Genomic DNA, 57,671 nt, shown 5'->3' with positions numbered 1-57,671 from the left:
ATTATGGAGCAAAATATAACAAAAGACTTATTAGATTATCATTCGGAGTTATGGCATGCACCAGTTGGTGCGTATCTTGTTGAACAGGAAGCAGGCATTACAGACCAAGAAATTTTAGATGCCATTGCTTACCATACATCGGGTCGAATTGGGATGACGCTTCTGGATAAAATTGTGTATTTAGCGGATTATATTGAGCCAGGTCGCTCATTTCCAGGTGTAGAGGAAGTGCGGAAATTGGCTGAACAAAATCTCGATGCAGCTGTCATTCAGGCTGTTCGAAATACAATTAATTTTTTAATGATGAAAAAGCAAGTAATTTATCCAGCTACATTTCATACGTATAATGACCTCATTAAGAATTTGAAGGAGAAGATGTAATGACTGAAAGAGAACTTCTAGTATTAGCAGCAAAAGCAGCAGATGATAAAAGGGCAGAGGATATTGTTGCCTTAAATGTGCAAGGAATTTCATTAATCGCTGATTATTTCCTTATTTGTCATGGTAACTCAGAGAAGCAAGTTCAAGCCGTTGCGCGTGAAATGAAAGAAAAGGCTGAAGAAGCAGGCGTGGATGTAAAGCGACTTGAAGGGTTTGATGAAGCGAAATGGGTATTAGTGGATATGGGAGATGTGGTGGCTCATATTTTCCATCGTGATGAAAGACTATACTATAATCTTGAACGTTTATGGGGAGATGCCCCTCGAGAAGATGTGCAAAGTGAATTAATGCCATGAGCTATGAACGCTTTGCTTACGTATACGATGAGCTGATGAAAGATGCTCCGTATGAAAAGTGGCTTGCGTTGTTAACAGCAAAGCTTGAGCAATATGGGGTTCAGGGGAAACGGCTGTTGGATCTTGCTTGTGGAACGGGAGAGATGACTATTGAGTTGGCACGAAATGGCTTTCATGTAACGGGTGTTGACTTATCTGATGAAATGCTTCTGGTGGCTCAAGAGAAAGCGTCTAAGCAAGGGGTATCCATCCCGTTTTATCAGCAAAACATGGCCGAACTTGAAGGATTGGGCAGTTATGACTGTATCACCATTTTTTGTGATTCACTGAACTATCTTAAAACGGAAAACGAGGTTCTTCAAACGTTTCGCGGTGTATACCACCACTTACGTGAGGGTGGCTTGCTATTGTTTGATGTGCATTCGATTTATAAAATGGAACAGATTTTTCATAATAATACGTTTGCAGTTAATGAAGAAGAAGTAGCCTATATTTGGAGTTGCTTTCCCGGAGAGGCTCCATATAGCGTTGAACATGATTTGAGTTTTTTTGTACAGGATGCGGAAAGTGGATTGTATGAACGTTTTGATGAGTTTCATTACCAGCGTACGTATATGCCTTCTCAATATACGGATTGGCTAGAAGAGGCGGGCTTTGAAGTGCTGGAGGTTCTTGCTGATTTTGAGGAAGCACCTGTCGAAGATCAAGCGGAGCGTATTTTATTTGTAGTAAGAAAATGAAACGGAGACTGACTAAATTTAGTCAGTCTCTTTTCTTAGGAGAAAAAATTTTTAAAATGAGGGCAGGAGTTCGTCAGTTAGTTGCGAATATTATAATCATATCGAAATTGTTTTTCGATTTCTTCAATGTCTTCATCAAATTTCTCGTGCGTTGCTTTAAACAATTGACTAAGTACCTCATGTAGTTTTGCTGCCTCTAACACTTTAATCCCTTCGCCTGTAATTCCCCCTTTTACACTCACTTTTTCCTGTAAAGTGGGTAATGTGTAGATTCCTTTACTTAATAAATCTCCAAGCCCCATTAACATTTTTTCTGTTAAAACCGTTGCTGTTTTTCTGTCAATTTCCGTTGATTGGCAAGCAGCGTCAATAAACGATTGTGCGAAAAAGCTGAAAAAAGCAGGTCCGCAACTAACGATATCCGAGCTAACTCTTGTAATGTCATTGTTAATGACAACGGGTGTCGAAATCTTTCTTGCTAGTTCATGTAAATAGCTCTTCCACTTTGGCAAACAAGCTTTACTATAGCTTAATAGAGAAACTCCAGAGCAAGCTCGATTAGTGATACTTGGGATAAACCGCGCGCATGAACAAGGAACTTCATGTTCAAGCTGAGCGACCGAGAGTGGACTTGTAATAGAAACAAGTAGTTGGTCTTTGTTTATATATGGTTTAATGACCTGTAATAGGGTGTGAATTTGTAAAGGTTTTACACATATGAAGATGACATCTGCTCGTTTTGCTATATCTACAGCTGTTTCGGTGACTTCGATACAGGCGTATTTTTCTTTCAGAGCTAAAGCTTTGGAGAGTGTGCGATTTGTAATAAGTAGATTGGCAGGCTCCAATGTCTTGGTTTCCAGCCATGCTTCGATTAAGATCGTCCCCATGTTTCCAGTTCCTATGACACCGATTTTCATACTTTCAACTCCCCTCACGTAAAGCGGAACCACTTCTAAACACTATGTAAAATCTGCCTGTATTATTCCGAATATTCATTTTTATAAGGAGAGATAACCTATGGATCTGTTCAGAAAAAAGAAAATGGCGGTTATTGCAATTGTCATCTTAATTAGTTTTATAGGTTGTTTGATGTTCTTTTTCTCATCGAAACCGAAGGAAGCAGAGCAAGAAAAGATGTTTATTGAAATGGAGCAACAAGAAGGGCAAGAGGTTGCTCGAGAAATAGACGAGCCAGTCGTTATAAAGGTTGATGTAAAGGGAGCTGTTCAAAGTCCAGGTGTATTTATTGCCGAACCAGGTGATCGAGTAATTGATGTGATTGAAGCGGCAGGTGATTTTAAGAAAGACGCCGATTTAGATAAGGTAAATCTTGCCCAGCTCGTAGAAGATCAAATGGTGATTTATGTACCTAGTATAGGAGAAGAGGATATAGATTTACCAGGGAGCATAGATGTAATGGGCGGGGGAGCGAAAACAGTGTCAGGTAATGGGGGAACGGATGGTAATAAAGTAAACTTAAATACAGCCACGAAGGAAGAACTAGAGACATTGTCGGGTATCGGTCCAGCAAAATCAACAGCCATTATTGAATATCGAGAAAAGACGGGGAAGTTTGAACAAATTGAAGACTTAAAAAATATTTCAGGAATCGGGGATAAAACATTTGAAAAACTACAAGATTCGATTACTGTCAAGTAAATGGACTACCCAAATAGACGGGAAGAGAGTAAAATTGAGAGAAAAGATAGTTGGTTAAGGGGAGAACATCATGAATCGAATTAGTTGGGATCAATATTTTATGGCACAAAGTCATTTATTAGCGTTAAGAAGCACATGTACTCGATTAGCGGTTGGCGCAACAATTGTTCGAGATAATCGCATTATTGCGGGAGGTTATAATGGTTCTATTGCTGGTGGGACACATTGTATTGATGATGGCTGTTATGTAATTGATAACCACTGTGTGCGTACGATTCACGCAGAAATGAACGCGATTATTCAATGTGCGAAATTTGGGGTACCGACAGCAAACGCTGAAATTTATGTCACACATTTTCCTTGTTTACAATGCTGTAAGTCGATTATTCAAGCGGGTATTCAAGCTGTTTATTATGCCGAAGATTATAAAAATCACCCATATGCGATTGAATTATTTGAACAAGCGGGCGTGAAGATGGAAAAAGTTAAAATGATTCAGCCGATTGATGTATACGGCAAACAAAAACAGGACTTTGTCCATTCTCTATTACAGCAATTAGAAGCAACGGGTGTTGACCAAGAAGAGCTGAGCAAGCTGCAACAAAAAGCGTACCAATTATTTAATGATTAAATAGGAGGTTTGCATGCCGACACACATCCTCTTTTTAGCCGTTTCTGCCACTTTAGGCGTTGCGGCTCATTCTTCTTTTCAAGTGAGGTTTATCCTCTATATTCTCCTCTTTTTCTGTTTTCTTTGCTATCGTTTTAACGGACAGTTAAACATTTTATTGGTGAACGGAGTCACCTTGTTAGTATTTTACATGGCAGCCTACTTATCAGATGTGTACCATCAAACAGGATATACAGGCGAGGAGTCAAGCTTCGAGATTACGTTTAGTACCCAGCCGAGTGTAGACGGTAATCTGTTAAAAGCCGCTGTGACGACCAGTACAAAGGAAATTCTCCAGTTACGTTATACCATTCCCTCTGAAACGGAAAAGAAAGCGATTGAAACTAATCTGCAAATTGGTTTGATTTGTCCTGCAACCGGGTCATTACTTGAGCCAGAGCAAAATCGAAATGAAAATAGCTTTAATTATAAACGTTATTTACAACAACAGCATATTTATTGGATTTTAAAAACGAATTCTATTGTTTGGGCAGATTGTCGTGTAGGAAAAAAATCGATTGTTACAACATTTCAACAGGTGCGGCAAGCGGGCATTACTTATGTGAATGTCCATTTTCCATCTGAAGCGGGCAGCTTTGTTAATGCTCTTTTATTTGGAGATCAAACGTATATTGATGAAGAGGTATTAACGAATTATCAACGACTTGGAATTGTTCATCTGCTTGCGATATCTGGTTTGCATGTCAGCTTTTTAACAGGGCTGCTGTTTTATGGAGGGATTCGAATTGGCATAACTCGTGAGAAAATGATGATGGTCATTCTAGTATGTTTACCCATGTATGCGATTTTATCTGGAGCAGCTCCTTCTGTGTTACGAGCTTGTTGTATGGCTATGTTATTTTTTTTGCTCCTTTTGTGGAAAAAGAAGGTGTCAGCTAGTGGAACGATTGGAGTTGTTTATTTACTGCTGTTATTCGTTCAGCCTTCTATGCTCTATAATATCGGCTTTCAGCTTTCATTTGCTGTAACTTTAGCCATTATTATCTCGCTTACGATTGTTCAAAGCTATCCGCAAAAAACGATGCAGCTTCTTATTGTTAGTATTGTGTGTCAATTAGCAGCTGTCCCTATTTTACTCTATCACTTTTATGAAGTGTCTGTCCTAGGGGTATTGTTGAATGTGCTTTATGTTCCTTTGTATTCCGCCTTTTTGCTCCCCTTTTCTTTAGTTGCTTTTTTTACACATCTTATTTTCCCCTCCATTGGTCAACTGATGATAGCCTTATTAGACCAAATTTTTCTTCTCTGTAATGAGTTGGCTGCTTGTATCTCTCGTTTACCACTGGCGTCGATTGTTTTTGGAAAACCTTTTCCTATTATTATGCTGCTGCTCGTTTTCGTCATTATTTCCTTATTTATTCAATGGGAATCCGCTTCTTTATTTAAAAAGAAAATATCGATAGTGGTTTTAGTATGTATTTTATTCTTTCAATATCATATTCAGAAACTGAATCCTTATGGTGAAGCTGTATTTATTGATATTGGTCAAGGTGATGCAATCTTGATTAAGCTTCCATTTAACCAAGGTAATTATTTAATTGATACAGGTGGAGCGATTACGTTCTCGGTGGCAGAATGGCAAAAGAAGCGTAAAACATATAACACGGGCGAAGATGTTATTCTTCCGTTTTTGAAAAGTAAAGGGATTCATGAAATCGATAAGCTGATTTTAACCCATCCTGATGCCGATCATATTGGAGGTGCAGCAGAAATAATTGAACATTTTAACGTGAAGGAGGTAGTAATTGGAGAGGGCAGTGAGAGGATGTATCGGGATAAGGAATGGATTAAATGGGCGTTAGCCAAACATATTCCGATTTCTACAGTGAAAAGGGGGGATAGTTGGTCGGTTGCTGGTGCTCAATTTTATATTTTACACCCTTATCAAAAGGCCGAAGATGTGAATGAATCGTCTATTGTATTAGCTGCCAAAATGGGCGGGTTAACGTGGTTACTGACGGGAGATGCAGGGGAGGATACGGAACAAGAGCTATTGAGGGCTTTTCCAGGGCTTCGAGTGGATATTTTAAAAGCAGGTCATCATGGTAGTAAAACATCTTCATCAAAAGTTTTTTTGGAGAAGGTTCAACCAAAAGTGGCGATTATTTCAGCAGGGAAAGGGAATCGGTACGGACATCCGCACCATCAAGTAATAGAGGAGATGGAAGCATTACACGCGACGATACTGCGAACAGATCAAAAGGGCGCTATATCTTATAAATATCGTCATGAATCAGGAACCTTTCAAACCGTCTTGCCATAGGATGTATCGAGCTGTTCTAACAGAAGAGCAGGCGGGGTCAGCTATAAAAAAGAGACTGCCAGTGCAGCCTCCGCATCATGATTCGAGTGTGCTAGGAGAATACTTAAGATCCGATGGCTTGGATAACAACAGCAATGATGAACATAGTAGCAAAAAATCCAAATGAAACAACGAAACCGATTGCAGAATCAGCTACATCGTCCGTTTTTGATTGGACGTCCTTTTCAAATTCGTTCATTGTCCATCCCTCCCATTTATGGTAATAGTATAAAACATTTCCAAAAATAAATCTACATGACACAATCTCGATTTCCTATACTGACAAGAGTTGTCACAAATAGTTTGAATGTGTACGGTCAAAATAAATGTACAAACAAGACAGCTTCACCTTTCGCTTTAACCGCTGGATAGGAAAGTAACCCGGGCCTTTCTTAACAGCGTTAATATAGATTGGGCAAACGGCTCTGATGGCAGAGCCGTTCCCTTATAGCTTGTCAAATCGCTCTTTCAGCTATACCATAAGGATAGAATACATAGAAAAGCGGAATGCCTTGTCAGCTAGGCGTTAGAGCTAGATATAGAAAAGCGAGGACGAGTTCTATTGGTATTAGACGTTTGGAAGAATATAAAAAAAGGGCAATTTTCTCCTGTTTACCTTCTGTATGGAACAGAGGCGTATTTAATAAATGAAACGAAGCAATTATTGCTTGAACACGCATTGCATGAGGATGAGATTGATTTCAACTTTTCACAATTTGATTTGGAGGAAACGCCGATAGAAACAGCTCTTGAGGATGTAGAGACGCTCCCCTTTATGGGAGAGAGGCGTCTTGTTTTCATGCAAAATCCTTTTTTTCTTACAGCAGAAAAGACAAAGTCTAAAGTGGAGCATAACGTGAAGCGGTTAGAGGCCTATTTAGCAGACCCTGCTCCTTATTCCATTGTTGTTTTTACAGCACCGTATGAAAAACTTGATGAACGGAAGAAAGTCACGAAAGAATTAAAGCGGAAAGCAACTGTTGTAGAGGCAAAAAAATTAAACGAACATGAATTAAAAAAATGGATTCGGGAACGAACAATTGCAGCTCATGTTGAAATGGAAGAAGCGGCAATTGAACGATTGCTAGAGCTCGCAGGAACAAACTTAATGATGCTTACGAATGAAATTGATAAATTAGTACTATATGTGGAAGGGACGAATCGAATTAACCAAGATATTGTTGAGGAATTAGTCGCTAAATCGTTAGAACAAAATATTTTTACCCTTGTGGATTCAGTGCTGCAGCGAAATGTAGAACGCATGATGACAATTTACCGTGACTTAATGAGACAAAATGAGGAACCGATTAAAATTTTAAGTGTGATGGCTGGACAAGTTCGTTTGATGTATCAAGTAAAAGAGCTTTCACGCCAAGGGTACAGTCAGCAAAAAATAGCGGCTGTATTAAAGGTACATCCGTTTCGGGTAAAATTAGCGCAAGAAAAAGTCAATCAATTTCATGAGGGAGAGTTATTACAGTTGATTCGGGAGCTTGCTGATGCGGATTATAAGATGAAAACGGGGCAGGGAGATAAAGTCATGACACTGGAACTATTGCTCTTAAAAATGAAAAGGTAATGAATTATTATGATTTTTTTATATAGGATACTAGCGATGTGCGGCTCATTTTAGTACGGCTGAAATGAGCCGCACATCGCTTGATTTGGGTTTGCAAAGAAAAAAGCACCTTGATATTCAAGGTGCTTTAATTTCTTATTTCATTACGCGTTTAGAGCGTTAAGTCTTTTCGCTAAACGAGATTTTTTACGGGCTGCCGCATTTTTATGGATTAATCCTTTAGATGCAGCTTTATCTAATTTCTTAGACGCCGTTAATAAAGCTTCTTTAGCAGCTTCAACGCTTTCACCAGCTAGTGCAACTTCAGCAGTTTTCACAGCAGTACGCATAGTAGATTTTACTGTAGCGTTATGAGCGCGGTTTTTATCGTTTACTTTTACGCGTTTAATAGCAGATTTAATGTTTGGCATTCCGTTCACCTCCTACACAGAAATCGAGATTATATGAACTCGACTTTTCAAATCCATACCAAATAGCACAAGTGATATTGTATCAGAATGTACTACATTATGCAATACTCAGATTGAGAATCGAAAAGGAATTATAGTATCCAAAAAGATTTATCTCGTTATACATGATTGTACCAAAAAAATGAATAATACAAAAGATAAATCGGGCACAATGTTTATAGAGATGATGGAAAATACTAGAGTGAATACAGCAATACGAGGAGGAAGTCATGAAAAATGAACTAGATTTAAGTCAATACAGTGTGCGAACAGATTTAGCAATTGAAGCCCGTGAACTAGCGCTTGAACATAAAGGGGTTGAAGGAGAAAGAAATATTTCGCAAATAGAAGGCGTCATTATTAAGGAAAGAGAAATTGATGATATAAAAGTGGCATTAGTAGAAGTGACAGAAGCAGGGGAGAAGGAAATTGGTAAGAAAAAGGGGAGTTATTTAACAATTGAAGTACAAGGTATTCGTGAGCAAAATACAGAAGTTCAACAAAAGGTTGAAAAAGTATTAGCAACTGAATTTTCTCATTTTTTAACAAGGAATAATATTTCGAAGGAGAGCAGCTGTCTAGTTGTAGGGCTTGGAAATTGGAATGTGACGCCGGATGCACTGGGGCCGGCAGTTGTTGAGAATCTAGTAATAACGCGGCATTTATTTGAGTTGCAGCCGCATGCCGTAGAGGAAGGTTTTCGTTCAGTCAGCGCAATTTCTCCAGGGGTTATGGGGATTACAGGCATTGAAACGAGCGATATTATTCTGGGTGTGATTGAAAAAAGTAAGCCTGACTTTCTCATTGTTATTGATGCACTAGCAGCTCGTTCTATTGAAAGAGTAAACTCAACAATTCAAATTTCAGATACTGGCATTCATCCTGGATCCGGTGTAGGTAATAAGCGGAAAGAATTGAGTCAGGAAACACTTGGTATTCCTGTCATTGCAATCGGCATTCCAACTGTGGTCGATGCCGTTTCTATTACGAGCGATGCAATTGATTTTATTTTAAAGCATTTTGGCAAAGAGTTAAAAGAGGGAGATCGTCCATCCCGTTCGCTTGCACCAGCGGGTTTTAGCTTTGGTAAACGAAAGAAACTGACGGAGGAAGATTTACCAGGCGAACAAGAACGTCAAACATTTTTAGGGATTGTCGGCGGCCTGTCGGATGAAGAAAAACGAAAGCTTATTTACGAAGTGTTGTCACCTATTGGTCATAATTTAATGGTTACTCCAAAGGAAGTGGATGTATTTATAGAAGATATGGCTAATTTAATTGCCAACGGTTTAAATGCAGCGTTGCATGAATCTGTCAATCAAGACAATGCAGGTTATTATACACGTTGAATTTGCTTTTTTGTCGAACTCCAGGCGCCGTCTGTTCAAGGCCGGCATCGATTGCTTCGGAAGGCAAAGAACATATCTGCCATCCGTGTGCCTTCTGCTTGTTGCCGATAAGCGGGCGCCTTATGCTTTTCTAATCTGCCGAAAAATGGTGTTCTACCCTCTCTAGTAAAATCATATTTATGAAGTAGCAAGCGATAGAGAGGGTGAAAGAATGAAAAGAAGATATTCGACAGAAATCATTACCGTGATTCATGGTTCAACAATTATAAAAAGCTTTCTAATTGTATTTTCCTTGCTTCTTTTTGTATTTTCCTTAAGTGCGGTGATGACTTCGTTAAAGCCGGAATATCGACTATCCTCAAAGTCTGTTCATACTGTCACCAATCAGTTTACGGGTAAAATGCTATTTTCTTTGTTGGCGAATGAGAATCATTACTTTTTTTCGGTGTTACCGAAAGAAAAAGAATCATCAGGTCTTTCTAAGGGCTTGTTAAAACTATCCACGAATATTTCCCTTGACGATCCACGAAGCTTACTTGGACGAGAATTGCCGGGCTTCTCTATTTTTGATAATGAAATTTTAGTAGCAGGTGAAGGAACGGATTATACAAATATGCCGTACGAATCGTCTCCTCCTATTGATGTCTTGAATGAAGAGCGAGATGCGGACTTGCAAAATGTCGATGGAATTAAAGAGCCGCAAGCAGATGCGAAAGAAACACCTGCTCAGACAACTAAAGGTAGAAAGGTTGTTCATATTTATCACAGTCATAATAGAGAATCGTTTTTACCTTATTTAAAAGGAGTTACGGATCCTAATTTAGCCCACCATTCCCAAATTAATATTACGAAGCTGGGGATGAAATTACAGGCCGATTTAGTGGACAAGGGAGTCGGGGCTTACCATGATACAACGGATATTATGGCTAATTTAAATAAAAAGGGGCTGACGTATCCTAAATCCTATCAAGAATCGCGACTAGCCATTCAAGCAGCTAAAGCAGAAAATAAAGATTTAGAATACTTTGTTGATATTCATCGAGATTCCCGCAGAAAGAAAGATACGACCATCACTTTAAAAGGAAAATCGTATGCCAAAATCGCCTTTGTTGTGGGGCGGAACAATCCAAATTATGAAAAAAATGCAGCGCTTGCAACAAAACTTCATAACGCATTGCAAAAAAAATATCCAGGAATCTCTCGAGGAGTTATGAAACAAGGCGGTGCTGGGCATAACGGAGTATATAACCAAGATATTTCTTCAAATGCAATGCTGATTGAAATAGGCGGAGTAGATAATACATTTGAAGAGATGTATTTAACAGTAGATGCTTTTGCGGATGTATTTAGTGAATATTATTGGGAGGCAAAAGCGGTGGATAATGTGAAAGGTGATTCAGAAGCGCAGTAACAGAAAGGAGCTCCACTCATGGTTCGATTTACATTAAAATGTACGTTTGTCCTACTTGTCTTATTTTTAGGTGTCCTAATTGGCATGCAGACAGCAAACGATGGGATTAAGAAAATGAAAGGATACGATGATCCTGCGTTGGCAAGTGCTTTTGAAGTAAATCAATCCGACCAAGGTGAGATGGAGGCATCGGTTCTTGGTGAAAAAGTAACAAGTCATGATTTAGAAAAGAAAAAGGAACGATTAGAAGAAATGAAAGCTTATAATGTCTTTTCTACAATTGGCAAAAAGCTTGGAGACGCTTTAACAAGTTTTGTAAACAGCATAATCGATTTGCTGTAAGGGAGCATAAAAAGAAAATGATATCTAAAAAACGAGCATTCCGCATAAACTGTAGAGATTCAAGCTGAATTCAACAATCCCCCATGTTGAGTTCGGCTTTTTTTAATGACTTTATTATATTTTTAATTCACCATGTTCTATTACACAGATTTATTTAGAGGTAAAGGGGGATTTTATTAGCAACTCGACAAATTTCTTCAAGAAGAGGAGTTGTTGTCACTCTTTTATTGAATCTTGCATTTTCTATTGATATAATTAAAATTAGTGTATTGTGTCGATAAGTAGGAGTGAAACGTTATGAATAGAGAAGAGAAATTAAAAAGACAATCGAAAATTCGTAACTTTTCCATCATTGCTCACATTGACCATGGTAAATCAACTTTGGCGGATCGTATTTTAGAAAAAACGAACGCATTGCAGCAACGCGAGATGAAGAATCAGTTGCTAGATTCTATGGATTTAGAGCGTGAACGGGGAATTACGATTAAATTGAATGCTGTTCAATTAAAATATAGAGCGAAAGATGGCGAAGAGTATATTTTCCATCTAATTGATACACCGGGACATGTCGATTTCACCTATGAGGTATCGCGAAGCCTAGCTGCATGCGAAGGGGCGATTCTTGTTGTGGATGCGGCTCAAGGGATTGAAGCGCAAACGTTAGCGAATGTATATTTGGCGCTCGATAATAATCTTGAAATCCTTCCGGTTATTAATAAAATTGATTTACCAAGTGCTGACCCAGAGCGAGTTCGTAATGAAATTGAAGAAGTGATTGGTTTAGACGCTTCTGATGCGGTACTAGCTTCGGCAAAAGCGGGTATTGGAATTGAAGATATTTTAGAGCAAGTTGTTGAATTAGTTCCACCGCCACAAGGAGATCCTGATGCTCCATTAAAGGCGCTTATTTTTGACTCGTTATTCGATGCGTATCGTGGGGTTGTCGCCTATATTCGAGTTGTTGAAGGCTCTGTTAAAGTGGGCGATAAAATTAAAATGATGTCTACAGGAAAAGAGTTTGACGTAACAGAAGTCGGTGTATTCAGTCCTAAAACTCAGCTTCTTGATGAGTTAAACGTTGGGGATGTAGGGTTTTTAACCGCTTCAATTAAAAATGTGAGTGACACAACGGTCGGGGATACAATTACAAGTGCGAAGAATCCGGCGAGTGAACCTTTAGCTGGCTACCGTAAAATGAATCCGATGGTATATTGTGGTTTATATCCAATTGATGCATCGAAATTTAATGATTTACGTGATGCACTAGAAAAATTAGAATTAAATGATTCAGCGCTGCAGTTCGAACCAGAGACATCACAAGCGTTAGGTTTCGGCTTCCGCTGTGGTTTCCTAGGACTTCTTCATATGGAGATTATCCAAGAGCGAATTGAACGTGAATTCAAAATCGATTTGATTACAACAGCACCAAGTGTTATTTATGATGTTATTAAAACAGATGGTACACTGGTGAAAGTGGATAATCCTTCTAATATGCCAGATCCTCAGAAAATCGAGCGTGTGGAAGAGCCGTACGTGAAAGCCACGATGATGGCACCGACAGAGTTTGTAGGAGCTATTATGGAGATTTGTCAAAACAAACGAGGAAACTTCATTGATATGCAATACATTGACGAAACACGTGTAAGCATTCATTATGAAATTCCACTATCGGAAATCGTCTATGACTTCTTCGATCAATTGAAATCGAATACAAGAGGGTACGCGTCATTTGACTATGAGTTAATTGGTTATCAGCCGTCGAAACTTGTGAAGATGGATATTTTATTAAATGGTGAAACAGTTGATGCTCTAAGCTTTATCGTGCATAAAGATTTTGCGTATGAACGCGGTAAGGTAATTGTAGATAAGTTGAAAACGTTAATTCCAAGACAGCAATTTGAAGTGCCGATTCAAGCGGCAATTGGACAAAAAATCATTGCCCGTTCAACAATTAGTGCGATGCGTAAAAACGTATTGGCGAAATGTTACGGTGGGGATATCTCCCGTAAGCGTAAATTGTTAGAAAAGCAAAAAGAAGGTAAAAAGCGGATGAAGCAAGTAGGTTCTGTTGAAGTACCGCAAGAAGCCTTCATGGCTGTATTGAAAATGGATGATACGACTCCAAAAAAATAAATGATAGATAGAAAAAAGAGGATAGATTCGGTTCTAGCCTCTTTTTTCTATCCGAACATGATAAAGGTAGTGAACATAATGATTAAGAGTGCTTATATTCATATTCCGTTTTGTGAGCATATATGCCACTATTGCGACTTTAATAAAGTGTTTTTACAAGGTCAGCCGGTAGATGAATATATACAGATGTTAAAGGAAGAAATGAGGTTTCAGCTTGCGGCATATCCTACAGATGGATTAAAAACGATTTTTGTTGGTGGAGGTACCCCGACGTCACTTAACGAAAAACAGCTAGCGATTCTTTGTGAAACGATTGATGAGATGCTGCCGCTAAACAAACAATTTGGAGAATATACATTTGAAGCAAACCCTGGAGATTTATCAAGAGAGAAGTTGGAGATTTTATATAATGCTGGAGTGAATCGTCTCAGTTTTGGGGTGCAAAGCTTCAATGATCAATTATTGCAGAAAATTGGTCGTACACATCGCGCTGCTGATGTGTATGAAACGATTGAACTGGCTCAAAAAGTGGGATTCTCGAATATTAGTGTCGATTTAATTTATGGATTGCCGGGACAAACGATGGAAGATTTTCAAGATACGCTGAATCGAGCGTTAGCTCTTGATTTACCTCATTATTCTAGCTATTCCTTAATTGTTGAACCCAAGACGGTTTTCTATAATCTAATGCAAAAAGGGAAGTTAAATCTGCCTCCCCAGGAACTTGAGGCATCCATGTATGAGCGAGTGATGGAAGTGATGGAACGTCATGGATTGCATCAATATGAAATTAGTAATTTTGCTAAAACTGGTTTTGAAAGTCAGCATAATTTAACCTATTGGAATAATGCTGAATACTATGGGATTGGTGCGGGTGCACATGGATATACGCAAGGAAAAAGAATAGCCAATTACGGTCCATTAAAGAAGTATATAACACCCCTTCAAGCAGGTAAGCTTCCTGTTTTAGAGGATCATCTTGTTTCATTAGGTGAACAAATGGAAGAGGAAATGTTTTTAGGATTAAGAAAAACAGAAGGTGTTGCACTTAAGCCATTTAAAGAGAAGTATTTTGTCGAAATGGAAGAAGTTTTCTCGCAACCCCTTAAACAGCAAGTGGAGAAAGGGCTGCTCACTATTGAGGATGGCTTCGTCCGGTTGACGAAACAAGGCAGGTTACTTGGGAATGAAGTATTCCAGGCTTTTTTAGAAATTGCTGAAAATTCCTAATCGAATTTATCTCGCTCTAAACGGTTTTTTTCGTTGACATCAATAGCTTCATTTGATAATTTATTAATATATTAGCACTCATTGATGTAGAGTGCTAACAGAGGTGATCATATATGCTAACTGATCGTCAATTATTAATTTTACAAGTAATTATCGAAGATTTTATCCAATCTGCGCAACCAGTTGGGTCGAGAAGTTTGTCGAAAAAAGAAGAAATTTCTTTTAGCTCAGCGACGATTCGCAATGAGATGTCCGACCTTGAGGAACTAGGGTTTATCGAAAAAACACATACGTCTTCAGGGCGTGTGCCATCTGAATTAGGGTACCGTTACTATGTGGATCACCTGCTTTCACCTCAAGCGTTAAAGAAAAATGAGATGCAGTTGTTAAAGTCTGTTTATGCTGGGCGTATTTATGAGCTGGAAAAGGTCGTTCAAAAAGCGGCGAAGATTCTTTCTGAATTAACGAATTATACGGCCATTGTTCTCGGTCCGAAAGTAAAGGATCATAGGCTTAAAAAAATCGAAATTGTTCCTTTGAATTCAGAAACAGCTATTGCCATTATTATTACAGATACAGGGCATGTTGAAAATCAGTTAATTACTTTACCATCATCGATTGATATGAGTGAAATCGAGAAAATGGTTAATATTTTGAATGATCGTTTAACAGGTGCTTCTATGTCTGATTTAAAAGATAAGATTTATAAAGAAGTGGCTGTTTTGCTAAGTCAACATATTCGTAACTATGGAGCACTTGTATCTACCCTTGCGGAGTCTTTAACATCGACAAAGCCTGAAAAGTTATTTTTCGGCGGGAAAACGAATATGTTTCGACAGCCAGAATTCCATGATATTCATAAAATTCATTCGTTGATGTCGATGATTGAGCAAGAACAAGGGTTTTACGAGTTGATTAAACAAAACCCGGCAGGCATTAATGTTAAAATTGGACGTGAGAATCAAATATCGGCTCTTGAGGATTGTAGCTTAATTACAGCAACTTATTCCATTGGAGCGGATCAAGTAGGTACTTTGGCTATTTTAGGGCCAACACGAATGGAATATTCGAGGGTCATATCCTTGCTATCTACGTTTTCTACTGATTTAACTGCTTTGCTTACAAAGTTGTATCAAAAACCATAACAACGGCAATATTGATAGAGGGCAAGAGGGGATTTGTGCCCTCTATGATTGCGCGATTTGAAACATGTAAATACTCTTTTAGGGAGGTGAAATTTGTGACAGAAAACAAAAATAATGAGCAAACGATAGAAAAGGAAACAGCTGAAGAAACAGTCGTTGAGGGGGTTTTTGCTGAAGAGGCAGAACAAACTCCCGAGGAAACGGAAGTAGATGAACTTCAAGCTGCACAACAAAAAATCGCTGAACTAGAAGCTAAGATTGAAGAAATGGATAACCGTTATCTTCGTCTTCAAGCGGATTTTGATAATTCACGCCGTCGTGCCAAGTTAGATATGGAAGCGGCTCAAAAATATAGAGTTCAAAGTCTTGCTACAGATTTACTGCAAGCTCTTGATAACTTTGAAAGAGCGACAAAAATTGAAGCAGACAATGAACAAACAAAGTCTTTACTTCAAGGTGTAGAAATGATTTATAACGGAATTGTTGAAGCGTTGAAAAAAGAAGGCGTTGAGGCGATTGAAGCTGTCGGTCAAGAGTTTGATCCACACTTACACCAAGCTGTTATGCAAGTTCAGGATGAAAACTTTGGTTCTAATATTGTTGTAGAAGAGTTCCAAAAAGGATATAAACTGAAAGACCGCGTCATTCGTCCAGCGATGGTAAAAGTAAACGAATAAACGCTTACATATAGTAGGAGGTAATAAAAATGAGCAAGATTATTGGTATTGACTTAGGTACAACAAACTCATGTGTATCTGTACTCGAAGGTGGAGAACCGAAAGTAATTCCAAACCCAGAAGGTAACCGTACTACTCCATCTGTTGTTTCATTTAAAAATGGTGAAAGACAAGTTGGGGAAGTAGCGAAACGTCAAGCAATTACAAACCCAAATACGATTATCTCTATTAAACGTCATATGGGTACAAACCATAAAGTAACAATTGAAGGAAAAGAATACTCTCCGCAAGAAGTATCTGCAATCATCCTTCAATATTTAAAATCTTATGCAGAAGAGTATCTTGGTGAAAAAGTAACGAAAGCGGTTATTACAGTACCTGCATACTTTAACGATGCTGAGCGCCAAGCAACTAAAGATGCTGGTCAAATTGCTGGTCTTGAGGTAGAACGTATTATTAACGAGCCAACAGCTGCTGCTCTTGCATATGGTTTAGATAAAACGGATGAAGATCAAACCATTCTTGTATTTGACCTTGGTGGCGGTACGTTTGACGTATCTATCATGGAACTTGGCGATGGTGTATTTGAAGTTAAGTCAACTGCCGGTGATAACCGTCTAGGTGGGGATGATTTTGACCAAGTAATTATCGACTACTTAGTAGCTGAATTTAAAAAGGAAAATGGAATCGATCTTTCTCAAGACAAAATGGCTGTTCAACGCTTGAAAGATGCAGCTGAAAAAGCGAAGAAAGATCTTTCTGGTGTAGCTTCTACACAAATTTCATTACCATTCATTACAGCAGGAGAAGCTGGTCCACTTCACTTAGAAGTAACGTTAACTAGAGCGAAATTCGATGAATTATCTGCTGGATTAGTAGAGCGTACAATGGGACCAACTCGTCAAGCATTAAAAGATGCTGGTCTTTCTGCATCTGAAATCGATAAAGTGATTCTTGTTGGTGGATCAACACGTATCCCTGCTGTACAAGAAGCAATCAAAAAAGAATTAGGTCAAGAGCCATCTAAGGGTGTAAACCCTGATGAGGTTGTAGCAATGGGTGCAGCAATTCAAGGTGGTGTGTTAACAGGAGATGTAAAAGACGTTGTTCTTCTTGACGTAACACCACTTTCTCTTGGTATTGAAACAATGGGCGGCGTATTTACAAAATTAATCGATCGTAATACAACAATCCCAACAAGTAAATCACAAGTATTCTCAACAGCTGCTGATAACCAAACAGCTGTAGATATTCATGTACTTCAAGGGGAACGTCCAATGGCGAACGACAACAAAACACTTGGTCGTTTCCAATTAAGTGACATTCCACCAGCACCACGCGGTATTCCGCAAATTGAAGTATCATTTGATATCGACAAAAATGGTATCGTAAGCGTTCGTGCGAAAGATCTTGGTACAAACAAAGAGCAAACAATCACAATCAAATCATCTTCAGGTTTATCTGATGAAGAAATCGAACGTATGGTACGTGAAGCAGAAGAAAATGCTGAAGCCGATCAAAAACGCAAAGAAGAAGTAGAGCTTCGTAACGAAGCAGACCAACTTGTCTTCCAAACAGAAAAAACATTAAAAGACTTGGAAGGAAAAGTGGACGAAGCGGAAGTTGCAAAAGCAAATGAAGCAAAAGATGAATTAAAAGCTGCAATCGAGAAAAACGAATTAGAAGAAATCCGTGCGAAAAAAGACGCGCTTTCTGAAATCGTTCAAAACTTGACAATGAAGCTTTATGAAGAAGCAGCAAAAGCGCAACAAGCAGCTCAAGAGGGCGGAGCACAAGACCCTGCTGATGACAATGTGGTAGATGCTGAATTTACAGAAGTTAAAGATGACGATAAAAAATAATTAAGCTTTACTAAAGGCAATGTATCATTTGCCTAAGTGTACGAAAAAAGTCAAAGTCAGGTTTTCTTGACTTTGGCTTTTTTTGAATCGGAAAAGTGAATGAAGCCGGTTACGCTTTTCTTATTGTCTAGCTCCGGTGGCTAGGCTGTGAAAAAGATAAGAGTCACCAAAAGGCAAAGAACGCCTTTATGGGCCTCTTCCTATTTTCTTCACGAGCTGTTCGAGCCACTTGCGCTTTTCTTATTGCTTTACAGCTTGAATCAGTGATAATATAAAATTTATGTGAAACGAATCGGGAGTGGATAAACTATGAGTAAACGCGATTACTACGAGGTGCTTGGTGTTTCCAAAAGCGCATCGAAAGACGAAATTAAAAAAGCGTATCGAAAACTCTCCAAACAATATCATCCTGATATTAATAAGGAACCAGATGCGGCGGATAAGTTTAAGGAAATTAAGGAAGCTTATGAAGTATTAAGCGATGAACAGAAAAAAGCGCATTATGACCAATTTGGTCATACGGACCCTAATCAAGGCTTTGGAGGTCAGGATTTTGGTGGTTTCGGCGGGTTTGAAGATATTTTTAGCACGTTTTTTGGCGGCGGCGGCGGACGTCGACGTGACCCTAACGCTCCACGTCAAGGAGCCGATTTACAATATACGATGACGTTATCTTTCGAGGAAGCGGCTTTTGGTAAAGAAACGGAAATCGAAATTCCACGTGAAGAAAACTGTGGTACATGTAGCGGTACGGGGGCTAAACCAGGAACGAAAGTTGAGACATGTTCACAATGTCATGGCTCAGGTCAAATTAATGTAGAACAAAACACTGCTTTTGGCCGTGTTGTGAATCGTCGAACATGTAACGTGTGTAGAGGAACAGGTAAACATATTCCAAATAAATGTACGACGTGCAGCGGAACAGGTAAAATTAAAAAACGTAAAAAAATTCAAGTTAAAGTGCCAGCAGGAATCGACGATGGTCAACAACTTCGCGTATCAGGTCAAGGGGAGCCAGGTGTTAACGGCGGTCCAGCGGGTGATTTATATGTTGTCTTCCATGTTCGAGATCATGAATTTTTTGAGCGCGATGGAGACGATATTTACTGCGAAATGCCAATTACATTTGCACAAGCTGCACTAGGTGATGAAATAGAAGTACCGACTTTACATGGTAAGGTGAAATTAAAAGTTCCAGCAGGTACACAAACAGGAACTCGTTTCCGTTTAAAAGGAAAAGGTGTTTCAAATGTAAGAGGGTATGGGCAAGGCGATCAACATGTGGTTATCCTAGTCGTAACACCGAAAAAATTAACAGAAAAACAAAAGCAGCTTCTTCGTGAATTTTCCGAAATTAGCGGTGAATCACCAGATGAACAAGAAGATGGTTTCTTTTCGAAATTAAAAAGGGCCCTTAAAGGCGAGTAATAGAATTGGGAGTTGGTAGATATGAAGTGGTCGGAAATTGCAATCCATACAACAAATGAAGCGGTTGAACCTGTTTCGAATATTCTTCATGAGGCAGGTGCAAGCGGTGTTGTCATTGAAGATCCTCTAGAATTAATCAAAGAACGGGAAAATGTCTTTGGTGAAATCTACCAGCTGAATCCGGCTGATTATCCGGATGAAGGTGTGCTTGTAAAAGCATACTTGCCGGTCAATAGCTTTTTAGGTGAAACAGTTGAAGAGATTAAATTAGCGATTAATAACTTGCTTTTATTTGATATCGATCTTGGTCGAAATGCTATTTCAATTAGTGAAGTAAATGAAGAACAATGGGCAACTGCTTGGAAGAAGTACTATAATCCGGTCAAAATTTCAGAGCGTTTTACGATTGTTCCAACATGGGAAGAATATGAACCAGTAAGCAGTGATGAGCTGATTATCGAACTAGACCCAGGTATGGCCTTTGGTACAGGTACGCACCCAACAACGGTTATGTGTATTCAAGCGTTAGAGCGGACAGTGCAAAAAGGCGATTTAGTAGTTGATGTTGGAACAGGTTCAGGTGTATTAAGTATTGCCGCGGCATTGTTAGAAGCTAAACAAGTTCAGGCACTTGATTTAGATGAGGTAGCGGTTCGTTCTGCGAATATTAATGTGAAATTGAATAAAGTACAAGATCGTGTACATGTTTCACAAGGTAATTTGTTAGATGGAGTAGAAGAACAAGCTGATATTGTCGTTGCCAATATTTTAGCAGAAGTCATTATGCGTTTTACGGATGATGTAGCAAAAGTTGTAAAGCCAGGCGGTTATTTCATTGCCTCGGGAATTATTCAACCTAAGAAAGATGATGTGAAAGCAGCGATTGTAACATCAGGTTTTACGATTGAAGAAACGATTCAAATGGAAGACTGGGTTGCAATTATTGCCAAAAGAAATGCATAATATGAGGAAGTGGCGCTGTAACAGCGCCATTTTCTTAAGGGTTAGAGGTGTTGGAGTGTGCAGCGATATTTCCTTGAAAATAAACAAGTTAATGAGCAGAACATTATGATTACAGGTGATGATTATCATCATATTACACGAGTCATGCGAATGGAGCCTGGTGCAGAAATTATCGTTGTGAATAAAGATGGACAAACAGCTATTGCGGAAATTTCAGAAATTACCAATGATGCAGTCGTTGGAGCTGTTATAGAATGGAAGAATGAAGAAAAGGAATTACCGATTCACGTAACCATCGCGAGCGGTCTGCCAAAAGGGGATAAGCTAGACTATATTGTTCAAAAAGGAACCGAATTAGGTGCCCTAGAGTTTATCCCTTTTATTGCGGCTCGTTCAGTGGTAAAATGGGACAGCAAAAAGGCTAGTAAAAAAATTGAACGCTTGCAAAAGATTGCGAAAGAAGCAGCAGAACAGTCACATCGCTCTGTATTGCCTGCTGTCAAAGAACAAATGACAGTTTCGCAATTGATTCAGTATGCGAAAAACTTTGATTATAAACTTATTGCTTTTGAAGAAGAAGCCAAACGTGGTGAAACAGCCAGGCTTGCGAAAGTATTAACGGAAGCAAAACGAGGACAGTCTATTCTTTTTGTTTTCGGTCCTGAAGGTGGACTGACTACAGAGGAAGTAGAGAAGCTAAGTGAAGCAGGATTTGCTGCTTGCGGTTTAGGTCCAAGAATTTTAAGAACAGAAACAGCACCATTGTATGCTCTTGCTGCTGTTTCTTATCATGTAGAATTATTGAGGTGATGAAAATGTCTTCGGTCGCTTTTCATACATTAGGATGTAAAGTAAACCATTATGAAACAGAAGCCATTTGGCAATTATTTAAATCAGCAGGCTATGAACGGGTTGAGTTTGAAAGCATGGCAGACGTATATGTTATTAACACATGTACGGTTACGAATACAGGGGATAAGAAAAGTCGCCAAGTAATTCGTCGCGCCGTTCGTAAAAATCCAGACGCAGTCATTGCTGTAACAGGCTGTTATGCGCAAACGTCTCCAGCTGAAATTATGGCCATTCCAGGTGTAGATATTGTAGTAGGTACTCAAGATCGTGTGAAGATGCTTGACTATATTGAACAATATAAAGAAGAACGTAAGCCGATTAATGCAGTCGGTAATATTATGAAAAATCGTGTGTACGAAGAATTGGATGTGCCGGCATTCACAGATCGTACACGTGCATCGTTGAAAATTCAAGAGGGCTGCAATAACTTCTGTACATTTTGTATTATTCCTTGGGCGCGCGGTTTAATGCGTTCACGCGATCCAAAAGAAGTTATTCATCAAGCACAACAGCTTGTTAAGGCAGGGTATAAAGAAATCGTCTTAACAGGGATTCATACAGGCGGTTATGGTGAAGATATGAAAGACTATAACTTAGCCATGCTTTTACGTGAATTAGAAGAACAAGTAGAAGGGTTAAAACGTATTCGTATTTCTTCTATTGAAGCAAGTCAAATTACAGATGAAGTAATTGAAGTGTTAGCGAATTCGAAAAAAGTTGTAAACCATTTGCATATTCCGATTCAATCTGGTTCTGATACAGTATTGAAACGAATGAGACGTAAATATACAATGGAATTCTTTGCAGACCGCTTAGTAAAGCTGAAAAAAGCCTTACCTAATCTTGCGGTAACATCTGATGTTATTGTAGGCTTCCCAGGTGAAACAGAAGAAGAGTTTATGGACACATATAACTTTATTAAAGAGCATAAATTTTCTGAGCTTCACGTTTTCCCATATTCAAAGCGAACAGGTACTCCAGCAGCAAGAATGGATAATCAAGTGGATGAAGAAATCAAAAATGAACGAGTACATCGTCTCATAGAGCTTTCGAATCAACTAGCTAAAGAATATGCATCGCAGTTTGAAGGAGAAGTGCTTGAAGTGATTCCTGAAGAACAGCTAGAAAACGGTTTGTTTGAAGGATATACAGACAACTATTTAAAAGTTCAGTTTGAAGCAACAGAAGAAATGGTTGGACAAATTGTGAAAGTGAAAATTACGAAAGCCGGCTATCCATATAATGAAGGACAATTCGTAACAGTTATGAAAGAATTTCCAATTCAACAAGTGGTAAATGGGTAAGACAGCGATTTTTCGCTGTCTTTTTATTAGTAGAGTTTTCTCTGTTTTCATGATTAGCAGCCTCAAGAAAGTTATCTCAATTAAGTGTATATCTTCTAAATAACTGAAGTATGTTATGATAAAAGATAGTATAACAAAGTCTCTTTATTTGAAAGGAGAATCACCTATGACGGTTGAAATAGCCAGTCTTATTGATCATACACTATTAAAAGCAGATGCTACAAAAGAACAAATAGAAGTATTATGTAAAGAAGCAAAAGAATATAAGTTTGCTTCTGTTTGCGTGAATCCTACTTGGGTAAAGTATTCAAGTGAGCTGCTTCAAGGTTCAACTGTAAAGGTATGTACGGTAATTGGCTTTCCATTAGGTGCCAATACGCCGGAAGTAAAGGTTTTTGAAACAGTAAATGCTATTGAAAATGGTGCACAAGAAGTGGACATGGTCATTAATATTGGGGCGTTAAAAGACCAAAATGATGAATTAGTTGAACGTGATATCCGTGCTGTTGTAGATGCGGCGAAAGGCAAAGCGCTAACGAAAGCAATTATTGAAACATCGCTATTAACAAAAGAAGAAAAAGTACGCGCGTGTGAGCTTGCGGTAAAAGCAGGAATCGATTTTGTTAAAACATCGACAGGGTTTTCAACAGGTGGAGCAACTGTTGAGGATGTCGCTTTAATGAGAGCGACTGTAGGGCCTGATATTGGTGTTAAAGCATCAGGCGGCGTTCGGAATACAAAGGATGCTCAGGATGTCATTGCAGCAGGGGCAACGCGTATTGGCGCAAGTGCCGGTGTCGCTATTGTGAATGGATTAACAGCTGAAACGGATTACTAAGTGAGTGTGTTTTTTGAATGTCATATAAAAAAGGAGAAGAGAGTGTTAACGGTCTCTTCTCCTCTTTCTTTTTAACAGGAGATTGTGAAATCTTTGTAAATTGGGGTGAATGTCTCGACCTGAACGTAAGTGTCTAGTCTCCCGATGTCGCAATTTGCTCAGCCAGTGAAGTCAAGAAACAACTGCACCTTAGGGTTTGTGGCTCCTTTTCCAGTTGAAATGTATGCGATGTTATCTGCATTTTAATGGGAAAATAAAAAAAGAACTACTACAAATAAGTAAAGAAATCATAAAGAATTCATTAAAAATCTCAAGATGAATTCTTTAGAATAAATTGTTAACGGTGATGTAAAAATAAAATAAATTTTGCAAAATGTTTAGCAAAAGGAAGTACAATCACAGAGGTTATAACATTAAATAGGACGCTAGCATGAGCAAGCTGTGTTGCTGGATCTGTTGTAAAATAGGCAGCAAGTTGTTCTAATTGATTAACTAATGGAAGAAAGGCAAAAACACCTAAGACATTTAGCCATATATGAGCATAGGCGGTGAAGGATGCTTCTTTACCTGAACCGATGCTGGCCATGTAGCCGGTAATGCATGTACCAATATTCGAGCCGAGCATAATAATAATGGCTGAGGAAACGGATAGCTCCCCGCTTGCTAAAAAGCTCATCGCCATGCCGATAACGGCTGAGCTAGAATGAATGCAAGCTGTTAACACAATCCCCACTAATAAACCGATAATCCAATGCTCCTTCATCTCTATTAGGAGAGTTTGAACAATTGGATAGCTTGCAATCGGTGAAGATAAATATTTAAAGCCGCTCATGGCCGCAAATATGGCACTTAGGCCGATGAAGGCAATTCCGCTGCTTCGTAAGACAAGATGAGGAATACACGTTAAACAGGCTCCACAAATAAGGCCAGGAATGATGAGGGAATCTAGAGAGAATGTTAAAAACTCTGTAATGAAGGTTGAACCAATGTTTGTCCCAAGGATAATGCCGATTGTTTGTGGGAACGTTAAGCTGCCAGCGGATACGAAGCCGACCGTCATGACCATTACAGCGGAACTGCTTTGTAACAATCCGGTAAAGCCGATTCCAGTAAGAAATCCTTTCCACGGTTTATTTGTTAGTTTTAATAAGAGAGCTTGTAAGGCTTCTCCGGATAAGTGGAATAAACCCATTCGAAGTACAGCCATTCCAGCTAAGAAGATTCCAATAAATAAAAGAAATAAAAATAAATTGTACATGCCTCCACCTCCTTATCATGTTATGGCTAAGTAAATGAGGAAATAACTTCTAAATAGGAAAAATTTAAAAAGATGCATAGCGGTCTATTTAAGTTCCGTTGGCGCTTTTGAAATAAGTTTTGTTTTATTGGTTGACCTGTTAAAAATGATATATTATAATTGTTTAGTACATGTATAACATGTTGCGAATATAAGTTAGTGTGTTGTTTTCGGAGGGAGGGAAAGAGATGTCTAAAACCGTTGTTCGTAAAAACGAATCGCTTGAAGATGCTCTTCGTCGTTTCAAACGTACTGTATCTAAATCAGGATCGCTTCAGGAAGCTAGAAAGCGTGAATTTTATGAAAAGCCAAGCGTAAAACGTAAGAAAAAGTCTGAAGCTGCAAGAAAACGTAAATTCTAAGAGAGGGTGGAATGATGAGTCTTCTCGAGCGTTTAAATAATGATATGAAACAAGCGATGAAGAACAAAGAAAAGGACAAACTCTCTGTTATTCGCATGTTAAAAGCTTCGCTTCAAAATGAAGCGTTAAAGCTAAGACAAGAATTAACAGAAGAAGAAGAATTGACAGTGCTCTCTCGCGAATTAAAACAACGCAAAGACTCCCTCAATGAGTTTGCAAATGCAGATCGTACCGATCTCGTGGATAAAATCCGTATCGAAATAGGTTACGTTGAGGCATATATGCCGGAGCAACTTTCAGCAGAAGAAATATCTTCAATTGTTAAACAAACAATTGAAGAAGTAAATGCCACATCTAAAGCAGATATGGGGAGAGTTATGAGTGCTTTAATGCCTAAAGTAAAAGGCAAAGCAGATGGTTCTCTGGTTAATAAATTAGTACAACAACATCTATCTTAAACTCAAAACCTAAGCCGCAGGCGTATGCCTGTGGTTTTTTGCTGTATATAGGCCAAACTTGAGGAACGCTTCTTTAAAGAAATTCTTCTGATTTGTTTGGTGATCTCGAAAAACTTTATATTTTGAAACTTTATCTGAAACTTTTTTAAAAGTGAATCGTACTGTTAAGTATAGAAATTTAAAAAACGGGAAAGGAGGAGTCTCGTTGAGAAGTTGGCGTGTTGTTTTTCTTTTTTGTCTTATGATATTTTTACTAGTGCCCTTTGCATCTGCAAAAGATAAGGTCGTGTATGTTGTGCCAGTGGAAGCAACCGTTGAGAAAGGCTTGGCTGCTTTTTTAGAGAGAGCTTTAGATACAGCGGAGTCAGCTCAGGCGGATCTTGTTATTTTTGAAGTGAATACGCCAGGTGGTGCGGTCGATGCTGCTGGGAAAATTGCAAAATTATTAACAGATACATCAGTCAAGACGGTTGCTTATGTGAATAATCGTGCTTTATCTGCTGGGGCGTATATCTCGCTAAGTGCGGATGAAATTTATATGGTGCCAAGTGCGACAATGGGGTCAGCTGCTGTGATTGATTCAGCTGGGAATGCAGCGGACAAGAAAGCGCAATCATATTGGTTAGCGGCTATGGCTACAGCTGCTGAACAAAATGGACGCGACCCAATCTATGCAAAAGCGATGGCGGACGAAAATATTGATTTGCCGGAGTATGGAGCCGAGAAGGGAAAACTGTTAACCTTCACAGCTAAACAAGCAAAAAAGGCTGGATATAGTGAGGGTACGGTTTCAGGGAAAGCGGAACTGTATAGTATACTAGAAATAGAGAATGCAGATATTCGTTCACTTGAAGAAAGTTTCCCCGAAAAGCTTGCTCGTTTTTTAACGAATCCATATGTTATCCCTCTTTTATTAACGCTTGCTGGTATAGGGATTGTGATTGAGATATTTTCTCCAGGATTAATTTTTCCTGGGCTTATAGGTGTACTTTCATTAGTCTTGTTCTTTTATGGACATCTTGTTGCCGGGCTAACAGGTTATGAAACGCTTGTGCTGTTTATACTTGGTATAGTTCTAGTTATATTAGAATTCTTTATTCCAGGAGGGATTGCGGGTTTATTAGGCCTTACTGCGGTTGTTGGAAGCTTATTTTTAGCAGCGAGTGATCCAGTCCATATAACAATTTCGTTGTTAATTGCGCTGACAGTGTCTATTTGTTTATCCATTCTATTAGTAAAGGTGTTTGGAAAAAAGATGAAATTTTTTAGAAAAATGATATTAACTGATTCAACGAACACGGAACAAGGGTATGTAAGTAATCCGAATCGAACAGAATTGATTGGGATGCAAGGGAAAGCGGTAACTGATTTAAGGCCTGCTGGTACGGCAATTGTCAATGAAGAAAGACTAGATGTCGTGTCTGAGGGAAGTTTTATTTTAAAAGGTTCTAGTGTTAAAGTGGTGAAAGTAGAAGGGTCTCGAATTGTCGTTCGAGAAGTTCCGGAAAATTAAAGAACGCAGAGGAGGATGAAATAGTGTTAGGAGCAGATACAATCTTTTTAATCGTGGCTGTTATTGCAATTATTGTGGTATTGGCTGTATTTTTTACATTTGTACCAGTGATGCTTTGGATTTCAGCTTTAGCAGCTGGTGTTAAAGTGAGTATTTTTACATTGATTGGGATGAGGTTGCGTCGCGTTATTCCAAGCCGTGTTGTGAATCCGTTAATTAAAGCACACAAGGCAGGTCTTGGAGTAAAGACGAATCAATTAGAAAGTCATTATTTAGCTGGTGGGAATGTAGACCGAGTCGTGAATGCGTTAATTGCTGCTGAACGTGCAAATATCGTATTGCCTTTTGAACGAGGTGCAGCCATTGATCTTGCAGGCCGTGATGTATTAGAAGCTGTGCAAATGAGCGTTAACCCAAAAGTGATTGAAACGCCATTTATTTCTGGTGTTGCGATGGATGGAATTGAGGTAAAAGCAAAAGCAAGAATTACTGTTCGAGCGAATATTGAGCGCTTAGTCGGTGGTGCTGGTGAAGAAACGATTATTGCCCGTGTTGGTGAAGGGATTGTTTCAACAATCGGTTCATCTGACAATCATAAAAAAGTGTTGGAAAACCCGGATTTAATTTCGAGAACGGTTTTAACTAAAGGGTTAGACGCTGGTACAGCGTTTGAAATCTTATCGATTGATATCGCGGATGTAGATATCGGAAAAAATATCGGGGCGATTCTTCAAACAGACCAAGCGGAGGCGGATAAAAAAATCGCTCAAGCGAAGGCCGAAGAACGTCGTGCGATGGCTGTAGCCTTAGAACAAGAAATGGTTGCTCGGGTTCAGGAAATGAGAGCGAAGGTAGTAGAATCTGAAGCGGAAGTACCGCTTGCGATGGCAGAAGCATTAAAAACAGGAAATCTTGGTGTGATGGATTATATGAATATCCAAAATATCACAGCTGATACAAGCATGCGCGATTCAATTAGCAATATTTCTAAAGATCAAAAAGAAACATAATAGGGGAAATGGAGGAGTGTAAATGTTCGAGTTTTTATTCGAGAATCCATTTCTACTGATTATTTTAATTGGTATCCTCTCTTCGATGTTTAAGAAAAAGAAAGAGCCGAATCGAACTTCACCGCGTCAACCTGAAGCACCGAAGAAGAAGTGGCAAGAAGTGATTCAAGAGATACAGGAAGAGAAGCCAACTGCAAAGCCTATTCAAGAAGCAAAGCCAGTTCAGTCTACTGAATCTGTAGAAATACAGGAAGAAGATGAAAGAAGAATTGCTGACTTAAAGCGTCTGCAACAGGCATATGAGGAACAACAGAAGCGAGAAAGGGAATCCGAAACGGCTATTTCTACACCGTCTATTGCTTCTGCTGCTGCGAAGGTCATTTCAGATAATCGAAGCCCTGTGTATCATAAGGAGCTTTCATTTGGGAAACAAGAATTAATCAATGGTATTATTATGTCTGAGGTGCTTGGGCCCCCAAGAGCGACGCGAAGCTTGCGTCAATCTCGTCGTTAGTAATTTTTAAGCTTATGATACTGTTGATTTTTGGCTCATTTAATTAACAGGCATGATTACAATTGAATGGAAGTGGTCTCGGTGAGGTGGAGTTTAAACCTCGCCTTTTCCATTTTTATCAAAAAATAGGCAGGAATCCTCCTCCTCAACGAAACGTAGTGGAGTAGGTGGGGGTAGTTCAATGCAAAAGAATACAGACCGCTTGAAGAGTCCCTTAGCTTGCTTCATATTCCTAACTCTACAATAGAATGAGCATTTGTTATATTTGATTTCCTCATTGCTTCAACTGTAGTAATTTCTCCTGCTCTCCATTGTTTATAAGCCTGCTTAAATTCAGATGTAATAGGGTCCTCTTTAATAGGTTCAATATTAATGTGTGAGAAATCATTGACTAATGACTTATAAATGCTTTATTGAAAATCGAGAGGATATACGTCTCAAATCCAATGATGTTAGAGTATAATGCATAAGCCTAGAGTACATAATTAGGGGAAAGAGAAAAAGGAGGAAGGGATTTTGGCTTTAACCAATCCTTTAAGTGCATCAGAGGTGGGTACACTTTGGCTCACCTACGAAGAGAAAACCCTTATTATGAGAATATTAGAATACTTTATCGAGAAATCAGACGAACAAGAAGGTAGGAATCTTTTGGGAGGCTTATGGCAAGAACTTAATTTTTATGTTTTAGAAATGGAAAAACTATTTGAAGAACAAGGAATTGTAAAACCTATAGGGTTTACAAAAGGGGATGTGAACCTAGACGCACCAAAATTATACGACAATGGATTTGACATTATGTTTCTTCGGATTTTAAAAGAAGTTAGCATGGCTATGTATACAATGAATATGAATATGGCTTATAACAACCAAGTAATGGCTATTTATGAAGGTCTAACGGTAGTTACTCAAAAAATTTATAAGCTAGCTACCCTTTATTTGCTTCAAAAAGGGATTCTCTCTCTTCCACCCAAAGTGACGATGCCAAAATCAGTTGAATTTATTAAAAACAAAAGTTATATGAGTGGATTTAATCCATTTGGTCACAAAAGACCTTTGAATACGCTTGAAATTGGTATTCTTCATCAAGCAATAGAGTCAAATAATATTGGAATGCAGCTAATTACTGGTTTTGCCCAATGTGCAGAGAACAAAGATGTTAAACGATATTTTGTAAAAGGAATTGACCTTTGTAAGAAACAAATCAAAATAGTTGAGGATATTCTTTTAGAGAGTGATGTTCATTTTTCTGCTACATCTGGAAGCATGGTAACCACTTCAACAGTCGCTCCATTTTCAGATAAACTTATGATGCACTGTATCTTCCTTCTCAATGGATTCAGTATTGTAGGAAATAGTTTTGGGACATTTTTTACTTTAAGAAATGATATAAGCATGAAAACTACATTAATCGCCAAAGATATATTTTTATACGGACAAGAAGGAATTGAAATTAAGATTAAACATGGATGGTTTGAAGAGCCGCCACAAATGGAAGATAGAACTGGAATAATAGAACAGTAATCTTTTCGTCTTTTGGGGAACAATACATATAGTGTTATCTTTAACGCTAAATTCGAATGTGGAGGGATATATTTTGAATACTTCACTTAAAAGCTTATTATCAATTTTGCTTTCTTTATTGATTAAAGCTTTCTTTTTAATCAATAAGATAAATGCCAAGTTAAAACCCTCATTAAGAATGCCGATTTTAGCATAGGCATTAAGTGTTCTCAGAATTGTCTAATTCCACATTGTTTTGAGAAGGTAAGCGATAATCGTGGCTTACCTTCTTGTTAATGCTATCATCTTTTCAATTCAGCTTTTTATTAAATGAGCGGGGCTTCAGCTAAATGGATGTTTTAATTTCCGTTTAATGATTTCAAGCTTCTTGTTCTTTTCTATTGTATATCCAAGCGAAGGGACACCCTGCCCTCATTCACCACGCTTAGCATCTTCACGTTTACCTCTTTTTTAACGTTTAGCAATCAAACGTATTTCTTAAGAAGCTATACACTCCACATAACAAACATCAATCTATCATCATCGTTAAAGTCATAGGACTTCTCCGGTATCAGAATGTAAACGCCATTGTCTGCTAATACCTTTTCCGCATATTGAGTGTAATAATTATCCGTGCTGATACGGTCTGTTGAAATCACAAATGTTTATACATATATTGATAAATAATCTCATACATTTGAGATGAAAGGGGGTTCTTTTTTTATGGCGCGTAAATGGGGGCAACAATTAAAACAGCTCATTGTCAAAAAAGCAGACCTTCCAGAAGATGTCATAATGGACCTTCCACGAATCACGATGATTGGACAATTGCATATTTATATTGAAAACCATCGGGGATTGTTAGCTTTTACTGATCGTGAAGTAAGGCTGATGCTTAAACATGGTCAACTGTTAATTAAAGGCTCAGCCTTTGTTATAAAAACGATTTTACCTGAAGAGATTATGCTCGAAGGTCAGATTGAGCAAGTTCTTTTTATTAATGAATGAGTCCTGGGAGGTACCGATGAAAAACCAATGGACAAACTATTATACAGGCTATGTAAAAGTAAAAGCATTCGGGAGAGGGACAGAACGTTTGATTAATAGCTTAACAAGAAGAGGGCTTCATGTGTGGGATGTCAAGCGCATAGGCACTGAGGCCCTTGTTTTTTATATGGAGATAAGCGATATTCCAAAGCTACGTCAAATCGTTCGCAAAAGTGATTGCAAGGTTACCTTTTTACACGGAAAGGGTGTCCCGTTCTTATGGAAGCGAGTTTTAAAGAATAGTGGTTTTTTAGTAGGCTTATTTGCTTTTTTGTTTTCTATTTTTATTCTCTCTAATATGGTCTGGGGCATTGAAGTCCACAATGCTAAGCCTGAAACGGAGCATGCGATTCGTAAAGAGTTAGAGAGGATGGGCGTGAAAGTAGGAAAGCTGCAGTTCTACCTTGATGATGTGGATACGATTCAGCGTAAACTATCAGATGAAATCGAGGAGTTAACATGGGTTGGTGTGGAATTAAAAGGGACGACCTTTCATTTTCAAGTCGTTGAGAAACAACAACCGAAAAAGGTGGAAGCGACATCGCCACAGCATCTTGTTTCCAAGAAAAAGGCAATCATTACTGAGATGTTTGTTGAAAAAGGAAAATCGATTGTTAAAGTGAATGATTACGTCGGAAAGGGACAACTGCTTGTTTCAGGTATTATCGGTACAGAAGAGAAACCAGAAATTGTGCCAGCAAAAGGCGTTATTAAGGGACAAACATGGTATAAAGCGAAGGTGGAAGTGCCGCTCGAAACGAAATTTTCAGTCTATAATGGTGATGAAAAAACGAAACATTATTTAAAATTTTGGAATGTATCTATCCCGATTTGGGGATTTATAAAACCAGACTATTCGGATTATGAAGAGGAAGTAACGATCCGGCCGTTGTACTTTTTACAGTGGAAATTACCGGTGAGTTATAAAGAGAAGACATGGAGAAGTAAGGAGGAAATAAAGCGAGTCTATACCAAGAAGGAAGCTGTTGCAGAAGGAAAGAAAATGGCAAGGGGTAATCTTGGAAAACGAGTAGAAGAGGATGCGGAAATCATTGGCGAAAAAATTTTGCATGAATCGATAGAGAATGGTAAAGTTAAATTATCGATACATTACCAAGTTATAGAAGATATAGCGACAGGACAATCAATCATTCAAGGAGACTAACGAATGTCAGAAGATGTAAAAGTATTAAACTTAGAACTTGAATCAACGAATGAAGCTTATGCTCTATTAGGGAATGCTGATTCGAATGTAAAAGTACTCGAAGAGGAGCTGCACGTTTCTGTCATCACACGCGGTGAAGCAATCTGTGTGGCAGGGAGCCTTGAAGAAGCTGAAATGGCTCAGGATATTTTAAAGGCGCTGTTATCTGTTGTACGTAAAGGAATCACTATTAACTCTCGTGATGTTGTATATGCGATTGAACTGGCTAAAAAAGGAACATTAGAGTATTTTCGTGATTTATATGAAGAAGAAATAGCGAAGACAGCAAGAGGGAAATCGATCCGTGTTAAAACAATTGGTCAAAGACATTATATCCAAGCGATTAAAAGACAAGATTTAGTGTTTGGCATCGGTCCTGCGGGAACGGGAAAAACGTATCTTGCTGTTGTGATGGCTATCAATGCATTAAAAGACGGACGGGTTAAGCGAATTATTTTAACAAGGCCAGCTGTTGAAGCTGGGGAAAGCTTAGGCTTCTTACCAGGCGATTTAAAGGAGAAAGTTGATCCGTATTTACGTCCATTATATGATGCTCTGCATGACTTATTAGGAGTAGAGCAAACGCAAAGAATGATTGAACGAGGTACAATTGAAATTGCGCCGCTTGCCTATATGCGTGGACGTACATTAGATGATGCATTTGTCATTTTGGACGAAGCGCAAAATACAACAGAAGCGCAAATGAAAATGTTTTTAACTCGTCTTGGCTTTGGTTCTAAAATGATTATTACAGGTGATCGAAGTCAAATTGATTTACCAAAAGGTATAAAATCCGGTTTGATTCGGGTAGAAGAGATTTTAAAAAATGTTAAAGGTTTAACTTTTATATATTTAGAGCAAAGTGATGTAGTGAGGCACCCGCTTGTTGCACGAATTATTACCGCATACGAGCAGGCGAATGAATAGACCAAAGCAATCCGCCATGTGAAACTGGCGGATTTTTTAAACGAAGGTGAAACTTTGATGAAAAACTGTTATCATTTTACATAACTTATTACTTCATTATGAATCCGCACATCAAAAGTATGTTTTTTCTTGAAAGGAGAGTCTTCTTTGAGTCAGATTCAGAAGTTTTTTGCAAAATTAAAAGAGCTAATGGTCCATCGGCTGTTTCAAGTGTTATTATTTATTGTGGTTGGTACGTTTGCTTATGCATTAATGTATTCTAATGTGAAACCTGAGAAGATTCATATCGAGCTTTTTAAACCAGCTGAACAAACAATTCGTGCGACTAAAACGGTTGAAGATACATATAAAACAGAACAAGAAAAAGAAGAAGTTTTAAAGCAAGTGGCTGATGTATATACCCTGAAAAAAGAGTATGCCAAGAATAAGGTTGATTTAATTGCTTCGATTTTTGACTCGGCGATTGAAGTGCATGAGGAAACGAGCGAAGAGGCATTACAGGAAGACGAGAAAGCTATTGCTAAGACGGATGCACAGAAGGTTTCCATTTTAAAAGAAAAGCTGACAGATGAAGTGAATAAAGACATTGAGGAATCTGTTTTTTTAGCATTAGTTCAAGCAGATGAGGACGAATTAAACATTACAAAAGATTTAACGATTACAGCTGTTAATAATGTGATGAGTTCAAGAATTGCAGCGGGCGATGTAGAGAATGCCAAAAAACGAGCTGAAGAGGAATTGCGCTATACAAGTATTAGCAATGATATGAAGAAGGCTGCTATTTCGTTAGCTCGTTCGGCTATTATTCAAAATGTATTTTTTGATAACGAAAAAACGGAAGAACAGCGAACAAAAGCGGTTGAAAATGTGGAGCCGGTGCGTATTCTTCAAGGGCAAGTTATTGTAAAGGAAGAACAGCTTGTTGATCGTGAAATTTATCGTCAACTTGAATTAGCTGGGTTTTTAAATACGGAAAAAACGATATATCCATATCTGGGTTTATTATTATTTATTGTGCTAACTTTGATAGCCTTTTATTATTTCTTTTATTCTTCCGCTTCAAAGAAGGAACAGCAGCATAATCAGCTGTTGATTTTTAGTCTTGTCTTTGTCATCGCTTTATCGATGATGAAAATCTTTAGTATACTTGCTGATTTTCAACATGCGGATTTAGTGTATTTCTTTCCGGGAGCAATGGCAGCGATGATTAGTAAAATGCTCTTAAATGATCGTTTGTCTGTAGCAATGACGCTTTTACTAAGTTCATATGGAACGATTGTTTTTAATGGAGAAACTCCGAGTAATTTAGATTATTCGATGGGATTATACATTATGTTTAGCGGTTTCGCCGCGATTATTATTTTATCTCGTGATAATTTTAAAACAAAAGTGTTATCAGCAGGTAGTCTATTGTCGTTAGTGAATGTGGCGTTTTTATTCTCCTTGTTATTTATTATGGATGGGCATTATTCAAAAATGGAGTATGTATATTATAGTATTGCAGCCATTGTATCTGGCCTTAGTTCAGCTGTTTTAACGATGGGGCTGTTACCATTTTTTGAAGCCGGCTTCGGTGTATTATCGACAATTAAGTTACTAGAGTTATCTAATCCTAATCATCCATTGCTTCGAAAGATTTTGACGGAATCACCGGGAACCTACCATCATAGCGTTATGGTAGCTAATTTGGCGGAGTCTGCTTGTGAAGCAATTGGGGCGAACGGTTTACTTGCCCGGGTAGGTTGTTACTATCACGATATTGGTAAAACAAAACGACCTCAGTTCTTTATTGAAAATCAAATCACGGGAAGCAATCCGCATGATCAGTTGCCGCCGAGAACAAGCAGGGATATTATTATTGCGCATGCAAGTGATGGCGGTGATTTGTTGCGAAAGCATAAGTTTCCTAAGGAAATTATTGATATTGCCGAACAGCATCATGGTACAACTTTATTAAAGTTCTTTTATTATAAAGCGTTAAAACAAGATGAGACAGTACAGGAATCAGAGTATCGTTATCCCGGCCCGAAAGCGCAAACGAAGGAAGTCGCCGTGATTGGCATTGCCGACAGCGTGGAGGCTGCCGTAAGGTCGATGCAGCAGCCGACTCCGGAAAAGATTGAAGAGCTCGTTATTCAAATTATTAATGATCGTATTCAAGATCACCAATTTGATGAATGTGATATTACGATGAAGGAGTTAAGTATTGTGAAATCTTCACTCTGTGAATCGTTAAATGGGATTTTTCATTCGCGCATTGAGTATCCTGAGTTTAATAAATTAGAACAGAAGGTGGAAGCATGAGATTAGAGCTTGATTTTATCGATGAAACAAATGAAATTTCCGAAGAAGTGCAAAAGCTGGTAGAAAGTGTTTTGCAGTTTGCCGCTGAAAAGGAAGATATTGAGGAGGGGACAGAGCTTTCCGTTACGTTTGTCGATAATGCTAGAATCCAGGAAATTAATAAAGAGTACCGTAATAAAGATGCAGCAACGGATGTCATTTCTTTTGCACTTGAAGAAATGGGAGAAGAAGAGATTGAAATTATTGGTGCGGATATGCCTAGGGTTCTTGGAGATATTATTATCTCTATTGAGCGTACGAAAGAGCAGGCGGAGGAGTACGGGCATTCTTTTGATCGCGAACTAGGCTTTTTAGCTTTGCATGGCTTTTTGCATTTGCTCGGCTATGATCATATGACCGAAAGTGATGAGCGGGTCATGTTTACAAAACAAAAGGATATCCTAGATGAGTACGGGCTATCGAGAGAAGCGTAAATATCCTTTCGTCAAGAGCTTTTATTTTGCTCTAAGAGGGATTTGGGAAGGTGTTAAAACAGAGCGAAACATTCGAATTCATAGTATGATGACAGTAGTGGTCATTTTATTGGGAGCGTATGTTTCACTTAATTGGATAGAATGGCTCTTTGTTCTGATTGCCGTTACGGGGACTATTGTGCTTGAACTAGTCAATTCGGCGCTTGAACGAGTAGTCGATTTAGTGACAGAAGAGTATCATCCGCTAGCACGTCAAGCAAAGGATATGGCAGCCGGGGCTGTCTTATTATATGCTATATTCTCTGTGATTGTTGGAATTGTCATCTTTTTGCCGAAGCTGATTAGTACGTAAATATTTATTGGAAGGATGATGTTAGATGAATCAGCAACAATTAATAGAAGAAGCAAAATTAGCAAGAGAGAAGGCCTATGTGCCATACTCCAAATTCAAGGTAGGTGCGGCTGTTTTAACGAAAGATGGAAAAGTTTATCATGGGTGTAATATTGAAAATGCAGCTTATAGCATGTGCAATTGTGGGGAAAGAACGGCTTTATTCAGTGCGTATGGTCATGGAGACCGCGAGTTTCAAATGCTTGCGGTTGTAGCGGATACGGATAGACCTGTGTCTCCTTGTGGGGCATGCAGACAAGTTATTGCGGAACTTTGTGATAAAGATATGAAAGTACTATTAACGAATTTAAAAGGCGATGTGAAGGAAATAACGGTTGAAGCCTTACTTCCAGGCGCTTTTTCAGCGGAGGATTTACATGAATAAATTATTTGATGATAGACAAGTGCAAGGTCATAAATCGGGATTTATCTCGATTATTGGTCGACCGAATGTAGGGAAGAGTACGTTTTTGAATCGCGTTATTGGGCAAAAAATTGCCATTATGAGTGATAAGCCCCAAACAACGAGAAACAAAGTACAAGGTGTATTAACATTGAATGATTCCCAAATGATTTTTATAGATACGCCAGGTATTCATAAGCCGAAGCATAAGCTTGGCGATTTTATGATGAAAGTTGCGACTAATACACTGAAGGAAGTCGATTTGATCTTATTTATGATTAATGCGACAGAAGGATATGGTCGCGGTGATGAGTTCATTATTGAAAAATTAAAAAATGTAAACACACCTGTTTTTTTAGTTGTAAATAAAATTGATGCGGTTCATCCTGATGAACTGCTGCCGCTTATTGAGCGCTATCAGCGTTTATATCCTTTTGCATCTGTTGTACCGATTTCAGCTCTAGAAGGAAATAATGTGGAGACGTTGCTCGCACAAATTAAAGAGCATTTACCAGAAGGACCTCAGTTTTATCCAGCAGATCAAGTAACAGATCATCCAGAGCGGTTTATTATTTCGGAGTTAATTCGTGAAAAAGTGCTTCACTTAACACGTGAGGAAATCCCTCATTCTGTTGCTGTTGTCATCGATTCAATTAAAAAAATGGATAACAGTGAAACGATTAATGTCATGGCAACCATTGTAGTCGAACGAGACTCACAAAAAGGAATTGTCATTGGCAAACAAGGAAAGATGTTGAAGGAAGTAGGGAGTCGTGCTCGAATTGACATTGAAAATTTATTAGGCTCAAAAGTGTTTTTGGAGCTATGGGTCAAAGTGCAAAAGGATTGGCGCAATAAAGCAGGCCAGCTTCGTGATTATGGGTTTAACGAGGACGAGTATTAATTAGCAAATTTTACGCTTCATGAAAGTAGAAAATTAGGTCAAGCTATTCGTAAGGTTGGAAATGAACATATGCTAGTTAACATGAAAGGTGGGCCTTATGATGTTGGATTTTACCTGGAAAGTATTTAGTGAAACGGGTAATGTGGACACTTATCTTCTTTTTAAGGAGATAGAAGTCGAAAAACAGGAAAGAGCCGAGCAGTCAACTGAGGAGCTAGCAAATATTGATTTTCCTGTTTCCTAACGTTTAGTTAGGCAAGAATTGGTGGTGTCTTTATTATGTTTCAAAAATGTGAAGGCATAGTCATTAGGCGATCCGATTATGGAGAGAACAATAAAGTCATCACGATTTACACACGTGAATTTGGAAAAATAGGTGTTATGGCAAGAGGAGCAAGCAAGCCTAATAGCAGGCTTGCTTCTGTTACGCAATTATTTTGTTATGGTTATTTTCTTGTAACGCCTTCAACAGGCCTTGGGAGTCTACAGCAAGGTGAAATGGTAGATTCTATGCGTTTTATACGCGAGGACTTATTTGCGACAGCTTATGCCTCTTATATTATTGAATTATTGGATCGAAGCGTCGATGATAAAAAGGCGAATCCATACTTATTTGAGCTTTTATATCAAACATTACATTACATAAATGAAGAATACGACCCAGAAGTGTTAAAGTTTATTTTTGAAATGAAAATGCTTCCGGTTAATGGGATTCGTCCTGTATTAAATCAATGTGCAGTCTGCGGAGAAACAGAAGGTGTGTTTGCTTTTTCTCTTCGGGAGGCAGGGTTTATTTGTCATCGCTGTTTTGATAAAGATTCCTATCATTTAAAACTATCGCCAGCTGCGGTTAAGTTGTTGCGTCTGTTTTATTATTTTGATTTATCACGCCTTGGCAATATTTCCATCAAGCCGGAAACGAAGAAAGAACTGCAAACGATTATTGATGCCTATTATGAAGAATATTCCGGACTTCACTTGAAATCAAAAAGATTTTTAAAGCAGTTGGATTCGATGAAAGATTTGCTTTAAGGTTGACTTTTTTTACTTTGTTGGATAGAATACAATCATCTAAAATATGAAGTTGCGTTGATGGAAAGGAGTACCTGTCTTTCTCCATAAAAGCGAGCCTGGGATAGTGGGAGCCAGGATATGGACATTCAGGGAAGGGCGTTCCGGAGCATGATATTTAACAAAAGAGGTCATTTCCTTAGAAATGACAATTAGGGTGGAACCGCGGGTAAACTCTCGTCCCTATGCTTACATTTTGGCATAGGGATGGGAGTTTTTTGTGTTACGTAGGATACGGCAGGTAATCTCTTAAAATTGGCAAGTAAATAGCCAAATTCAGCAGGGAAGGCGACAAATTTCATTTTCGCTTTAAAAATTTGGAGGTGCAGGAATGAATATTCAAGATATGATTTTAACGTTACAGAAACATTGGTCTGAACAAGGCTGTATTTTAATGAATGCTTATGATGTGGAGAAAGGTGCGGGCACAATGAGCCCTTATACATTTTTACGAGCGATTGGACCAGAGCCGTGGAATGTAGCATATGTAGAGCCATCACGTCGCCCTGCGGATGGACGCTATGGTGAAAACCCAAACCGTCTGTATCAGCATCATCAATTCCAAGTGATTATGAAGCCATCGCCAGACAATATTCAAGAGTTATATTTAGATTCTTTAAAAGCTCTTGGAATTGACCCGCTTCAGCATGATATTCGTTTCGTTGAAGATAACTGGGAAAACCCTTCATTAGGTTGTGCAGGCCTTGGTTGGGAAGTATGGTTAGATGGAATGGAAATTACACAATTTACGTATTTCCAACAAGTTGGTGGACTTGAATGTAAGCCTGTTTCGGTTGAAATTACATATGGAATTGAGCGTCTGGCTTCTTACATTCAACAGAAAGAAAATGTATTCGAGTTAGAGTGGACAGATGGTTTTACTGTACGCGATATTTTTGGTCAGCCTGAATATGAGCATTCTAAATATACGTTTGAAACGTCGAATCTAGATATGTTATTCCAACTATTTACGATGTATGAAGCAGAAGCACAGCGTCAAATGGAAGAAGGACTTGTTCACCCAGCTTATGATTATGTGTTGAAATGTTCTCATACATTTAATTTGTTAGATGCAAAAGGAGCCATTTCGGTTACAGAAAGAACGGGATATATCGCTCGCTGTCGAAATTTAGCGCGTAAGGTTGCCAAAACCTTCTACGAAGAGCGGGAAAAATTAGGCTTCCCGATTTTAAAAGTGAAAGGGGAGAATGCAAATGAGCAAGCGTAATTTATTGTTGGAAATTGGTTTAGAAGAATTACCAGCACGTTTTGTGACATCATCAATGAACCAATTAGCGGATAAGGTTCAAAAATGGTTCACAGAAAAAGCAATCGAATTCGGTGATGTTCAAGCTTTTTCAACACCTAGACGTTTATCGCTTCTTGTTACGGATGTGGCAGAAGCACAAAAGGATATTGAAGAAGAAGTAAAAGGACCAGCTAAAAAAATTGCCATGGATGCGGAAGGCAATTGGTCAAAAGCAGCAATTGGTTTTACAAAAGGTCAAGGACTGACAACAGACGACATTTATTTCAAAGAAATTAAAGGCGTTGAATATGTTCATTTAAATAAATTTATTAAAGGACAACCGACGAAAGAGTTACTAGTGGAGCTGCAGAATCTTATTACAAGCATGACATTTGGTAAAAATATGCGCTGGGCGAACCAAGAGCTTCGTTTTGTCCGTCCAATTAAATGGCTAATTGCATTATTTGGTCAGGAAATTGTACCTTTTACCATTGCTGATGTAGATACAAACCGTACAACAAAAGGCCATCGCTTCTTAGGAGAAACAATCACAATTGAAGATCCTGCTGAATATGAAGCACGTTTAACTGAGCAATTTGTTATTGCGAACCCGGATACACGTCGCAATATGATTTTGACACAAATTAAAGAGCTAGAAGCCAAGAATAATTGGGTAATTCCAGTTGATGAAGAATTGCTTGAGGAAGTCAACAACTTAGTTGAATATCCAACGGTTTTATTTGGTCGTTTTGAAGAAGAATTTTTGGAGCTGCCAAGTGAAGTATTAATCACATCTATGAAAGAACATCAACGTTATTTCCCTGTAAAAGATCAAGCTGGCAACTTGCTTTCTTTCTTTGTTACTGTTCGAAATGGGGATGATCGTCATTTAGAAACGGTATCAAAAGGAAATGAGAAAGTATTGCGTGCACGTCTTTCCGATGCTGCGTTCTTCTACAAAGAAGATCAGAAGAAAGATATTGCAGATGCTTTGAAAAAGCTTGAAACAATTGTTTATCATGAAGAAATTGGTACGTTAGCTGAAAAAACAGAGCGCGTTACAGCTATTGCAGGGGCGCTAGTCGATGCGCTTGACGTATCTGTTGATAAAGAGTTGGCACTTCGAGCAGCTCGCATTGCGAAATTCGACTTAGTAAGCCATATGGTGTATGAGTTCCCTGAATTACAAGGTTACATGGGGGAAAGATACGCCCTTTTAAAAGGAGAAGCGAAGGAAGTCGCAGCAGCCATTCATGAACATTATATGCCGAAGTCTGCTGACGATGGCGTACCGCCTTCAACGATTGGCGCGATCTTAAGTGTTGCTGAAAAAGTGGATACTATCGCATCATTTTTTGCAATTGGGATTATTCCTACCGGCTCTCAAGATCCGTATGCATTAAGAAGACAAGCGAGCGGAATTGTCCAAATTTTAGCGGAGAAGAATTGGAATATTTCTTTAGAAGCAATCGTCGCTTTAGCATTGCACGAAGTAGAAGCGAAAAATATTGTGAAACGTGAGCTTGCCGATGTGCAGGAAGATATGCTTACTTTCTTTAAAGCCCGAATTAAGCATATGCTACAGGAACAGCATATTCGCTATGATTTAATTGATGCGGTTTTATTAGGTGAAATTGGCTATATCTCATCTCTTGTAGAGCGTGCTGGCGTGTTGGAAGCGAAGAAGAACGAAGCAGGCTTTAAAGAAGAGCTAGAAGCACTAAGTCGTGTTATGAATATTGCTGGTAAATGTGAACATCAAGTATCTGTGGATGCTGCTAAATTTGAAAATACTCAGGAAACAGCACTTTATGAGAACTATCAACGTGTGTCTGTTGCTTATCAACAAGCAGATAATGAAACAGAGCGCTATGAATTATTAGCTTCTCTTCAAACAGATATTGAACAGTATTTCGAGCATACAATGGTTATGGCAGACGATGCATCTATCCGTAATAACCGTTTATCACTCATGAAAGAGATTAGTGATTTAGTGGCTACTTATGCAGCGATGAATAAAATTATTGTATCGTAATAATGATACAAAAGAACGGATACTGCTTCAGACGATGTTTGTATAGTAGTATCCGATTTTCTTTTTCGCTATGTTACACAAGATGATTAGTTGAAATGAACAGTATAATCTAATAGGAGTCTTTTAGTAGGATGCAGTTTTGGTAAACGATGATGTGAGTAGATTGAAGTTTCCTGAACATATATAAACAAGCAGGAAATAAGAATTTTATGTCTATTTACGATATAATAATGGAATATACTAATCATTATAAAAAACAGATATCCTTTTTCTCTCTTAACGCATTAGGGTGGTGATTAAAATCGAATTGAATAAGCGTCAAGAACAGATACTACAAATTGTGAAAGAAAATGGGCCAATCACGGGTGAAAATATTGCTGATCGATTGAATCTGACGAGAGCAACACTTCGACCAGATTTAGCAATCTTAACGATGGCAGGCTTTCTTGATGCGAGACCTCGTGTCGGGTATTTTTATTCTGGCAGATCGGGGACTCAACTTTTGACGGATAGTTTAAATCATATTTTTGTAAAGGATTATCAATCGATACCGGTCGTTGTTAACGAGAGTATTTCCGTATATGATGCAATAGTCATGATGTTTTTAGAAGATGTAGGTACGTTATTTGTTGTTGATAAGCAATCCGTATTAGTAGGAGTTCTTTCACGGAAAGACTTATTACGAGCAAGTATCGGGAAGCAGGAATTATCATCCATTCCTGTTAATATTATTATGACGAGAATGCCGAATATTACGATGTGTACAAAAGAAGATTTAATGATTGATGTAGCGAAAAAGCTGATTGATAAGCAAATTGATTCGTTGCCGGTCGTGAAGGAGACGGAAAAGGGCTACGAAGTGATTGGTCGAATTACAAAAACGAATATAACAAAAGCTTTCGTAGCTTTAGCAGACGAAAAGTTTTAGGGGGGCTCGCAAAAGGCATGACAGGAATGAACGGTTCAATCATATATGTTGTATCGGACTCAGTAGGAGAAACAGCGGAATTAGTAACAAAAGCAGCGGCGAGCCAGTTTATGGGGGCCTCTTTTGCAATCAAGCGAATACCATACATAGAAGATGAACAGAATGTTGATGAAGTCATTTCGCTTGCTAAATTAAATGATGCGGTTATTGTGTATACGCTCGTAAAGCCAGACATTCGAGCATATATGGAACAGCAAATTAAAAAGGAGAATCTACCCGCTCATGATATTTTAGGTCCGCTTATGGACTTGCTTCAACAACGGGCGACGTTTAAGCCTTTAAATGAGCCAGGTTTAGTACGCAAGCTTGATGATGATTATTTCAAGCGTGTAGAGGCGATTGAATTTGCTGTGAAATATGATGACGGACGTGATCCACGAGGGATTTTACGATCGGATATTGTGTTAGTTGGTGTGTCCCGAACATCTAAAACACCGCTTTCGCAATATTTAGCTCATAAGCGTTATAAAGTAGCGAATGTGCCGCTCGTTCCGGAAGTAAAGCCTCCAGAAGAATTATTTTTAGTGTCGCCGGAAAAGATTATTGGCTTGAAAATTAGCCCAGAAAAACTCAACCATATTCGGAAAGAACGTTTGAAATCACTTGGACTAAATGACCATGCTATCTATGCAAATATGGAAAGAATTAAAGAGGAACTAACCTATTTTGACTCTATTGTTTCGCGCCTTAAATGTCCAATCATTGATGTAACAAATAAAGCTGTTGAAGAAACAGCTAATTTAATCATTAATATTCTTCAAAATCGAAGCGTGAAATAACCATTTTTATGACGAGCTCATACATGATGATGGACGATAAGCTAACATATAATGTATAGCTTATTGCTCCATCCGCTTTTTTGTGTACAGGGCTATAAAAAAGTGGGTGTAGAAACAGATTTTTTAGATTGAAATGATGGCAACTTTTGAAAAAATAGATTATAATAAAAAATTGCGAGAAATTGTATTATAAAGGTTTAGAGTTCCTTAATAAGGAATAAACTAGTGATTAACGAGAAGTCAAGGTTTACGTTATAGATTCATTCACCTATTCGTGAACGAGAGAAAGTAAAATGTCCATTTACAGAAGAGGTAGCTGAGATATAATCAGTCTGTACAGGTAGTTGTTCTCTTCTCTTTTTATCGCTTTCTCTCGATTTCTAATTAGGTGTTTATTGCTTGTTAATTTGCGATAAAGATTCAATGGAGAAAAAGGATTATGGAGAAAGATGTAGAATTTAATGTTATGGACGATAAACCATCAATCTACGTTGATGCAGATGCATGCCCTGTGAAAAAAGAAATTTTGGATACTGCTTCATTATTTAAGGTGAACGTTATATTCGTTGCTTCCTACAAAAATATGATGAGTAATCCGGAAGGAAAATGGGTATATGTTGATGCAGATAAAGAAGCGGCGGACTTATATATCGTTAACGCAGTAAAAAAGGGTGATATTGTTATAACAAATGATATTGGATTGGCTGGAACATTACTCCCTAAAGCTGTATATGTTCTTTCTTCAAAGGGAAAAGAATATACCGAAGAGAATATTTCGATGCTTTTAGATATGCGTTACCTTTCCGCTAAAATGCGCAGAGCTGGTAAACATACAAAAGGGCCAAAAGCATTCTCGAAGGAAGATCGCATTAAATTTGCACAGGTACTTGCAAAAATTTTGTCGAACCTTGAAGGAATTTAGCCGTACATATCGAATAATAAACAATCACCTAAATTATAAGGTGAGAATATGACAAATGCCCGAATAGAAGATGAAAAGATTAATGAAATTCGCGAATCGGTCGATATCGTCGAGTTAATTGGCGAATATGTTCAATTGAAAAAGCAAGGTCGAAACTATTTTGGTCTATGTCCTTTTCATGGTGAAAATAGTCCTTCGTTTTCCGTTTCTGCTGAAAAGCAAATTTTCCATTGCTTTGGTTGCGGAGCAGGTGGTAATGTTTTTACCTTTTTAATGGATATAGAAGGATATAGCTTTGTTGAAGCTGCTAAGGTTTTAGCGGAAAAAGGAAATGTTTCTTTAGATGTTGAAATCAATAAAGGACAATCACGCTCCAATTTGCCGGCTGGTTCAGAGCAAATGCTTGAAGCACATGATTTATTACGAAAATTTTATCACCATCTTCTAGTCCATACAAATGAAGGTCAAGAAGCGTTAGAGTATTTATTAAATCGTGGGTTTACTGAGGAGACAATTGAACAATTTCAAATCGGTTATGCTCTAGATTCATGGGATTTTGCAGCTAAGTTTTTGAAGAAAAGAGGATTTTCTTCAGAATTAATGGAGCAAGCAGGCCTCATTATTTTTAGAGAGAAAGGTGAATCTTATTTTGACCGTTTTCGTAATCGGGTAATGTTTCCGATTATGGATCATCAAGGAAATACGATTGCGTTCTCGGGGAGAGCGTTAGGTGAGGATCAGCCTAAATATTTGAATAGCCCTGAAACGCCAATCTTTAATAAAAGCAAAACTTTATATAATTTTCATCAAGCAAGGCCACATATTCGAAAAAAAGCGCAGGCCGTTATTTTTGAAGGCTTTGCTGACTGTATTTCAGCTGTTCGTGCAGGCGTTGAACATTCGATTGCTACAATGGGAACAGCTTTGACAGAACAGCATTTGCAACTTTTGAAACGGAATACAGATCAAATTATTATTTGTTATGATTCTGATTCGGCTGGGTTACACGCAGCGAATCGTGCAGCTAATATGCTTCATGAAAACGGTTTTGGGATAAAAGTGGCGCTTATGCCAGACCACCTTGACCCCGATGACTACATAAAGAAATTTGGTGAAAAAAGCTTTGTTTCTGAAGTAATAGGGGCTAGTCAGACCTATATGGCTTTTAAGCTTTACTATTTACGGTTAGGAAAAAATCTAAATAGTGAAGGAGATAGGATTCAATATATTGAAGAAGTGTTAAAGGAAATTTCGCGCTTACCAAATGCTGTTGAGCGAGATTATTATCTGCGCCAGCTATCAAGCGAATTTTCACTTTCTTTAGATGCTCTAGAGAAACAGCAACGGCAAATTTTTTTCAATGAACGAAAGAAAGGAACATTGCCACAACCTTCTTTGCAAAAAACAGTAACTTTGCAATATGAGCATAAGCTAAGACCAGCGCATCAGAATGCTGAAAGATATTTAATTGCTCATATGTTAAAAAGTAAAGAAGCTGCTTATAAAATTCAACAAATGTTAGGAAACAATCGTTTTCATTTGGATGAACACCAAGCAATCATTACGTATCTGTACGCTTATTATGAAGATGATCATGAGCCGGATACCAGTTTTTTTCTAACATATTTACCTGATCAAAACTTGAGAAGAATTGTTTCTGAAATAGAAATGATGTCAGTTAGTGAGGAAGTATCTGATAAAGAACTGACAGATTATATAAATCAAGTGTTGAAATATGAAAAAATGTTAAAGATAAAAGAAAAACAAGAAGAACAGAAGGAAGCGGTGAGACGTAACGATACACAAGCGGCCGCCCGGATTGCGATGGAGATTATTCAATTGAGAAAAATGTTGTAAGAATGGTAAGTGTAAGTTTTGGAAGGAGGGGAACTAATGGCTGAGAAACCAGCACGTTCCAAAGAGGTTGATAATGAATTAAGTCTTGATCAAGTAAAAGAGCAGTTACTAGAGTTAGGGAAAAAACGAGGCTCATTAACGTTAGAAAAAATTGCTGCTAAAATTGGGGGCTTTGAATTAGACTCTGATCAAATGGATGAGTTCTATGAATATTTAGGTGAACATGGCATTGAAATTCTCACAGATGGTGAGGAAGAAGATGAAGATGACCCGAATGGGAAAGAACTGGAAAAAGAAGAAGAGTTTGATTTAAATGATTTAAGTGTTCCTCCAGGTGTAAAAATTAATGATCCTGTCCGTATGTATTTAAAGGAAATTGGACGAGTAGATTTATTATCTGCTGAAGAGGAAATTTCTTTAGCAACACGTATTGAAGAGGGAGACGAAGAAGCAAAGCGCCGATTAGCTGAAGCAAACTTACGACTTGTTGTTAGTATTGCGAAGCGCTATGTAGGGCGAGGTATGCTATTTTTGGACTTAATTCAAGAAGGAAATATGGGACTGATTAAAGCTGTTGAGAAGTTCGATTATCGTAAAGGCTTTAAATTCAGTACATATGCAACTTGGTGGATTCGTCAGGCTATTACTCGTGCCATTGCTGACCAAGCAAGAACAATTCGAATTCCAGTTCATATGGTAGAGACGATTAATAAATTAATACGCGTGCAAAGACAGCTTTTGCAAGATTTAGGACGTGAACCGACTCCAGAGGAGATTGCGGAAGATATGGATTTAACTCCAGAAAAAGTTCGGGAAATCCTGAAAATTGCTCAAGAGCCTGTTTCTCTTGAAACGCCTATTGGGGAAGAAGATGATTCACATTTAGGTGACTTTATTGAAGACCAAGATGCAACATCTCCTTCAGAGCATGCAGCGTATGAACTTTTGAAAGAACAGCTTGAAGATGTACTAGATACGTTAACAGATCGTGAAGAAAACGTTCTACGTCTTCGATTTGGGTTAGACGATGGTCGCACTCGAACATTAGAAGAAGTAGGGAAAGTGTTTGGTGTTACTCGTGAACGTATCCGACAAATAGAAGCAAAAGCATTGCGTAAGCTGAGACATCCAAGTCGAAGCAAACGTTTAAAAGACTTTTTAGAATAGAAAAAACACTCCGAGAGCCGGCTTGATTCATATCAAGTTCGGCTTTTTCTTCATTCTCAATAGTTCCTTCTTTTTGCCGATATAATAGGTAAGAAGGAATTTGAAATTGAGGGTGGGAATATGAATGAAACACGTAAAAAAATTATTTTACAGGAAATCAAGTATTGGAAGCAAACGAACCTTTTACCTGAGCAATATTGCGATTATTTATTGACTTTATATAGTCGCGGTGAAGAACAAATTACACCGCCGCAAAAAAAGAGTAGCAGGTCCCTAGCCATTCCATTATGGATATTTACGTCCCTTTTTTTTCTAACCTTATTTGTCAATTATTTTACTGAAATTAACAAGGGATTGCAAATCACAATGACAGCATTTTTCATTATTATGTTTGGTTCCTTTATTTATCGGTATATTAAAAGTGCATGGTTATTGCAGTTAGCTCTAGTTGGTTTAGCATTACTTGTTCTTATAGAATCGGTTCATATTGTTGACCTAGTATTTCCGAATAGTACTGGTGTTCTCTATATGGTCCTGCTAGTTCAATGCGTTATTTGGTTTCTAGTAGGCCGCCGATTAAAATTAGTGTACTTTTCTATCTCTGGAGTCATTGGAACTTTCATTATTGTCTATTTTTTAGCAAGATTATTTTTTTGATGCTTTTTTATGGAAAAAAATTGGTAAATGATATACTATATAATGGTACTGGTAGTTGTGACAAACCTTGAGAAAGTGCATAAATATTTGTTAAATTTAACAAAATAGAATATATCTGTTTATTTTTACTCTTTTCCTTAACCATGTTTAAGTAAATTAATAGTTGTTTGGACAGGATACTCTGATTCAAACAGTCTAGGTTCTATGGGGGGTTAATTGTATGAAGCGTAATCCAGTGGTACCATTTATTGTGATTATGGTGTTTGGAATTGGACTTATGTTTATGCTTTCTTTCAAAGGTTTAAGTGATTCTAAACAAATGGCTAAGGAGCAAGAAAACGGTGGTAAAACGGAAGAATCTACTGAGAATGCAGCGGCAACTCCTGAAGATATTTATAAACAAAACTGTATTAGCTGCCATGGTGATGCATATCAAGGCGGTGTCGGTCCTGCTTTAACAGGTGTAGGTGACCGATTATCTGCAGATGAAATTAAAAATATTTTAACGAATGGGAAAGGCGCTATGCCTCCTGGGTTAGTACAAGAAGATCAGCTGGATGGAATGGCTGAATTTTTACAAGGGTTAAAATAATGAAAAACCACTGAGTTGTTCATATAGGACAATTCAGTTCTTTTTTGTATAGATAAATTTCGCTGAACAAGTGAAGTTTTGTTATAATCTTAGAGAAAATGATTTGAAATACATATAAGAGAGTTGATTTAGATGAATCATGAAAAACTATCGATGCGTTTGCAGCGTGTCGCCTCATATATTCCAAAAGGAAGTGTTCTAGCGGATATTGGTTCGGATCATGCTTACCTTCCTTGTTATGCGATCAACAATCAGTTGTGTGCGAAAGCAATCGCTGGGGAAGTCGTAGAGGGACCTTATCAATCGGCGTTAAAGCAAGTAATAGAAACAGGCTTACAGGAGCGTATTGCTGTCCGTAAAGGGAATGGGCTAGATGTCCTCGAAATTGGCGAAGCAACGGCTGTCACGATTGCTGGCATGGGCGGTACATTGATTGCAAGCATTTTGGAAAGAGGTAAAGAGAAATTAACAAAAGTAGAGCGTCTTATTCTTCAGCCGAATGTAGGCTCCAGAAACGTTCGAACATGGTTAATAGAGAATGGATGGGAATTAAAAGCGGAAGAAATTCTTGAAGAAGACGGGAAAATCTATGAAATTTTAATCGCTGAAGCAGGGGAGCCGCTCAAGCCTTATCAAAATAAGCATGAAACAGGTCTTCAGTTTGGTCCGTTTTTGCAAGCGCAGCGCAGCCCTGTTTTTATAAAAAAATGGATGCAAGAAAAGGCTCATTTATTAAATGTAATTGCGCAAATGGATGCAAGTGGAAACACTAATTTAGAAGAAAAGCGAAATGAATTATTGAAGCAAATTAGAGTTATTGAGGAGGTGCTGGCATAATGAAAACAGCGAATGGACATCAGATTATTGAATTGTTTGAGCAGTTTTCTCCGAAGTATTACGCAATGGAGGGAGATCCAATTGGTCTTCATATTGGCTCTTTAAATAAGCCTGTTTCAAAAGTAATGATTGCTTTAGATGTACTGGAGGAAGTAGTAGATGAAGCGATTGAAAACGGCGTGGAGCTCATTATTGCCCATCACCCCCTTATTTATCGTCCGCTCAAAAAAATTGATACAACGAGTACAGCTGGTAGAATTGTTGAGAAATTGATTAAGCATGATATTGCCGTGTATGCTGCTCATACGAATTTAGATGTTGCAAAGGGCGGTGTGAATGATTTACTAGCGGAAGCCCTGCAATTGCAGCAAACGGAAGTATTAGCTCCAACACATGAGATTGCTTTGAAAAAGCTCGTTGTGTTCGTTCCTGTTGAGGCTGAGGATCAAGTAAGAGAAGCGCTTGGAAAAGCTGGAGCTGGTGCAATTGGAAATTATAGCAATTGCTCATTTTCTGCTGAAGGAACCGGACGGTTTTTACCGGGAGAAGGTAGTGAACCAGCAATTGGTACGCAAGGCACATTAGAATCGGTATCAGAGGTGCGAATTGAAACGATTTTTCCAGAAAATATCGAGAAAAAAGTGCTGTCAGTCATGATTAAAGCACACCCCTATGAAGAGGTCGCTTATGATTTGTATCGCTTAGATAACAAAGGAGAAGTGTTAGGCCTCGGGAAAATTGGTTCCCTTGCTCATGAAATGACACTTGAACAGTTTGCTGAGCATGTGAAGCGTACATTGGACGTGGATCGAGTGCGTGTTGTAGGGGATTTGAATACAACAGTTAAAAAAGTAGCTGTACTCGGTGGAGATGGTAATAAATATTTTACAACTGCTAAATTTAAAGGAGCAGATGTCTATGTGACAGGTGATATGTATTACCACACTGCACATGATGCGATGATGATTGGTTTAAATATTGTAGACCCAGGACATAATGTGGAAAAGGTAATGAAGCAAGGTGTGGCAACGGTGTTATCGAACATGTGTCAGGAACGAAAGCTAGATGTGACCTTTATTCCGTCTAAATTGAATACAGACCCGTTTACATTTGTTTAATAACAGAAAAAGTCGTCCATAGACGACTTTTTCTGTTATTTAGGTACTTTAATTTTCGGTAAAATTTTATTTAATGGTGTTTTCTTTTCTGTGCTCCATGTTGATTCGTCATTTGGATTATATTGTTCTAAGAAGGTAATAACCTCTTTTGTAATTGGTGTTGGCGTTGAGGCACCTGATGTGACTGCTACGGTTTCGACATCTTTTAACCAATCAAGATTTAACTCAGAAATATCCGCAATTCGGTATGCTTTCGTCCCAGCAATTTCCTCTGAAACTTGAGCTAAACGATTCGAGTTATTACTTTTTGGATCACCGACAACAATGAGAACGTCTGCTTCACCAGCTTGCTGTGCAACGGCTTCTTGACGAACTTGAGTTGCCAGGCAAATTTCTTTGTGTACTTCAGCATGCGGATACTTTTCTTTTACTTTTTCCATAATATCTAAAACATCCCATTGGCTCATTGTTGTTTGATTTGTAACGATAATTTTATCGCTTTCAATGGTTAATGCTTCTACATCTTCAGCATGTTGAACAAGGTGAACGATATCTGGCGCAACACCAATCGCTCCTTCTGGCTCTGGATGTCCTTTCTTACCGATGTAAATGACTTGATAGCCTTCTTTTTGTTTGGCACGAATTAAGTCATGAGTCGCTGTTACATCCGGGCATGTGGCATCAAGCGTCACGAGTCCTTTTTCCTCTGCAATTTTACGAATTTCTGGTGAGACACCGTGAGCAGTAAAAATCACGGTTCCTGAATCGACCTGCTCAATAATTTCTTTTCGATTTTTGCCATCAAGTGTGATGATACCATCTTCTTCAAATGCATCTGTTACATGCTTGTTATGCACAATCATGCCTAAAATATAAATGGGGCGAGGCAATGTTTTATCTAAAGCCGCATTTCTGGCGATAACCATGGCATCGACAACACCATAACAATAGCCGCGCGGTGATATTTTGATTACTTTCATCTATATGTCCTCCTTATAAAAGCAAAAAAACAATTAATTTTATTATATAGGAGGAATGAGCATAATACAAAACATCAAATAGTTATTAAATGTATAGTTTCGGCCCGGATGTCTTTTTCTTTTTTGGTTTTGGTTTTTTGTCCAGTTTTTGTTGTGCGGTTTGTTCAGTGGTCGATTTAGAAGATTCTTCTGTAGGAATCTCGGTGACTGTTTCTTTTGATATGTTTTCTTCTTGTTTGGGTTCTTCTTTTTTATCGTTGTCGTTAGAACTAAAGGCCCGAATAATGTTCCACATGGACGGTAAGTTTTTAATCATGGGACCATATTGTTGAACGATTGGGGTAAATTGTTCTGCTGCTTGAAGTACTTTTTGCGTATTGTTGAGCATGCTTGTAATACCTTCAGGATTTCTAAGTGTTTCCATGATACCGCCGCTATTATTGCTCCGTGTCTCTTGTTTTCCTTGTGAGGGTGGTGCGAATAAGTTTTGGGGAGTAGCTTTTTGTTTAGACTTACCAAATAACCTTCCAAGCAGACCTTCTTTTTTAGGTTGTTGCTGCATCATGTCTTGTTGATGAAAAGGTGCATTTGCCCTTGGGTGACGTATATGAGATTGTTGTGGATTGTTTTGAAAAAAAGGGTTCGGTCTTGAAGGTGCAGGCATTCCTCTTTGAAAGTTTGATGGCGGATACATATTTCGTCGATTGGATGGTGGAAAGTTTGGCCCTGAACCAGGGTGTCTTCCTTGAATCATATTGTTTCCCTCCTTATCAGGGGAAAATTATTTTTTCTATATTAGTATGCAAAATAAGAAAAAAGGTTTGAACAATGGCAAAACTAGAACGATTTGTTGTGAAGTTGGTGGAAAGAAGGTAAGATGGTAACGATAGTTTGTTTGTAAGCAGTCCATGATGCTTATATCACTACTTAATAAAACCAAGTGCCTTGCGCTTTTCTTCATAACTATTTTATAATCATAGGATATGTGAACGATTTGACCCATAGGATAAAGGAGTTTTTTGATGAAACAAAATCAATTTGAACGTTTTAATTTGCAGAGCTACATGGTTGATGCGGTTGAGACTTTAGGGTTTAAAAAACCGACGGAAATTCAAGAGCGTGTGATTCCTGCGATTTTAAACGGCCATAGTTTAATTGGCCAATCGCAAACAGGAACGGGAAAAACCCATTCATACTTGTTACCAATTATGGAAAAGCTGAATCCGGCTAAACAAGAAGTTCAAGCGATTATTTCTGCGCCTACTAGAGAACTAGCTACTCAAATTTATAAAGAAGCTTTAAAAATTGCCGATCATTTTCCGGAAGAGGCTCCTGTTCAAGTCCGCTGCTTTATTGGCGGAACGGACAAGCAACGGACGATTGAAAAGTTAAAAACACAGCCGCAACTTGTAATTGGGACTCCAGGTAGAATTAAAGATCTTGTGGAAGAACAAGCTTTGCAAGTATATGGAGCAACGATGCTTGTTGTAGATGAAGCCGATTTAATGCTAGATATGGGCTTTATTGAAGATGTCGATAAATTTGCTGCAAGAATGGCTGAAAAAATCCAAATGCTTGTCTTCTCAGCAACGATTCCAGAGAAGCTAAAACCATTTTTGAAAAAGTATATGGAAAATCCAAAATATGTTCAAGTGAATCCGAAGCAAGCAACAGCAGCGAAGATTGAACATGTACTGATTCCACTTCGTCACCGCAACAAAATTCAACTATTACATGATATCGCTGTTCGCTATAATCCATATTTAGCGATTATTTTTACGAATACGAAAAAAATGGCGGATACTGTTGCGGATGAGTTAATTGCCAAAGGATTGACAGTTGGACGTATTCATGGTGACCTTTCACCACGTGATCGTAAACGAATGATGAAGCAGATTAATAACTTAGATTATCAATTTATTGTAGCGACAGATTTAGCTGCACGTGGAATCGATATCGAAGGTGTTAGTCATATCATTAACTATGAGCTGCCATCAGATTTAGACTTCTATATTCATCGTACAGGCCGAACAGCACGTGCAGGTCAATCGGGTATTGCGGCAACGATTTATGATACATCGGATGAAGATGCATTAATTCGTCTTGAGAAAATGGGTGTCACTTTCCACGATGTGGATATTCAAAATGGTGATTGGATTGAAATCGATGAACGAAATAAACGAAAACATCGTAAAAAGCAAACTTCTGAAATTGATGTAAAAGCAAAAACAATGGTTAGAAAATCGACTAAAGTCAAACCAGGCTATAAAAAGAAACATCAACGTGAAACGGAAGAGTTTAAGAAACGACAACGTCGCATGGCTAAAAAACAAAGATAAGCTGTGTTGAATGTGTTTGAAGAGAGGAGGACATTAGAGTGTTGAAAATTGGATCTCATGTATCGATGAGCGGGAAAACGATGCTGCTCGGTGCAAGTGAGGAAGCAGCTTCTTATGGAGCAAATACCTTTATGATTTATACAGGGGCTCCGCAAAATACGCGCCGTAAAAAGCTAGAAGAGTTAAATATTGAAGCGGGAACGAAACATATGGCTGAACACGGAATGACAGATATTATTGTCCATGCTCCGTATATTATTAATATTGGAAATACGACAAAGCCAGAAACATTTGAACTTGGTGTCAATTTTTTAAGAAGCGAAATTGATCGTACAGAAGCGATTGGTGCGCGTCAAATTGTTCTTCATCCAGGAGCGCATGTTGGGGCTGGTAGTGAAGCGGGAATTAAGAAGATTATTGAAGGATTGAATGAAGTGCTAACAGCTGAGGATCAAGTGCAAATTGCTCTTGAAACGATGGCAGGGAAAGGAACCGAATGCGGCCGCTCGTTTGAAGAGCTAGCGATGATTATTGATGGTGTTACACATAATAAACAACTGTCTGTTTGTATGGATACTTGTCATATTCATGATGCTGGATATAATATCGTTGAAGATTTTGATGGCGTGCTAAATGAGTTTGACAAAATTGTCGGCATTGACCGTATTAAAGTGCTTCATATTAACGATAGTAAAAATGTACGCGGAGCGCGTAAAGACCGTCATGAAAACATTGGGTTTGGTCACATTGGGTTTGATGCTTTAAACTATATTGTCCATCATCCACAGCTTTTATCCGTTCCTAAAATTTTAGAAACACCATTTGTTGGTGAAGATAAAAATGATAAAAAAGCACCGTATCAATTCGAAATTGAGATGCTAAGAAACAAGAAGTTTGATGATAATGTGCTAGAGAAAATTAAAAATAGCTAACTGTAAAAAGGGACATCTCATCGAATTGGATGAAACGTCCCTTTTTGGTTTACCATTCATAACGATGTATAACTAAGCTTTTTTGATTTTTTACAGTTTTGGCGTCTAGCTGCACCTGCTATGAAAAAGATGAGAGTCCTTAATATTCTATTTTCTACATATACATAAACGAGCCATTTCCCCTGTTCTTAATAAGAACCAGTTAGTTGATAGAAAATATTTTCGATTTGCTTTGCTTTATTCATACCAGTGATGCCGGCAATTCGACCAATGACCGTTTGTCTTTGACGAGAATCAAAAATGTTAATGTTTTGTCCTGCAAGCAGTCTTGTAATACCTACCGCTTCTTGCTGGGTTAAAGATACTTGATACTGTGCCGCTAGAGCGAGTAACTCATCCGGTTTAATTTGATTAATCTTATGATTGACCATCATTTCAAATAATTTCATAGTCGTTTTCCCTCCTTTTTTAAAACATATGAAGAGGGGAAGAAGATGTGAACGAAAACTGCAAGCGCGGTTCTTTACTTCTTCTTCTTTTTTCGATATACTTCTCTTTATCAAATCGTAATGATTCTTAAAAAAAGGTGATGTAATTTGGAAATACAGGATAATCATCCAATTATTAAAGTGAAAAATCTTTCTTATAAATACACAAAAGATAAAGTGTTAGAAGATGTGTCTTTTGAAGTGCCGCGTGGAGCTTTTTTAGCTATCGTAGGTCCAAATGGATCAGGTAAGTCGACTTTATTAAAGTTAATTCTTGGGTTGCTAAGAACGCAAGAAGGTACAATTAAACTGTTTGATGAAAATATTCGTTCATTTAAAGAGTGGCAACAGATTGGTTTTGTTTCACAAAAAGCGAATTCATTCAATTCAGGGTTTCCGGCAACGGTGTTTGAAGTCGTTCAAAGTGGATTAACGAAGAAATTAGGTTTATTTAAATTTCCTAAAAAAGCGGATAAGCAAAAAGTAAAAAAAGCTCTAGAGGCTGTCGATATGTTATCCTTTCAACATCGGAATATTGGTGAATTATCAGGCGGGCAACAACAACGGGTGTTTATTGCACGGTCGCTTGTAAGTGAACCACAATTACTGATTTTAGATGAGCCCACCGTTGGAGTGGATTCTAAACATGTGCATCAGTTTTATGAAATGCTTGAAATGCTGAATAAACAATTAGGCATTACACTTATTTTAGTTACACATGATGTCGGTACAGTAACGGATAAAGTGACACATGTAGCCTGCTTGAATAAAAAGCTGCATTTTCATGGAGATGCATGTGAATATAATCAATTAAATGAAGAAGAGCTGTCGTCTTTTTATGGACATGACGTCAAGCTTTTAAGTCATAATCATTAAGATGTTTTGGAGGATAGCCGAATGATATCGGGGTTATTGCAATATGAGTTTTTGCAAAACGCATTTATTACAGGAATTATTATTGGAGTATTGGCGCCGCTCTTGGGCGTTTTTATTGTGGTTAGACGGATGTCTATGATTGCAGATGCCTTAAGTCATGTAGCACTTGCAGGGATTGCGTTTAGTTTACTGCTGCAAAAGAGTTTTGTTTCGCTAGTCGGATTAAATCCACTTTATATGGGAATGGCATTTTCTGTTGGTGGTTCTTTATTTATTGAGAAGTTAAGAACCATTTATAAGCATTATCAGGAGCTGGCAATCCCGATTATTTTATCAGGCGGAATCGGACTTAGTGTTATTTTTATTTCCGTTGCAGATGGGTTCAATGCGGATTTATATAGTTATCTATTTGGAAGTGTAAGTGCAGTTAGCCGCTCTGATTTATATGTCATTATCGGAGTAGGCATAGCGGTTATTGTAACGTTAATATTGTTGTTTAAGGAACTGTTTTTGCTTTCGTTTGATGAAGAACATGCGAAGGCTTCTGGTATTCCTTCTAAAGTGATTCATTTTATTTTTATTGTACTTGTCGCTCTTGTGATTGCAGCATCTATGAGAGTGGTTGGAATTTTGCTTGTCTCATCTTTAATGACGCTGCCGGTTGCTGCGAGTTTACGATTTGCACAAGGATTTAAACAAATGATTGGTTATTCAGTTGTTTTTGGTGAAATATCCGTCATAGGTGGTTTATTTTTATCTTATGAGCTAGATCTTGCTCCTGGT

At 38.2% G+C, this 57,671-nt stretch carries 58 protein-coding genes and 1 other annotated feature (1 of these 59 running past the window's edge); of the genes, 51 read left to right on the top strand and 7 right to left on the bottom strand.

The genetic code is table 11. The features are described from left to right. The 3 genes in view from yqeK to V7068_RS06505 are tightly spaced (each overlapping or abutting the next) and all read left to right on the top strand, a layout consistent with a single transcriptional unit that may run on beyond the window. Nucleotides 1–381: the 3' portion of a bis(5'-nucleosyl)-tetraphosphatase (symmetrical) YqeK gene (yqeK, locus tag V7068_RS06515; RefSeq protein WP_499711652.1), read on the top strand. Its footprint begins 192 nt before the window's first position; 381 of the gene's 573 nt are visible here — the last part of the coding sequence; its start codon lies beyond the left edge, outside the window; the stop codon is at nucleotides 379–381. Continuing rightward, nucleotides 381–737: a ribosome silencing factor gene (rsfS, locus tag V7068_RS06510; protein ID WP_402921433.1), complete on the top strand. Its 357-nt coding sequence runs from the start codon at nucleotides 381–383 to the stop codon at nucleotides 735–737. Before yqeK ends, rsfS begins: the two co-directional genes overlap by 1 nt. Then, nucleotides 734–1,477 carry a class I SAM-dependent DNA methyltransferase gene (locus V7068_RS06505; protein ID WP_499711650.1) on the top strand — a complete coding sequence of 248 codons (744 nt, stop codon included), beginning with the start codon at nucleotides 734–736 and terminating at the stop codon, nucleotides 1,475–1,477. Before rsfS ends, V7068_RS06505 begins: the two co-directional genes overlap by 4 nt. A gap of 77 nt (nucleotides 1,478–1,554) precedes the next feature. On the opposite strand, the gene comER is transcribed toward V7068_RS06505, so the two are convergent. Next, entirely contained in the window at nucleotides 1,555–2,397 is an 843-nt protein-coding gene (gene comER / locus V7068_RS06500) for a late competence protein ComER (protein WP_499711648.1), read from the bottom strand. A gap of 100 nt (nucleotides 2,398–2,497) precedes the next feature. Between comER and V7068_RS06495 the strand changes: the two genes are divergently transcribed. The 3 genes from V7068_RS06495 (at nucleotide 2,498) to V7068_RS06485 (ending at nucleotide 6,093) form a co-directional block, all read left to right on the top strand. Then, on the top strand, nucleotides 2,498–3,139 hold the full coding sequence (locus V7068_RS06495) for a helix-hairpin-helix domain-containing protein (protein WP_499711646.1): 642 nt from the start codon (nucleotides 2,498–2,500) through the stop codon (nucleotides 3,137–3,139). Nucleotides 3,140–3,209: 70 nt separating this feature from the next. After that, nucleotides 3,210–3,770, top strand: a complete 561-nt coding sequence (locus tag V7068_RS06490) for a ComE operon protein 2 (RefSeq protein ID WP_252290882.1) — start codon at nucleotides 3,210–3,212, stop codon at nucleotides 3,768–3,770. Between the two features lie 13 nt (nucleotides 3,771–3,783). Then, entirely contained in the window at nucleotides 3,784–6,093 is a 2,310-nt protein-coding gene (locus V7068_RS06485; protein ID WP_499711644.1) for a DNA internalization-related competence protein ComEC/Rec2, read from the top strand. Between the two features lie 103 nt (nucleotides 6,094–6,196). Here the strand turns inward: V7068_RS06485 and V7068_RS06480 are convergent, their stop codons facing one another. Next, the gene (locus tag V7068_RS06480) at nucleotides 6,197–6,331 is read right to left on the bottom strand and encodes a YqzM family protein (protein ID WP_119115592.1); all 135 of its coding nucleotides are present in this window, start codon (nucleotides 6,329–6,331) and stop codon (nucleotides 6,197–6,199) included. Between the two features lie 363 nt (nucleotides 6,332–6,694). Here V7068_RS06480 and holA point away from each other — a divergent pair, with 363 nt between their 5' ends. After that, nucleotides 6,695–7,711 carry a DNA polymerase III subunit delta gene (holA, locus tag V7068_RS06475; protein WP_499711641.1) on the top strand — a complete coding sequence of 339 codons (1,017 nt, stop codon included), beginning with the start codon at nucleotides 6,695–6,697 and terminating at the stop codon, nucleotides 7,709–7,711. A 143-nt stretch (nucleotides 7,712–7,854) separates the two neighbouring features. On the opposite strand, the gene rpsT is transcribed toward holA, so the two are convergent. After that, nucleotides 7,855–8,121 (bottom strand): 30S ribosomal protein S20, encoded by a 267-nt coding sequence (gene rpsT, locus V7068_RS06470; RefSeq protein WP_119115590.1) that lies wholly within the window; start codon nucleotides 8,119–8,121, stop codon nucleotides 7,855–7,857. A gap of 269 nt (nucleotides 8,122–8,390) precedes the next feature. Between rpsT and gpr the strand changes: the two genes are divergently transcribed. From gpr to deoC, 13 genes are all read left to right on the top strand, one after another. Continuing rightward, nucleotides 8,391–9,509 (top strand): GPR endopeptidase, encoded by a 1,119-nt coding sequence (gene gpr, locus V7068_RS06465; protein ID WP_127761426.1) that lies wholly within the window; start codon nucleotides 8,391–8,393, stop codon nucleotides 9,507–9,509. A gap of 211 nt (nucleotides 9,510–9,720) precedes the next feature. Next, entirely contained in the window at nucleotides 9,721–10,920 is a 1,200-nt protein-coding gene (gene spoIIP, locus V7068_RS06460; protein WP_499711639.1) for a stage II sporulation protein P, read from the top strand. Between the two features lie 18 nt (nucleotides 10,921–10,938). After that, a complete protein-coding gene (locus V7068_RS06455) occupies nucleotides 10,939–11,262 on the top strand; it encodes a DUF3679 domain-containing protein (protein WP_127761424.1) in 324 nt (107 codons plus the stop codon). 297 nt (nucleotides 11,263–11,559) lie between these two features. After that, nucleotides 11,560–13,395, top strand: coding sequence for a translation elongation factor 4 (lepA, locus tag V7068_RS06450; protein WP_499711637.1), 1,836 nt, complete (start codon nucleotides 11,560–11,562; stop codon nucleotides 13,393–13,395). Nucleotides 13,396–13,473: 78 nt separating this feature from the next. Next, complete coding sequence (hemW, locus tag V7068_RS06445; protein ID WP_499711635.1) at nucleotides 13,474–14,625, top strand: radical SAM family heme chaperone HemW; 1,152 nt, start codon at nucleotides 13,474–13,476, stop codon at nucleotides 14,623–14,625. 113 nt (nucleotides 14,626–14,738) lie between these two features. Next, the gene (gene hrcA, locus V7068_RS06440) at nucleotides 14,739–15,770 is read left to right on the top strand and encodes a heat-inducible transcriptional repressor HrcA (protein WP_127761421.1); all 1,032 of its coding nucleotides are present in this window, start codon (nucleotides 14,739–14,741) and stop codon (nucleotides 15,768–15,770) included. Between the two features lie 95 nt (nucleotides 15,771–15,865). Beyond that, nucleotides 15,866–16,447 carry a nucleotide exchange factor GrpE gene (gene grpE, locus V7068_RS06435; protein ID WP_499711633.1) on the top strand — a complete coding sequence of 194 codons (582 nt, stop codon included), beginning with the start codon at nucleotides 15,866–15,868 and terminating at the stop codon, nucleotides 16,445–16,447. Between the two features lie 29 nt (nucleotides 16,448–16,476). After that, a complete protein-coding gene (gene dnaK, locus V7068_RS06430; RefSeq protein ID WP_499711631.1) occupies nucleotides 16,477–18,309 on the top strand; it encodes a molecular chaperone DnaK in 1,833 nt (610 codons plus the stop codon). A 309-nt stretch (nucleotides 18,310–18,618) separates the two neighbouring features. Then, on the top strand, nucleotides 18,619–19,737 hold the full coding sequence (gene dnaJ, locus V7068_RS06425; RefSeq protein ID WP_499711629.1) for a molecular chaperone DnaJ: 1,119 nt from the start codon (nucleotides 18,619–18,621) through the stop codon (nucleotides 19,735–19,737). Nucleotides 19,738–19,758: 21 nt separating this feature from the next. Beyond that, nucleotides 19,759–20,700, top strand: coding sequence for a 50S ribosomal protein L11 methyltransferase (gene prmA, locus V7068_RS06420; protein WP_499711627.1), 942 nt, complete (start codon nucleotides 19,759–19,761; stop codon nucleotides 20,698–20,700). 57 nt (nucleotides 20,701–20,757) lie between these two features. Then, complete coding sequence (locus tag V7068_RS06415; RefSeq protein ID WP_499711625.1) at nucleotides 20,758–21,510, top strand: 16S rRNA (uracil(1498)-N(3))-methyltransferase; 753 nt, start codon at nucleotides 20,758–20,760, stop codon at nucleotides 21,508–21,510. Between the two features lie 5 nt (nucleotides 21,511–21,515). Then, nucleotides 21,516–22,856 carry a tRNA (N(6)-L-threonylcarbamoyladenosine(37)-C(2))-methylthiotransferase MtaB gene (mtaB, locus tag V7068_RS06410; RefSeq protein WP_499711623.1) on the top strand — a complete coding sequence of 447 codons (1,341 nt, stop codon included), beginning with the start codon at nucleotides 21,516–21,518 and terminating at the stop codon, nucleotides 22,854–22,856. A gap of 166 nt (nucleotides 22,857–23,022) precedes the next feature. Further along, the gene (gene deoC / locus V7068_RS06405) at nucleotides 23,023–23,694 is read left to right on the top strand and encodes a deoxyribose-phosphate aldolase (protein ID WP_499711621.1); all 672 of its coding nucleotides are present in this window, start codon (nucleotides 23,023–23,025) and stop codon (nucleotides 23,692–23,694) included. Nucleotides 23,695–24,031: 337 nt separating this feature from the next. Here the strand turns inward: deoC and V7068_RS06400 are convergent, their stop codons facing one another. Continuing rightward, nucleotides 24,032–24,952 carry a Na/Pi symporter gene (locus V7068_RS06400; protein WP_499711619.1) on the bottom strand — a complete coding sequence of 307 codons (921 nt, stop codon included), beginning with the start codon at nucleotides 24,950–24,952 and terminating at the stop codon, nucleotides 24,032–24,034. Nucleotides 24,953–25,179: 227 nt separating this feature from the next. Here V7068_RS06400 and rpsU point away from each other — a divergent pair, with 227 nt between their 5' ends. The 27 genes from rpsU (at nucleotide 25,180) to V7068_RS06265 (ending at nucleotide 51,273) form a co-directional block, all read left to right on the top strand. Beyond that, the gene (gene rpsU / locus V7068_RS06395) at nucleotides 25,180–25,353 is read left to right on the top strand and encodes a 30S ribosomal protein S21 (RefSeq protein WP_119115575.1); all 174 of its coding nucleotides are present in this window, start codon (nucleotides 25,180–25,182) and stop codon (nucleotides 25,351–25,353) included. A gap of 14 nt (nucleotides 25,354–25,367) precedes the next feature. After that, nucleotides 25,368–25,811, top strand: a complete 444-nt coding sequence (locus V7068_RS06390) for a GatB/YqeY domain-containing protein (RefSeq protein WP_127762627.1) — start codon at nucleotides 25,368–25,370, stop codon at nucleotides 25,809–25,811. Nucleotides 25,812–26,052: 241 nt separating this feature from the next. Further along, complete coding sequence (locus tag V7068_RS06385) at nucleotides 26,053–27,324, top strand: NfeD family protein (RefSeq protein WP_499711719.1); 1,272 nt, start codon at nucleotides 26,053–26,055, stop codon at nucleotides 27,322–27,324. A gap of 41 nt (nucleotides 27,325–27,365) precedes the next feature. Continuing rightward, nucleotides 27,366–28,334 carry a flotillin-like protein FloA gene (floA, locus tag V7068_RS06380; protein WP_180319852.1) on the top strand — a complete coding sequence of 323 codons (969 nt, stop codon included), beginning with the start codon at nucleotides 27,366–27,368 and terminating at the stop codon, nucleotides 28,332–28,334. Nucleotides 28,335–28,356: 22 nt separating this feature from the next. Further along, the gene (locus V7068_RS06375) at nucleotides 28,357–28,848 is read left to right on the top strand and encodes a YqfB family membrane protein (protein WP_499711616.1); all 492 of its coding nucleotides are present in this window, start codon (nucleotides 28,357–28,359) and stop codon (nucleotides 28,846–28,848) included. A gap of 516 nt (nucleotides 28,849–29,364) precedes the next feature. Beyond that, entirely contained in the window at nucleotides 29,365–30,369 is a 1,005-nt protein-coding gene (locus V7068_RS06370) for a DUF3231 family protein (RefSeq protein ID WP_499711614.1), read from the top strand. Nucleotides 30,370–31,071: 702 nt separating this feature from the next. Beyond that, entirely contained in the window at nucleotides 31,072–31,356 is a 285-nt protein-coding gene (gene yqfC / locus V7068_RS06365; protein ID WP_127761410.1) for a sporulation protein YqfC, read from the top strand. 16 nt (nucleotides 31,357–31,372) lie between these two features. After that, nucleotides 31,373–32,560, top strand: a complete 1,188-nt coding sequence (gene yqfD, locus V7068_RS06360) for a sporulation protein YqfD (protein ID WP_499711611.1) — start codon at nucleotides 31,373–31,375, stop codon at nucleotides 32,558–32,560. Between the two features lie 3 nt (nucleotides 32,561–32,563). After that, on the top strand, nucleotides 32,564–33,526 hold the full coding sequence (locus V7068_RS06355; RefSeq protein WP_499711609.1) for a PhoH family protein: 963 nt from the start codon (nucleotides 32,564–32,566) through the stop codon (nucleotides 33,524–33,526). A 147-nt stretch (nucleotides 33,527–33,673) separates the two neighbouring features. Continuing rightward, a complete protein-coding gene (locus V7068_RS06350) occupies nucleotides 33,674–35,830 on the top strand; it encodes an HD family phosphohydrolase (RefSeq protein ID WP_499711607.1) in 2,157 nt (718 codons plus the stop codon). Beyond that, nucleotides 35,827–36,303, top strand: a complete 477-nt coding sequence (gene ybeY, locus V7068_RS06345; RefSeq protein ID WP_499711605.1) for an rRNA maturation RNase YbeY — start codon at nucleotides 35,827–35,829, stop codon at nucleotides 36,301–36,303. Before V7068_RS06350 ends, ybeY begins: the two co-directional genes overlap by 4 nt. Further along, a complete protein-coding gene (locus V7068_RS06340; protein WP_499711603.1) occupies nucleotides 36,275–36,655 on the top strand; it encodes a diacylglycerol kinase family protein in 381 nt (126 codons plus the stop codon). The genes ybeY and V7068_RS06340 overlap by 29 nt, the downstream gene beginning before the upstream one ends. 25 nt (nucleotides 36,656–36,680) lie before the next feature. Beyond that, a complete protein-coding gene (locus tag V7068_RS06335) occupies nucleotides 36,681–37,079 on the top strand; it encodes a cytidine deaminase (protein ID WP_499711601.1) in 399 nt (132 codons plus the stop codon). Beyond that, complete coding sequence (era, locus tag V7068_RS06330) at nucleotides 37,072–38,001, top strand: GTPase Era (protein WP_499711599.1); 930 nt, start codon at nucleotides 37,072–37,074, stop codon at nucleotides 37,999–38,001. Before V7068_RS06335 ends, era begins: the two co-directional genes overlap by 8 nt. A gap of 100 nt (nucleotides 38,002–38,101) precedes the next feature. Next, complete coding sequence (locus V7068_RS06325) at nucleotides 38,102–38,245, top strand: YqzL family protein (protein WP_127762624.1); 144 nt, start codon at nucleotides 38,102–38,104, stop codon at nucleotides 38,243–38,245. A gap of 35 nt (nucleotides 38,246–38,280) precedes the next feature. Further along, nucleotides 38,281–39,033 (top strand): DNA repair protein RecO, encoded by a 753-nt coding sequence (gene recO, locus V7068_RS06320; protein WP_499711597.1) that lies wholly within the window; start codon nucleotides 38,281–38,283, stop codon nucleotides 39,031–39,033. A gap of 48 nt (nucleotides 39,034–39,081) precedes the next feature. After that, nucleotides 39,082–39,260: a binding site (T-box leader), on the top strand. A 143-nt stretch (nucleotides 39,261–39,403) separates the two neighbouring features. After that, entirely contained in the window at nucleotides 39,404–40,300 is an 897-nt protein-coding gene (glyQ, locus tag V7068_RS06315) for a glycine--tRNA ligase subunit alpha (protein ID WP_252290843.1), read from the top strand. After that, on the top strand, nucleotides 40,287–42,356 hold the full coding sequence (glyS, locus tag V7068_RS06310; RefSeq protein ID WP_499711595.1) for a glycine--tRNA ligase subunit beta: 2,070 nt from the start codon (nucleotides 40,287–40,289) through the stop codon (nucleotides 42,354–42,356). Before glyQ ends, glyS begins: the two co-directional genes overlap by 14 nt. Nucleotides 42,357–42,639: 283 nt before the next feature. Continuing rightward, nucleotides 42,640–43,284: a transcriptional regulator CcpN gene (gene ccpN, locus V7068_RS06305; RefSeq protein WP_286676322.1), complete on the top strand. Its 645-nt coding sequence runs from the start codon at nucleotides 42,640–42,642 to the stop codon at nucleotides 43,282–43,284. A gap of 26 nt (nucleotides 43,285–43,310) precedes the next feature. Next, nucleotides 43,311–44,123 (top strand): pyruvate, water dikinase regulatory protein, encoded by an 813-nt coding sequence (locus tag V7068_RS06300; protein ID WP_127762623.1) that lies wholly within the window; start codon nucleotides 43,311–43,313, stop codon nucleotides 44,121–44,123. Between the two features lie 439 nt (nucleotides 44,124–44,562). Continuing rightward, nucleotides 44,563–45,045, top strand: a complete 483-nt coding sequence (locus V7068_RS06295) for a YaiI/YqxD family protein (protein WP_499711593.1) — start codon at nucleotides 44,563–44,565, stop codon at nucleotides 45,043–45,045. 48 nt (nucleotides 45,046–45,093) lie between these two features. Next, nucleotides 45,094–46,902 carry a DNA primase gene (gene dnaG, locus V7068_RS06290; RefSeq protein WP_499711592.1) on the top strand — a complete coding sequence of 603 codons (1,809 nt, stop codon included), beginning with the start codon at nucleotides 45,094–45,096 and terminating at the stop codon, nucleotides 46,900–46,902. 36 nt (nucleotides 46,903–46,938) lie between these two features. After that, nucleotides 46,939–48,069 carry an RNA polymerase sigma factor RpoD gene (rpoD, locus tag V7068_RS06285; RefSeq protein WP_119115558.1) on the top strand — a complete coding sequence of 377 codons (1,131 nt, stop codon included), beginning with the start codon at nucleotides 46,939–46,941 and terminating at the stop codon, nucleotides 48,067–48,069. A 120-nt stretch (nucleotides 48,070–48,189) separates the two neighbouring features. Further along, nucleotides 48,190–48,726, top strand: a complete 537-nt coding sequence (locus tag V7068_RS06280) for a hypothetical protein (RefSeq protein ID WP_499711591.1) — start codon at nucleotides 48,190–48,192, stop codon at nucleotides 48,724–48,726. A gap of 220 nt (nucleotides 48,727–48,946) precedes the next feature. Beyond that, nucleotides 48,947–49,318, top strand: coding sequence for a cytochrome c550 (cccA, locus tag V7068_RS06275; RefSeq protein WP_252286757.1), 372 nt, complete (start codon nucleotides 48,947–48,949; stop codon nucleotides 49,316–49,318). Between the two features lie 132 nt (nucleotides 49,319–49,450). After that, nucleotides 49,451–50,155 (top strand): tRNA (adenine(22)-N(1))-methyltransferase, encoded by a 705-nt coding sequence (locus tag V7068_RS06270; RefSeq protein WP_499711590.1) that lies wholly within the window; start codon nucleotides 49,451–49,453, stop codon nucleotides 50,153–50,155. After that, nucleotides 50,155–51,273 (top strand): Nif3-like dinuclear metal center hexameric protein, encoded by a 1,119-nt coding sequence (locus V7068_RS06265; protein WP_499711589.1) that lies wholly within the window; start codon nucleotides 50,155–50,157, stop codon nucleotides 51,271–51,273. Before V7068_RS06270 ends, V7068_RS06265 begins: the two co-directional genes overlap by 1 nt. 35 nt (nucleotides 51,274–51,308) lie before the next feature. On the opposite strand, the gene V7068_RS06260 is transcribed toward V7068_RS06265, so the two are convergent. Both V7068_RS06260 and vrrA read right to left on the bottom strand, forming a co-directional pair. Further along, nucleotides 51,309–52,253 carry a 4-hydroxy-3-methylbut-2-enyl diphosphate reductase gene (locus V7068_RS06260; RefSeq protein WP_499711588.1) on the bottom strand — a complete coding sequence of 315 codons (945 nt, stop codon included), beginning with the start codon at nucleotides 52,251–52,253 and terminating at the stop codon, nucleotides 51,309–51,311. An 85-nt stretch (nucleotides 52,254–52,338) separates the two neighbouring features. Beyond that, entirely contained in the window at nucleotides 52,339–53,007 is a 669-nt protein-coding gene (gene vrrA, locus V7068_RS06255; RefSeq protein WP_499711587.1) for a VrrA/YqfQ family protein, read from the bottom strand. A 268-nt stretch (nucleotides 53,008–53,275) separates the two neighbouring features. Here vrrA and V7068_RS06250 point away from each other — a divergent pair, with 268 nt between their 5' ends. Together V7068_RS06250 and V7068_RS06245 are read left to right on the top strand one after the other, a co-directional pair. Beyond that, nucleotides 53,276–54,592: a DEAD/DEAH box helicase gene (locus tag V7068_RS06250; RefSeq protein ID WP_499711586.1), complete on the top strand. Its 1,317-nt coding sequence runs from the start codon at nucleotides 53,276–53,278 to the stop codon at nucleotides 54,590–54,592. Between the two features lie 38 nt (nucleotides 54,593–54,630). Beyond that, entirely contained in the window at nucleotides 54,631–55,524 is an 894-nt protein-coding gene (locus V7068_RS06245; protein ID WP_252290823.1) for a deoxyribonuclease IV, read from the top strand. A gap of 188 nt (nucleotides 55,525–55,712) precedes the next feature. Here the strand turns inward: V7068_RS06245 and V7068_RS06240 are convergent, their stop codons facing one another. Next, nucleotides 55,713–55,973 (bottom strand): DUF2624 family protein, encoded by a 261-nt coding sequence (locus V7068_RS06240; RefSeq protein ID WP_164853278.1) that lies wholly within the window; start codon nucleotides 55,971–55,973, stop codon nucleotides 55,713–55,715. A 153-nt stretch (nucleotides 55,974–56,126) separates the two neighbouring features. On the opposite strand from V7068_RS06240, the gene V7068_RS06235 reads away from it, so the two are divergent. Beyond that, entirely contained in the window at nucleotides 56,127–56,888 is a 762-nt protein-coding gene (locus V7068_RS06235) for a metal ABC transporter ATP-binding protein (protein WP_127762621.1), read from the top strand. A gap of 21 nt (nucleotides 56,889–56,909) precedes the next feature. After that, nucleotides 56,910–57,671 (top strand): metal ABC transporter permease (locus tag V7068_RS06230; protein WP_499711585.1); only part of this gene is annotated, 762 nt, incomplete at its 3' end.

The sequence above is a fragment of the Bacillus sp. JJ634 genome (assembly GCF_036962285.1).
Taxonomy (GTDB): domain Bacteria; phylum Bacillota; class Bacilli; order Bacillales; family DSM-1321; genus Peribacillus; species Peribacillus asahii_A.
This window is presented reverse-complemented; position numbering and strand designations above follow the sequence as displayed.

Excerpts from the sequence above, each read along its gene's own strand:
- rsfS (WP_402921433.1), top strand. The coding sequence starts at position 381 with ATGACTGAAAGAGAACTTCTAGTATTAGCAGCAAAAGCAGCAGATGAT.
- V7068_RS06505 (WP_499711650.1), top strand. The coding sequence starts at position 734 with ATGAGCTATGAACGCTTTGCTTACGTATACGATGAGCTGATGAAAGAT.
- comER (WP_499711648.1), bottom strand. The coding sequence starts at position 2,397 with ATGAAAATCGGTGTCATAGGAACTGGAAACATGGGGACGATCTTAATC.
- V7068_RS06495 (WP_499711646.1), top strand. The coding sequence starts at position 2,498 with ATGGATCTGTTCAGAAAAAAGAAAATGGCGGTTATTGCAATTGTCATC.
- V7068_RS06490 (WP_252290882.1), top strand. The coding sequence starts at position 3,210 with ATGAATCGAATTAGTTGGGATCAATATTTTATGGCACAAAGTCATTTA.
- V7068_RS06485 (WP_499711644.1), top strand. The coding sequence starts at position 3,784 with ATGCCGACACACATCCTCTTTTTAGCCGTTTCTGCCACTTTAGGCGTT.
- V7068_RS06480 (WP_119115592.1), bottom strand. The coding sequence starts at position 6,331 with ATGAACGAATTTGAAAAGGACGTCCAATCAAAAACGGACGATGTAGCT.
- rpsT (WP_119115590.1), bottom strand. The coding sequence starts at position 8,121 with ATGCCAAACATTAAATCTGCTATTAAACGCGTAAAAGTAAACGATAAA.
- gpr (WP_127761426.1), top strand. The coding sequence starts at position 8,391 with ATGAAAAATGAACTAGATTTAAGTCAATACAGTGTGCGAACAGATTTA.
- spoIIP (WP_499711639.1), top strand. The coding sequence starts at position 9,721 with ATGAAAAGAAGATATTCGACAGAAATCATTACCGTGATTCATGGTTCA.
- V7068_RS06455 (WP_127761424.1), top strand. The coding sequence starts at position 10,939 with ATGGTTCGATTTACATTAAAATGTACGTTTGTCCTACTTGTCTTATTT.
- lepA (WP_499711637.1), top strand. The coding sequence starts at position 11,560 with ATGAATAGAGAAGAGAAATTAAAAAGACAATCGAAAATTCGTAACTTT.
- hemW (WP_499711635.1), top strand. The coding sequence starts at position 13,474 with ATGATTAAGAGTGCTTATATTCATATTCCGTTTTGTGAGCATATATGC.
- hrcA (WP_127761421.1), top strand. The coding sequence starts at position 14,739 with ATGCTAACTGATCGTCAATTATTAATTTTACAAGTAATTATCGAAGAT.
- dnaK (WP_499711631.1), top strand. The coding sequence starts at position 16,477 with ATGAGCAAGATTATTGGTATTGACTTAGGTACAACAAACTCATGTGTA.
- dnaJ (WP_499711629.1), top strand. The coding sequence starts at position 18,619 with ATGAGTAAACGCGATTACTACGAGGTGCTTGGTGTTTCCAAAAGCGCA.
- prmA (WP_499711627.1), top strand. The coding sequence starts at position 19,759 with ATGAAGTGGTCGGAAATTGCAATCCATACAACAAATGAAGCGGTTGAA.
- mtaB (WP_499711623.1), top strand. The coding sequence starts at position 21,516 with ATGTCTTCGGTCGCTTTTCATACATTAGGATGTAAAGTAAACCATTAT.
- deoC (WP_499711621.1), top strand. The coding sequence starts at position 23,023 with ATGACGGTTGAAATAGCCAGTCTTATTGATCATACACTATTAAAAGCA.
- V7068_RS06400 (WP_499711619.1), bottom strand. The coding sequence starts at position 24,952 with ATGTACAATTTATTTTTATTTCTTTTATTTATTGGAATCTTCTTAGCT.
- rpsU (WP_119115575.1), top strand. The coding sequence starts at position 25,180 with ATGTCTAAAACCGTTGTTCGTAAAAACGAATCGCTTGAAGATGCTCTT.
- V7068_RS06390 (WP_127762627.1), top strand. The coding sequence starts at position 25,368 with ATGAGTCTTCTCGAGCGTTTAAATAATGATATGAAACAAGCGATGAAG.
- V7068_RS06385 (WP_499711719.1), top strand. The coding sequence starts at position 26,053 with ATGATATTTTTACTAGTGCCCTTTGCATCTGCAAAAGATAAGGTCGTG.
- V7068_RS06375 (WP_499711616.1), top strand. The coding sequence starts at position 28,357 with ATGTTCGAGTTTTTATTCGAGAATCCATTTCTACTGATTATTTTAATT.
- yqfC (WP_127761410.1), top strand. The coding sequence starts at position 31,072 with ATGGCGCGTAAATGGGGGCAACAATTAAAACAGCTCATTGTCAAAAAA.
- yqfD (WP_499711611.1), top strand. The coding sequence starts at position 31,373 with ATGAAAAACCAATGGACAAACTATTATACAGGCTATGTAAAAGTAAAA.
- V7068_RS06355 (WP_499711609.1), top strand. The coding sequence starts at position 32,564 with ATGTCAGAAGATGTAAAAGTATTAAACTTAGAACTTGAATCAACGAAT.
- ybeY (WP_499711605.1), top strand. The coding sequence starts at position 35,827 with ATGAGATTAGAGCTTGATTTTATCGATGAAACAAATGAAATTTCCGAA.
- V7068_RS06340 (WP_499711603.1), top strand. The coding sequence starts at position 36,275 with ATGAGTACGGGCTATCGAGAGAAGCGTAAATATCCTTTCGTCAAGAGC.
- V7068_RS06335 (WP_499711601.1), top strand. The coding sequence starts at position 36,681 with ATGAATCAGCAACAATTAATAGAAGAAGCAAAATTAGCAAGAGAGAAG.
- era (WP_499711599.1), top strand. The coding sequence starts at position 37,072 with ATGAATAAATTATTTGATGATAGACAAGTGCAAGGTCATAAATCGGGA.
- V7068_RS06325 (WP_127762624.1), top strand. The coding sequence starts at position 38,102 with ATGTTGGATTTTACCTGGAAAGTATTTAGTGAAACGGGTAATGTGGAC.
- recO (WP_499711597.1), top strand. The coding sequence starts at position 38,281 with ATGTTTCAAAAATGTGAAGGCATAGTCATTAGGCGATCCGATTATGGA.
- glyQ (WP_252290843.1), top strand. The coding sequence starts at position 39,404 with ATGAATATTCAAGATATGATTTTAACGTTACAGAAACATTGGTCTGAA.
- glyS (WP_499711595.1), top strand. The coding sequence starts at position 40,287 with ATGAGCAAGCGTAATTTATTGTTGGAAATTGGTTTAGAAGAATTACCA.
- V7068_RS06300 (WP_127762623.1), top strand. The coding sequence starts at position 43,311 with ATGAACGGTTCAATCATATATGTTGTATCGGACTCAGTAGGAGAAACA.
- V7068_RS06295 (WP_499711593.1), top strand. The coding sequence starts at position 44,563 with ATGGAGAAAGATGTAGAATTTAATGTTATGGACGATAAACCATCAATC.
- dnaG (WP_499711592.1), top strand. The coding sequence starts at position 45,094 with ATGACAAATGCCCGAATAGAAGATGAAAAGATTAATGAAATTCGCGAA.
- rpoD (WP_119115558.1), top strand. The coding sequence starts at position 46,939 with ATGGCTGAGAAACCAGCACGTTCCAAAGAGGTTGATAATGAATTAAGT.
- V7068_RS06280 (WP_499711591.1), top strand. The coding sequence starts at position 48,190 with ATGAATGAAACACGTAAAAAAATTATTTTACAGGAAATCAAGTATTGG.
- cccA (WP_252286757.1), top strand. The coding sequence starts at position 48,947 with ATGAAGCGTAATCCAGTGGTACCATTTATTGTGATTATGGTGTTTGGA.
- V7068_RS06270 (WP_499711590.1), top strand. The coding sequence starts at position 49,451 with ATGAATCATGAAAAACTATCGATGCGTTTGCAGCGTGTCGCCTCATAT.
- V7068_RS06265 (WP_499711589.1), top strand. The coding sequence starts at position 50,155 with ATGAAAACAGCGAATGGACATCAGATTATTGAATTGTTTGAGCAGTTT.
- V7068_RS06260 (WP_499711588.1), bottom strand. The coding sequence starts at position 52,253 with ATGAAAGTAATCAAAATATCACCGCGCGGCTATTGTTATGGTGTTGTC.
- vrrA (WP_499711587.1), bottom strand. The coding sequence starts at position 53,007 with ATGATTCAAGGAAGACACCCTGGTTCAGGGCCAAACTTTCCACCATCC.
- V7068_RS06250 (WP_499711586.1), top strand. The coding sequence starts at position 53,276 with ATGAAACAAAATCAATTTGAACGTTTTAATTTGCAGAGCTACATGGTT.
- V7068_RS06240 (WP_164853278.1), bottom strand. The coding sequence starts at position 55,973 with ATGAAATTATTTGAAATGATGGTCAATCATAAGATTAATCAAATTAAA.